The 57,171-nt window shown below is 72.7% G+C and carries 50 protein-coding genes, 2 rRNA genes and 1 pseudogene (2 of these 53 cut by a window edge); 36 read left to right on the forward strand and 17 right to left on the reverse strand.

Annotated features, from left to right (window positions below):
* The 4 genes from QUY26_RS31520 to QUY26_RS31535 form a co-directional block, all read left to right on the forward strand.
* A 23S ribosomal RNA gene (locus QUY26_RS31520) occupies nt 1-1,438 on the forward strand (it extends 1,687 nt beyond the left edge of the window).
* 137 nt (nt 1,439-1,575) lie between these two features.
* Nucleotides 1,576-1,692 (forward strand): 5S ribosomal RNA (gene rrf, locus QUY26_RS31525).
* A gap of 206 nt (nt 1,693-1,898) precedes the next feature.
* The gene (locus QUY26_RS31530) at nt 1,899-3,095 is read left to right on the forward strand and encodes a hypothetical protein (protein WP_289956204.1); all 1,197 of its coding nucleotides are present in this window, start codon (nt 1,899-1,901) and stop codon (nt 3,093-3,095) included.
* Entirely contained in the window at nt 2,987-3,871 is an 885-nt protein-coding gene (locus QUY26_RS31535) for a tetratricopeptide repeat protein (RefSeq protein WP_289956207.1), read from the forward strand. The genes QUY26_RS31530 and QUY26_RS31535 overlap by 109 nt, the downstream gene beginning before the upstream one ends.
* A gap of 78 nt (nt 3,872-3,949) precedes the next feature.
* Here the strand turns inward: QUY26_RS31535 and QUY26_RS31540 are convergent, their stop codons facing one another.
* Nucleotides 3,950-5,227, reverse strand: a complete 1,278-nt coding sequence (locus QUY26_RS31540) for a DUF1015 domain-containing protein (RefSeq protein ID WP_289952686.1) — start codon at nt 5,225-5,227, stop codon at nt 3,950-3,952.
* Nucleotides 5,228-5,298: 71 nt separating this feature from the next.
* On the opposite strand from QUY26_RS31540, the gene QUY26_RS31545 reads away from it, so the two are divergent.
* Nucleotides 5,299-6,351 (forward strand): HAD hydrolase-like protein, encoded by a 1,053-nt coding sequence (locus QUY26_RS31545; protein ID WP_289952688.1) that lies wholly within the window; start codon nt 5,299-5,301, stop codon nt 6,349-6,351.
* Nucleotides 6,352-6,559: 208 nt separating this feature from the next.
* Here the strand turns inward: QUY26_RS31545 and QUY26_RS31550 are convergent, their stop codons facing one another.
* From QUY26_RS31550 to QUY26_RS31560, 3 genes are read right to left on the reverse strand one after another with little or no spacing between them, the layout of a single operon-like run.
* Nucleotides 6,560-7,390 carry a siderophore-interacting protein gene (locus QUY26_RS31550; protein WP_289952690.1) on the reverse strand — a complete coding sequence of 277 codons (831 nt, stop codon included), beginning with the start codon at nt 7,388-7,390 and terminating at the stop codon, nt 6,560-6,562.
* A gap of 60 nt (nt 7,391-7,450) precedes the next feature.
* Complete coding sequence (locus tag QUY26_RS31555) at nt 7,451-8,536, reverse strand: ABC transporter substrate-binding protein (RefSeq protein ID WP_289952692.1); 1,086 nt, start codon at nt 8,534-8,536, stop codon at nt 7,451-7,453.
* Nucleotides 8,536-9,597: an ABC transporter substrate-binding protein gene (locus tag QUY26_RS31560; RefSeq protein ID WP_289952694.1), complete on the reverse strand. Its 1,062-nt coding sequence runs from the start codon at nt 9,595-9,597 to the stop codon at nt 8,536-8,538. The genes QUY26_RS31555 and QUY26_RS31560 overlap by 1 nt, the downstream gene beginning before the upstream one ends.
* A 53-nt stretch (nt 9,598-9,650) precedes the next feature.
* On the opposite strand from QUY26_RS31560, the gene QUY26_RS31565 reads away from it, so the two are divergent.
* The 3 genes from QUY26_RS31565 to QUY26_RS31575 all read left to right on the forward strand — a co-directional run bounded on the left by QUY26_RS31565 (nt 9,651) and on the right by QUY26_RS31575 (nt 12,677).
* Nucleotides 9,651-10,694, forward strand: coding sequence for a FecCD family ABC transporter permease (locus tag QUY26_RS31565; protein ID WP_289952695.1), 1,044 nt, complete (start codon nt 9,651-9,653; stop codon nt 10,692-10,694).
* A complete protein-coding gene (locus QUY26_RS31570) occupies nt 10,691-11,719 on the forward strand; it encodes a FecCD family ABC transporter permease (protein ID WP_289952697.1) in 1,029 nt (342 codons plus the stop codon). Before QUY26_RS31565 ends, QUY26_RS31570 begins: the two co-directional genes overlap by 4 nt.
* A gap of 94 nt (nt 11,720-11,813) precedes the next feature.
* A complete protein-coding gene (locus QUY26_RS31575) occupies nt 11,814-12,677 on the forward strand; it encodes an ABC transporter ATP-binding protein (protein WP_289952699.1) in 864 nt (287 codons plus the stop codon).
* Between the two features lie 125 nt (nt 12,678-12,802).
* Here the strand turns inward: QUY26_RS31575 and QUY26_RS31580 are convergent, their stop codons facing one another.
* The gene (locus tag QUY26_RS31580) at nt 12,803-13,150 is read right to left on the reverse strand and encodes an SCP2 sterol-binding domain-containing protein (RefSeq protein WP_289952702.1); all 348 of its coding nucleotides are present in this window, start codon (nt 13,148-13,150) and stop codon (nt 12,803-12,805) included.
* 42 nt (nt 13,151-13,192) lie between these two features.
* On the opposite strand from QUY26_RS31580, the gene QUY26_RS31585 reads away from it, so the two are divergent.
* From QUY26_RS31585 to QUY26_RS31595, 3 genes are read left to right on the forward strand one after another with little or no spacing between them, the layout of a single operon-like run.
* Nucleotides 13,193-13,552 (forward strand): hypothetical protein, encoded by a 360-nt coding sequence (locus tag QUY26_RS31585; protein ID WP_289952704.1) that lies wholly within the window; start codon nt 13,193-13,195, stop codon nt 13,550-13,552.
* A 7-nt stretch (nt 13,553-13,559) separates the two neighbouring features.
* The gene (locus QUY26_RS31590; protein ID WP_289952705.1) at nt 13,560-14,375 is read left to right on the forward strand and encodes a TlyA family RNA methyltransferase; all 816 of its coding nucleotides are present in this window, start codon (nt 13,560-13,562) and stop codon (nt 14,373-14,375) included.
* Nucleotides 14,372-15,277, forward strand: a complete 906-nt coding sequence (locus QUY26_RS31595) for an NAD kinase (RefSeq protein WP_289952707.1) — start codon at nt 14,372-14,374, stop codon at nt 15,275-15,277. Before QUY26_RS31590 ends, QUY26_RS31595 begins: the two co-directional genes overlap by 4 nt.
* Before the next feature lie 166 nt (nt 15,278-15,443).
* Here the strand turns inward: QUY26_RS31595 and QUY26_RS31600 are convergent, their stop codons facing one another.
* Complete coding sequence (locus QUY26_RS31600) at nt 15,444-16,796, reverse strand: FtsX-like permease family protein (RefSeq protein WP_289952708.1); 1,353 nt, start codon at nt 16,794-16,796, stop codon at nt 15,444-15,446.
* Between the two features lie 195 nt (nt 16,797-16,991).
* Here QUY26_RS31600 and recN point away from each other — a divergent pair, with 195 nt between their 5' ends.
* The 3 genes from recN (at nt 16,992) to QUY26_RS31615 (ending at nt 21,192) form a co-directional block, all read left to right on the forward strand.
* A complete protein-coding gene (gene recN / locus QUY26_RS31605; RefSeq protein ID WP_289956208.1) occupies nt 16,992-18,710 on the forward strand; it encodes a DNA repair protein RecN in 1,719 nt (572 codons plus the stop codon).
* Nucleotides 18,711-18,899: 189 nt separating this feature from the next.
* Nucleotides 18,900-19,718 carry a hypothetical protein gene (locus QUY26_RS31610; protein ID WP_289952710.1) on the forward strand — a complete coding sequence of 273 codons (819 nt, stop codon included), beginning with the start codon at nt 18,900-18,902 and terminating at the stop codon, nt 19,716-19,718.
* 334 nt (nt 19,719-20,052) lie between these two features.
* The gene (locus QUY26_RS31615) at nt 20,053-21,192 is read left to right on the forward strand and encodes a glycosyltransferase family 4 protein (RefSeq protein WP_289952712.1); all 1,140 of its coding nucleotides are present in this window, start codon (nt 20,053-20,055) and stop codon (nt 21,190-21,192) included.
* A gap of 4 nt (nt 21,193-21,196) precedes the next feature.
* Here the strand turns inward: QUY26_RS31615 and QUY26_RS31620 are convergent, their stop codons facing one another.
* Nucleotides 21,197-22,831 (reverse strand): PucR family transcriptional regulator, encoded by a 1,635-nt coding sequence (locus QUY26_RS31620; RefSeq protein ID WP_289952714.1) that lies wholly within the window; start codon nt 22,829-22,831, stop codon nt 21,197-21,199.
* A 123-nt stretch (nt 22,832-22,954) separates the two neighbouring features.
* Entirely contained in the window at nt 22,955-24,766 is a 1,812-nt protein-coding gene (locus tag QUY26_RS31625) for a glycoside hydrolase family 15 protein (protein ID WP_289956210.1), read from the reverse strand.
* A 473-nt stretch (nt 24,767-25,239) separates the two neighbouring features.
* Here QUY26_RS31625 and QUY26_RS31630 point away from each other — a divergent pair, with 473 nt between their 5' ends.
* From QUY26_RS31630 to QUY26_RS31675, 10 genes are all read left to right on the forward strand, one after another.
* Nucleotides 25,240-26,895, forward strand: a complete 1,656-nt coding sequence (locus QUY26_RS31630) for a CTP synthase (RefSeq protein WP_289952717.1) — start codon at nt 25,240-25,242, stop codon at nt 26,893-26,895.
* A gap of 87 nt (nt 26,896-26,982) precedes the next feature.
* Entirely contained in the window at nt 26,983-27,609 is a 627-nt protein-coding gene (locus QUY26_RS31635; RefSeq protein WP_289952719.1) for an NUDIX domain-containing protein, read from the forward strand.
* A 205-nt stretch (nt 27,610-27,814) separates the two neighbouring features.
* The gene (locus tag QUY26_RS31640; RefSeq protein WP_436840436.1) at nt 27,815-29,959 is read left to right on the forward strand and encodes a tetratricopeptide repeat protein; all 2,145 of its coding nucleotides are present in this window, start codon (nt 27,815-27,817) and stop codon (nt 29,957-29,959) included.
* Nucleotides 29,960-30,093: 134 nt separating this feature from the next.
* Complete coding sequence (gene ald, locus QUY26_RS31645; RefSeq protein ID WP_289952721.1) at nt 30,094-31,218, forward strand: alanine dehydrogenase; 1,125 nt, start codon at nt 30,094-30,096, stop codon at nt 31,216-31,218.
* A 387-nt stretch (nt 31,219-31,605) separates the two neighbouring features.
* Entirely contained in the window at nt 31,606-32,739 is a 1,134-nt protein-coding gene (locus QUY26_RS31650; RefSeq protein ID WP_078618704.1) for a ParA family protein, read from the forward strand.
* Nucleotides 32,724-33,332 carry a hypothetical protein gene (locus tag QUY26_RS31655; RefSeq protein ID WP_289952725.1) on the forward strand — a complete coding sequence of 203 codons (609 nt, stop codon included), beginning with the start codon at nt 32,724-32,726 and terminating at the stop codon, nt 33,330-33,332. Before QUY26_RS31650 ends, QUY26_RS31655 begins: the two co-directional genes overlap by 16 nt.
* A 170-nt stretch (nt 33,333-33,502) precedes the next feature.
* Nucleotides 33,503-34,384 carry a segregation and condensation protein A gene (locus QUY26_RS31660; protein WP_289952727.1) on the forward strand — a complete coding sequence of 294 codons (882 nt, stop codon included), beginning with the start codon at nt 33,503-33,505 and terminating at the stop codon, nt 34,382-34,384.
* A complete protein-coding gene (scpB, locus tag QUY26_RS31665; RefSeq protein ID WP_436840437.1) occupies nt 34,381-35,046 on the forward strand; it encodes an SMC-Scp complex subunit ScpB in 666 nt (221 codons plus the stop codon). Before QUY26_RS31660 ends, scpB begins: the two co-directional genes overlap by 4 nt.
* Before the next feature lie 12 nt (nt 35,047-35,058).
* Entirely contained in the window at nt 35,059-36,294 is a 1,236-nt protein-coding gene (locus QUY26_RS31670; RefSeq protein ID WP_289952728.1) for a pseudouridine synthase, read from the forward strand.
* Nucleotides 36,295-36,417: 123 nt separating this feature from the next.
* The gene (locus tag QUY26_RS31675; protein WP_289952730.1) at nt 36,418-37,167 is read left to right on the forward strand and encodes a nucleotidyltransferase domain-containing protein; all 750 of its coding nucleotides are present in this window, start codon (nt 36,418-36,420) and stop codon (nt 37,165-37,167) included.
* On the opposite strand, the gene QUY26_RS31680 is transcribed toward QUY26_RS31675, so the two are convergent.
* The 4 genes from QUY26_RS31680 to QUY26_RS31695 all read right to left on the reverse strand — a co-directional run bounded on the left by QUY26_RS31680 (nt 37,093) and on the right by QUY26_RS31695 (nt 39,775).
* Nucleotides 37,093-37,923 (reverse strand): nucleotidyltransferase domain-containing protein, encoded by an 831-nt coding sequence (locus QUY26_RS31680; RefSeq protein WP_289952733.1) that lies wholly within the window; start codon nt 37,921-37,923, stop codon nt 37,093-37,095. The genes QUY26_RS31675 and QUY26_RS31680 overlap by 75 nt on opposite strands.
* A gap of 21 nt (nt 37,924-37,944) precedes the next feature.
* The gene (locus QUY26_RS31685) at nt 37,945-38,415 is read right to left on the reverse strand and encodes a Rieske (2Fe-2S) protein (RefSeq protein WP_289952736.1); all 471 of its coding nucleotides are present in this window, start codon (nt 38,413-38,415) and stop codon (nt 37,945-37,947) included.
* Entirely contained in the window at nt 38,412-39,005 is a 594-nt protein-coding gene (locus QUY26_RS31690; protein ID WP_289952739.1) for a DUF6529 family protein, read from the reverse strand. Before QUY26_RS31690 ends, QUY26_RS31685 begins: the two co-directional genes overlap by 4 nt.
* 68 nt (nt 39,006-39,073) lie before the next feature.
* On the reverse strand, nt 39,074-39,775 hold the full coding sequence (locus tag QUY26_RS31695; RefSeq protein WP_289952741.1) for a hypothetical protein: 702 nt from the start codon (nt 39,773-39,775) through the stop codon (nt 39,074-39,076).
* Nucleotides 39,776-39,917: 142 nt separating this feature from the next.
* Between QUY26_RS31695 and QUY26_RS31700 the strand changes: the two genes are divergently transcribed.
* The 6 genes from QUY26_RS31700 to der all read left to right on the forward strand — a co-directional run bounded on the left by QUY26_RS31700 (nt 39,918) and on the right by der (nt 45,218).
* Nucleotides 39,918-40,406 carry a YidB family protein gene (locus QUY26_RS31700; protein WP_436840438.1) on the forward strand — a complete coding sequence of 163 codons (489 nt, stop codon included), beginning with the start codon at nt 39,918-39,920 and terminating at the stop codon, nt 40,404-40,406.
* 176 nt (nt 40,407-40,582) lie between these two features.
* Nucleotides 40,583-40,945 (forward strand): chorismate mutase, encoded by a 363-nt coding sequence (aroH, locus tag QUY26_RS31705; protein ID WP_289952747.1) that lies wholly within the window; start codon nt 40,583-40,585, stop codon nt 40,943-40,945.
* Nucleotides 40,942-42,027 carry a prephenate dehydrogenase gene (locus tag QUY26_RS31710; RefSeq protein ID WP_289952748.1) on the forward strand — a complete coding sequence of 362 codons (1,086 nt, stop codon included), beginning with the start codon at nt 40,942-40,944 and terminating at the stop codon, nt 42,025-42,027. The genes aroH and QUY26_RS31710 overlap by 4 nt, the downstream gene beginning before the upstream one ends.
* A gap of 215 nt (nt 42,028-42,242) precedes the next feature.
* Entirely contained in the window at nt 42,243-42,947 is a 705-nt protein-coding gene (gene cmk / locus QUY26_RS31715) for a (d)CMP kinase (RefSeq protein WP_289952749.1), read from the forward strand.
* On the forward strand, nt 42,905-43,645 hold the full coding sequence (locus QUY26_RS31720) for a lysophospholipid acyltransferase family protein (protein WP_436840439.1): 741 nt from the start codon (nt 42,905-42,907) through the stop codon (nt 43,643-43,645). The genes cmk and QUY26_RS31720 overlap by 43 nt, the downstream gene beginning before the upstream one ends.
* Before the next feature lie 73 nt (nt 43,646-43,718).
* Nucleotides 43,719-45,218: a ribosome biogenesis GTPase Der gene (gene der, locus QUY26_RS31725; protein ID WP_289952750.1), complete on the forward strand. Its 1,500-nt coding sequence runs from the start codon at nt 43,719-43,721 to the stop codon at nt 45,216-45,218.
* A 124-nt stretch (nt 45,219-45,342) separates the two neighbouring features.
* On the opposite strand, the gene QUY26_RS31730 is transcribed toward der, so the two are convergent.
* Nucleotides 45,343-45,702: a hypothetical protein gene (locus QUY26_RS31730; protein WP_436840440.1), complete on the reverse strand. Its 360-nt coding sequence runs from the start codon at nt 45,700-45,702 to the stop codon at nt 45,343-45,345.
* A gap of 185 nt (nt 45,703-45,887) precedes the next feature.
* Entirely contained in the window at nt 45,888-46,694 is an 807-nt protein-coding gene (locus QUY26_RS31735) for a hypothetical protein (RefSeq protein WP_289952754.1), read from the reverse strand.
* Between the two features lie 592 nt (nt 46,695-47,286).
* On the opposite strand from QUY26_RS31735, the gene QUY26_RS31740 reads away from it, so the two are divergent.
* Together QUY26_RS31740 and QUY26_RS31745 are read left to right on the forward strand one after the other, a co-directional pair.
* Nucleotides 47,287-47,934 (forward strand): transglycosylase family protein, encoded by a 648-nt coding sequence (locus tag QUY26_RS31740; RefSeq protein ID WP_289952756.1) that lies wholly within the window; start codon nt 47,287-47,289, stop codon nt 47,932-47,934.
* 231 nt (nt 47,935-48,165) lie between these two features.
* Nucleotides 48,166-48,720, forward strand: coding sequence for a transglycosylase family protein (locus tag QUY26_RS31745; RefSeq protein WP_289952757.1), 555 nt, complete (start codon nt 48,166-48,168; stop codon nt 48,718-48,720).
* A 6-nt stretch (nt 48,721-48,726) separates the two neighbouring features.
* Here the strand turns inward: QUY26_RS31745 and QUY26_RS31750 are convergent, their stop codons facing one another.
* The 3 genes from QUY26_RS31750 to QUY26_RS31760 are packed head-to-tail and all read right to left on the reverse strand — an operon-like array spanning nt 48,727 to nt 52,887.
* On the reverse strand, nt 48,727-49,389 hold the full coding sequence (locus QUY26_RS31750) for an ATP-binding cassette domain-containing protein (RefSeq protein WP_289952758.1): 663 nt from the start codon (nt 49,387-49,389) through the stop codon (nt 48,727-48,729).
* The gene (locus QUY26_RS31755) at nt 49,386-52,304 is read right to left on the reverse strand and encodes an ABC transporter permease subunit (protein ID WP_289952764.1); all 2,919 of its coding nucleotides are present in this window, start codon (nt 52,302-52,304) and stop codon (nt 49,386-49,388) included. The genes QUY26_RS31750 and QUY26_RS31755 overlap by 4 nt, the downstream gene beginning before the upstream one ends.
* Before the next feature lie 4 nt (nt 52,305-52,308).
* Entirely contained in the window at nt 52,309-52,887 is a 579-nt protein-coding gene (locus tag QUY26_RS31760; RefSeq protein ID WP_436840441.1) for a hypothetical protein, read from the reverse strand.
* A gap of 150 nt (nt 52,888-53,037) precedes the next feature.
* On the opposite strand from QUY26_RS31760, the gene QUY26_RS31765 reads away from it, so the two are divergent.
* The 4 genes and pseudogenes from QUY26_RS31765 to QUY26_RS31780 all read left to right on the forward strand — a co-directional run.
* Complete coding sequence (locus tag QUY26_RS31765; RefSeq protein WP_289952766.1) at nt 53,038-53,628, forward strand: hypothetical protein; 591 nt, start codon at nt 53,038-53,040, stop codon at nt 53,626-53,628.
* Between the two features lie 4 nt (nt 53,629-53,632).
* Nucleotides 53,633-54,979 carry an ABC transporter substrate-binding protein gene (locus QUY26_RS31770; RefSeq protein WP_436840442.1) on the forward strand — a complete coding sequence of 449 codons (1,347 nt, stop codon included), beginning with the start codon at nt 53,633-53,635 and terminating at the stop codon, nt 54,977-54,979.
* A 163-nt stretch (nt 54,980-55,142) separates the two neighbouring features.
* Nucleotides 55,143-56,195 (forward strand): annotated as a pseudogene (locus QUY26_RS31775) (glycosyltransferase family 4 protein); the annotation flags it as partial.
* Nucleotides 56,196-56,401: 206 nt separating this feature from the next.
* Nucleotides 56,402-57,171, forward strand: the 5' portion of a protein-coding gene (locus QUY26_RS31780) for a hypothetical protein (protein ID WP_289952769.1). 100 nt of this gene lie beyond the right edge of the window; 770 of the gene's 870 nt are visible here — the first part of the coding sequence; the start codon lies at nt 56,402-56,404; its stop codon lies beyond the right edge, outside the window.

A 57,171-nucleotide genomic window follows, 5' to 3' on the forward strand; every position in this document is an offset into this window, starting at 1 on the left:
GTAAGGGTGTAGCCCGAGCGATAGGTAAATCCGTCGTTCTTGTGGGTGAGACCTGATGCCGAGCCGATTGTGGTGAAGTGGATGATCCTATGCTGTCGAGAAAAGCCTCTAGCGAGTTTCATGGCGGCCCGTACCCTAAACCGACTCAGGTGGTCAGGTAGAGAATACCGAGGCGTTCGGGTGAACTATGGTTAAGGAACTCGGCAAAATGCCCCCGTAACTTCGGGAGAAGGGGGGCCATTTCTGGTGATGACACTTGCTGTCTGAGCTGGGGGTGGCCGCAGAGACCAGCGAGAAGCGACTGTTTACTAAAAACACAGGTCCGTGCGAAGCCGTAAGGCGATGTATACGGACTGACGCCTGCCCGGTGCTGGAACGTTAAGGGGACCGGTTAGTCACTCTTCGGGGTGGCGAAGCTGAGAACTTAAGCGCCAGTAAACGGCGGTGGTAACTATAACCATCCTAAGGTAGCGAAATTCCTTGTCGGGTAAGTTCCGACCTGCACGAATGGCGTAACGACTTCTCGACTGTCTCAACCATAGGCCCGGTGAAATTGCACTACGAGTAAAGATGCTCGTTTCGCGCAGCAGGACGGAAAGACCCCGGGACCTTTACTACAGTTTGATATTGGTGTTCGGTTCGGCTTGTGTAGGATAGGTGGGAGACTGTGAAGCGGGCACGCCAGTGTTCGTGGAGTCGTCGTTGAAATACCACTCTGGTCGTGCTGGATGTCTAACCTGGGTCCGTGATCCGGATCAGGGACAGTGTCTGATGGGTAGTTTAACTGGGGCGGTTGCCTCCCAAAGGGTAACGGAGGCGCCCAAAGGTTCCCTCAGCCTGGTTGGTAATCAGGTGTTGAGTGTAAGTGCACAAGGGAGCTTGACTGTGAGACTGACGGGTCGAGCAGGGACGAAAGTCGGGACTAGTGATCCGGCGGTGGCTTGTGGAAGCGCCGTCGCTCAACGGATAAAAGGTACCCCGGGGATAACAGGCTGATCTTCCCCAAGAGTCCATATCGACGGGATGGTTTGGCACCTCGATGTCGGCTCGTCGCATCCTGGGGCTGGAGTCGGTCCCAAGGGTTGGGCTGTTCGCCCATTAAAGCGGTACGCGAGCTGGGTTTAGAACGTCGTGAGACAGTTCGGTCCCTATCCGCTGTGCGCGTAGGAGTCTTGAGAAGGGCTGTCCCTAGTACGAGAGGACCGGGACGGACGAACCTCTGGTGTGCCAGTTGTTCTGCCAAGGGCATGGCTGGTTGGCTACGTTCGGAAAGGATAACCGCTGAAAGCATCTAAGCGGGAAGCCTGCTTCGAGATGAGGACTCCCACCTCCTTTGAGGGGTTAAGGCTCCCAGTAGACGACTGGGTTGATAGGCCAGATATGGAAGCCCTGTGAGGGGTGGAGTTGACTGGTACTAATAGGCCGAGGGCTTGTCCTCAGTTGCTCGCGTCCACTGTGTTGGTTCTGAAACAACGAACAGTTGTGTCGGCTGAACAGCTCTACTTCAATTGAAGAGTGTGCTTGTTCGCTGCCCTGTTTGAGATCCTGCTCTTGCAGCGGGATATTTCATAGGGTTTCGGTGGTCATAGCGTAAGGGAAACGCCCGGTTACATTCCGAACCCGGAAGCTAAGCCTTACAGCGCCGATGGTACTGCAGGGGGGACCCTGTGGGAGAGTAGGACGCCGCCGAACAATTTTTGGAGGACCCTTGGTCCCAGCGTTCACGCTGGGACCAAGGGTCCTTTTTGTTTTTGCTCGAAGAGCGCCGGCTACGCGGCTGCGTCAGAATGACTGCGGTACCGAAGACTAGGAGTCACCCATGTCCACCAACTCTCCCGACGAGCGACCGGAGCGCGACCAGCGCCGCCGGGATGGTGGCGACCGGGGTGGATACCGCGGTGGGCCACGTCGCGACAACGACCGCGGTCCGCGCCGCGACGACCGTCGAGACGGGGATCGCCCCTCCTTCCGTCGCGACGACCGGGACCGCAACGACCGCGGTGACCGCAGTGACCGCGGCGGATTCCGACGGGACGACCGCCGTGACGGTGACCGTGGTGGCTTCCGCCGTGACGACAACCGTGGCGGAAGCGGCTACCGCGGACGTGACGACCGTGACAGCGGGCGCCCCTCCTTCCGTCGCGACGACCGGCCCGGCGGGTTTCGACGCGATGACCGGCGCGATGACCGGCGCGACGACCGTGGAGGCAACGACCGCGACCGTGGCGGCGACCGGGGCGGCTTCCGCCGTGACGGAGACCGCCCCGGCTTCCGGCGTGACAGCGACCGTCCGGCCTTCCGCCGGGATGACCGCCGTGACGACCGCCGGGATGGTGACCGTCGGGATGATCGGCGGGACGACCGTCCGGCGTTCCGTCGGGATGACCGGCGGGACGACCGTGGCGACCGTGGCGGGTTCCGGCGGGACGACCGGCGCGACGACCGTGGCGGGTTCCGTCGCGACGACCGCCGCGACGACCGCCGCGACGGGGACCGTGGTGGCTTCCGCCGCGACGACAACCGTGGTGGCGACCGTCCCGGCTTCCGGCGTGATGACCGCGACCGCGGTGACCGCGGCGGTTTCCGCCGTGACGATCGTCGGGATGACCGCCGGGATGGTGACCGTCGGGATGATCGGCGGGACGACCGTCCGGCGTTCCGTCGGGATGACCGGCGGGACGACCGTGGCGACCGTGGCGGGTTCCGGCGGGACGACCGGCGCGACGACCGTGGCGGGTTCCGCCGCGACGACCGCCGCGACGACCGCCGCGACGGGGACCGTGGTGGTTTCCGCCGCGACGACAACCGTGGTGGCGGCTACCGTGGGCGTGACGACCGAGGCCGTGACGACCGCGGCCGCGGCCCCCGTCGGGACGACAGCCGTGGGCGGCCCGGTGGGTTCCGTGGGCGGGACGACCGGCGTGACGGCGACCGCGGTGGGTTCCGCCGTGACGACCGCGAGCGGGACCGTGAGCCGATCAAGCGGCTGCCGATCCCGGACGACGTCACGGGCGACGAGATCGACCAGGACGTACGGCAGGAGCTGCAGAGCCTGCCCAAGGGGCTCGCTGAGGACGTCGCCAGGAACCTGGTGATGGTCGCCAAGCTCATCGACGAGGACCCCGAGCAGGCCTACGGCTACTCCAAGGTCGCGCTGCGGCTCGCCTCGCGCGTCGCCGCCGTACGCGAGGCCGCGGGCTTCGCCGCGTACGCGAACCAGAAGTACAGCGAGGCGCTCGCCGAGTTCCGGGCCGCGCGGCGGATGACCGGCGGCGTGGAGCTGTGGCCCGTCATGGCGGACTGCGAGCGCGGGCTCGGACGGCCCGAGAAGGCGCTCGACATGGCCGGTGCACCCGAGGTGCACAAGCTCGACAAGGCCGGCCAGGTCGAGATGCGGCTCGTCGCCGCGGGAGCGCGCCGCGACATGGGGCAGCTCGACGCCGCGATCGTCACGCTGCAGAGCCCCGAGCTGGCCTCCAGCTCCGTCCAGCCCTGGACCGCCCGCCTGCGGTACGCCTACGGTGACGCACTGCTCGCGGCCGGGCGCGAGGACGAGGCGCGCGAGTGGTTCGCCAAGGCCATCGAGGCCGACAAGGACGGCAGCACCGACGCGTCCGACCGGCTCGCCGAGCTCGACGGCGTCGAGTTCGTCGACGCGCTCGAGGGCGATGAAGCTGAGGCCGAGCCCCAGGTGACGGAGTCGACGGAGTCGGGGCAGTCGGTGGACGCGGCCGAACCCGCACCCGCCGCTGTCGATGTGGATGCCGACGCGGGCGTTGCGGATGACGTCGATGCAGATGCAGATGCAGATGCAGATGTCGATGCCGATGTTGCCGATGGCGATGAAGGTGTGCGGCGCGACAAGGACTGATGGCGGTGGGACGTGAAGGGGCGGGTCTCCAGTGGGAGGCCCGCCCCTTCGGCGTACGTACGAAGCGTCGGTCCGAGGTCAGAACGCCAGGTCGCGCAGGACCAGACCCGTCGCGGGCTTAGGGCCGAACGACGTGGACTTCTGGGGCATCGTGACGCCCTGGCGGGCCAGGTCGCGTACGACCTCCTCACGGACCGGGTGCATCAGCACCGCCGTGCCGCCTTCGCGCTCGGCCTTCTCGACCGTCGCCTCCGTGTGATGGATGTACGCGATGTGCTCCGGGGTGTCCGGGACCTGCCAGACGTGGTCCAGGAGCGTGGAGTGCAGGACCGTCGCGTCCAGGGTGCGCCAGGCCTCCGGGCGGCTGTGGGGGACCGTGCGGGCCAGCAGGTCGGGGTCGGGACGGTCCACCAGGTGGTACGAGCCGTCGCCCGCCAGGAGGAACGCGTTGCTCTCGGCCGCGGCGTCGCCGAGGGCCGCCAGTGCCTCGGACAAGGAGCACTCCAGTGTGCGTACCCGGAAGGAGTCCGCGAGCGCGGCCAAGGCGTCGGCGACCGGGAGCCGGTGCAGATAGCGGTGGATCGCGCGGACCCGCAGCGGATAGCGGGCCGTGTCGACCAGCAGGACCAGGCCGAAGTCCCACGGTCCGGGAGAGGCGTGTTCGGCCCGCACGCGCAGATTTGTCGCCCAGCGGTGGTGGCCGTCGGCGATGAGAGCCTGGTGGTGGGCCAGATCTGACTGGATTTCAGCGATCTCGGCGGGGTCGGTCACCGCCCACAGACGATGGCTGAAGCCGTCCTCGGTGGTCGTGGAGAGCAGCGGCTTGTGGTGCGTCGCGCGCTCTATGGCGGCCGCCGCACCGTCCGTCGACGCGCCGCCGGGGTAGGTGAGGAGCAGCGGCTCCAGGTTCGCGGCCGTCGCGCGCATGAGGGCGGCCCGGTCCTCGACGACGTGCGGCATGACGTCCTCGTGCGGCAGGACGATGCCGTCGGCTGCCTCCGACAGGCGCAGGGCGCCGATGATGCCGCGCTGGAGGATGTCGCCGTTCCGCTGCTCGTACACGTACAGGGCCGGGATCGGGTCGGGAGCCAGGATGCCTTCGGCGAGCCAGTCGTGGAGGGTGTCGGCGGCCTGGCGGTTGCGGGCCGCCGGGGTGGTCGCCTGCGGCAGGATCAGGCGGACGATGTTGTGCGGATCCGCCGATTCCAGTTCCAGGAGACCGTCCGGCCGCACGATCACGTCGTACGGCGGTGAGGTCACGGCGGCGAGGGAGCCGACCCGTTCGGAGTCGTACCGCACCCCCCGGAACGGGATCAGGTCGAGGCCGTGGACGTCCGTGTGACCCGCTGTGTTCATTAGTGCATCGTAAGTGTGTCAGTGGCATGAGCGATGATCGGGGGAGTGGAATTAGCGAGGAGAGATGCGTAATGAGCCAGACCGTCAACAGCGGTGGCGATCAGCCTGCGCGGACGCGTCCAGCGGGCAGTGAGCGGGCGCTGAGCGAGAGCTACGACACGGCGCTGCTCGATCTCGACGGGGTGGTGTACGCGGGTGGGAAGGCCATCGCCCACGCCGTCGATTCGCTGGCGACGGCCCGGTCCGGGGGCATGCATCTCGCGTACGTGACGAACAACGCGCTGCGTACGCCGGACGCGGTGGCCGACCATCTGACGGAGCTCGGCATTCCCACCGGCCCGTCGGACGTGATCACGTCGGCGCAGGCCGTCGCGCGGCTCGTGGGTGAGCAAGTGCCCTCGGGGGCGCGGGTGTTGGTGGTGGGAGGGGAAGGGCTGCGGGTCGCGCTGCGTGAGCGTGGGCTTGAGCCGGTGGAGTCCGCCGACGACGATCCGGTGGCCGTGGTGCAGGGGTACGGGGGCCCCGAGTTGGCGTGGGGGCGGTTCGCGGAGGCCTGCTACGCGATCGCGCGGGGTGTGCCGTGGTTCGCGTCCAACACGGACCTGACCATCCCCAGCGGGCGGGGGATCGCCCCGGGGAACGGCGCCGCCGTGGAGGTCGTGCGCATCGCGACCGGGGCGGAGCCGCAGGTCGCGGGGAAGCCGTTGCCCCCGATGCACCGGGAGACGATCCTGCGGACCGGGGCCGAGCGGCCGCTGGTCGTCGGGGACCGGCTCGACACAGACATCGAGGGCGCGTTCAACGGCGGTGTGGACTCGCTGCTCGTGCTGACGGGAGTGACGGACGGGGCGCGGTTGCTGGCCGCTCGGCCCGAGCACCGGCCCACGTATGTGGACGCCGATCTGCGGGGGATGCTGAGGGGGCAGCCCGAGGTGGGGCAGGCGGGCGAGGGGTTCGGCTGTGGGGGGTGGGTTGCCTTCGCGCGCGGGGAGGCTCTGGTCCTCGAGGGCGAGGGGGCGGCCATGGACGGGCTGCGGGCCTTGTGCGCGGCCGCGTGGGCGGCGGCGGGGGACGGGGCGTGCGGGTTGGACGGGGGGAAGGCGTTGGCGCGGCTGGGGCTTTAGGTTTCCCCGGTCCCGCCCCTGCTCGAAGCCGGGGGCTGCGCCCTCGGCCCCCCGCTGTCGGCGCTCAGGGCCTCGGCCCCGAACGCAGGACGGGCTGGTGAGCGCAGGCGGGAGTCAGGGGAGGGTGGGGCGGACCTCCGTCGGATCGCCGCTTCGTTCCTCGTCCTCAAGCGTCGGACGGGCTGAAGCGGTGCGAGTGCTGCGGAAGTTACGCTTCCTCGCCGCGGGACAGGAGTTGGTCCTCCGTCACGCCCTTGCGCCAGTACCCCGTGAACTTGATGCGCTTGCGGTCGAAGCCCCGGTCGGTGACCAGGTGGCGGCGTACGGCCCTGACCGTCGCGGACTCGCCGGCGATCCAGGCGTAGGGAGCGCCGGTGGGCAGGTCGGCGGCGCTGATCGCGACCGTCGTCGTGCCCTCGCCCGTGAGCCAGGTGATGTCGGCGTCCGCCTTGGTGAGCAGGTGCCGGCGGTCCGCCGGGTCGCGCAGCTCCAGCCAGGCCAGGACCCGCGTCGAGGGCGGCAGCGATTCGAGGATGCCCGCGACGGCGGGCAGCGCCGACTCGTCGCCGGTCAGGAGGATCCAGTCGGTGTCCGCGGGCGGCCTGAAGTCGTACGCGGCGTTCTCCTCCTCGACCGGAGCGAGGACCCCGACGCGGGTGCCGGGGCGTGCCGTGCGGGCCCAGCGTGACGCGGGGCCCTCGGTGGACGGCGCGTCCGGGGCGGGCGCGTGCACGGCGAAGTCGACGATCAACTCGTGCGGGTCGCGGCGCAGTTCACGGATGGTGTACGTGCGCATGATGCCGCGGACGTCGGGGTCCAGGTCCCGCCAGGCCGCGTACCAGTCGGGGGACTCGGTGTCCGGCATGACCGGCGCGCTCTGGCCGGGCTGCGGCAGGAACACCTTCACGCGCTGGTCGCGGCCGCCCGATGCCATCTCGGCCACGTCGGAGCCGCCGAAGGCCACGCGGACCATCGACGGCGTCAGGCGCTCGGTGCGCAGGACCTGGGTGTCGAAGAACCGGAACGGGGCGTCGGTCATGGGCTGAGCCTTTCTCCTGAGCGCGGTGGCGGGACGGCCGCCGCCCCGAGGTGGCGGCCGCTATCGCCTGAGCTTCTTCGACTTCTCGACGGCCGCCGCGAGCTGTTCGAGCACGGGGGCGTAACCGGCGTAGCTGTAGCGCTCCTCCATGGACCACGGGACGGTCTGGCCGGCCTTCACGGCGGGCAGCTTGTTCCAGGTGGGCTTCTTCGCGAGCTGGTCCTCGGTGAGCGCCGACGAGCGGTTGTCGACCATGATCAGGTCGGCGTGGTACTTGTCGGCGTTCTCCCAGCTGAGGAACTCCCAGAAGCCCCACTCGTCGCTCTTCTTGCCCTCGACGAACTCGACGCCGAGGTCCTTGAAGTAGTTCAGGTCGCAGTAGGAGTCCGGGACGGCGACGTACATCTGCTGGGCGTCGCCCGTCATCGCCAAGACCTTCAGCCCGCCATTGGCCTTCGCGGCCTCGCGCAGCGTCCGTTCGGCCTTCTCGAAGCGGGACTTGGCGGCCTTGACCTTCTGGGACTCCAGATCGCCGCCGAGTGAGGCGGCCAGGTCGGTGTAGCGCTTGAGGGGTTCGAGGAGGGAGGCGCGGGCGCCGTTGATGCCGACCGTCGGGGCGAGGGCGGCGATCTTCTTGCTGCTCTCCTCGGGGACGAACCAGAGGTTGGGCGGGGGGAACATGTTGCTGATCAGCAGCTCGGGCTTGAGGGACGCGTACTTCTCGATGTTGAACTGGCCCCAGGTCTCGCCGAGGCTCGTCAGTTTGTCGACATCGAGATCGCCGGCCTGCGGGTTGGGCTTGCCGCCCACGGGCTTGGACGGGCCGAAGACGCCGGTGACCTCGACGCCGTAGTCGTGCAGGGCCGCGGCGGTGCTGATGAACGCGACGATGTTCTTCGGGGTCGAGTCGGCGCGCGCCGTCCTGCCGCGGTCGTCCTTGAAGCTCCAGGCCTTGCCGTCGGAGCCCGAGCCCGAGTTCTTGGCCTTGCTGTCGGAGTTCTCGGAGCTGTCGGAGTTCTCGCTGCCGCAGCCGGTGAGGGCGGCGCCGAGGCAGAGGGCGGCGCCGCCGGTCAGCAGGCCGCGGCGGCTGACGCCGCCGGCGGTGCGGGTGGGAGCGAGGGTGCGGGAGGGGCGGAGCGCGCGCATCAGGCGACCTTCTTCGAGTCTTCTATCGCCTTGGCGAGCCGCTCGATGAGGGGCGCGTATCCGGCGTGGCTGAACCGGGCTTCGTTGAACCAGGGGATGACCTGGTCGGACTCGGCGGCGGGCAGACGGGCCCACGTCGGTTTGGACTTCCTCAGCTCGGCGGGCTGGAGGTTTCCGGTCCGTTTGTCGACAAGGATCAGGTCGGCCTCGTACCGGTCGGCGTTCTCCCAGCTGAGGTCCTGGAAGAAGCCGCCCTTCGCGGTGCCGGTCGGCGTGACGAACTCGACGCCGAGGTCGCTGTAGTGGCGCAGGTCGGTGAAGTCGCGCGGATCGCCCACATACATGCGGTCGGCCTGCGCGGCCATCGCGAGGACCTTGACGCCGCCGCGGGACTTCGCGGCCCCGGCGGCCTTGCGGAGCCGTTCGGAGGCGTCCTCGAAGCGCTTCTTCGCCGCGGTCACCTTCGTGGCCCGCGGGTCGGCGCCCAGGGACTCGGCGAGTTCGGCGAAGCGGCCGATGGCCTTGGTCAGGGTCGTCTTGCCGGTGAGGATGCCGACGCTGGGCGCGATCGGCAGGATCTTGTCGGTGGACTCCTCCGGTACGTACCAGAGGGTCGGGGAGACATTCATGGTGCTGACGAGGAGTTCGGGGCGCAGGCCCGCGTACTTCTCGATGCTGAACTGGCCCCAGGCGTTGCCGATGACGGTCACCTTGTCGACATCGACACCCGCGGCCTGTACGTCGGGGTCGCCGTTCTTGAGCTTGGTGGGGCCGAAGACGCCGGTGCACTCGATGCCGAAGTCGTGCAGGGCGGCGGCCGCGCCGATGTAGGCGACGATGCGGCGCGGCCGGCTTCCGGCCCGTGCCGTCTCGCCGCGGTCGTCCTTGAACGCCCAGGGCCCGCCCTGTTGCGAGGAGTTGCCGCCGTCGCCCTTGTCGTCGCCGCACGCCGCGAGCATGCCGCCGGCCCCGAGCGTGGCGCCCGCGCCGAGGAAGGCGCGCCGCGACAGCGGCGGGAGCGGGGCGAGAGGGGAGCGAGGAGAGGGGCGTGACCGGGGCATACGTGGTGCTTCTCTCGTCGAAGACCAATAGGAGGGTAGGCTAACCTAACCGCGTGTTGGTCGACAGTCCCCCCGAACCCGGCGCGGAAGCCGCTCCCGCGCCACCCGGCCGCCGCGCCCTGCGCGGTGCCGGGCTCGTCCTCTCCGTCGTCCTGCTGCTGGCCCTGATGGCCGTCAGCATCTCCGTGGGCGCCAAACAGCTCTCCATGGACCAGGTCTGGCACGGGCTGTTCGAGGACTCGGGGACGTACGCGGACGTCGTGGTCGGCGAGCGGGTCTCGCGCACCCTCCTCGGGGTCCTCGCGGGGCTGGGACTCGGTCTGTCCGGCGCGGTCCTGCAGGCCCTGACCCGCAATCCGCTGGCCGACCCCGGCCTGCTCGGCATCAACATGGGCGCGTCGGCCGCCGTGGTCACCGCCATCAGCTTCTTCGGCGTCACCTCGCTGAGCGGCTATGTGTGGTTCGCCTTCGCGGGCGCGGCGATCGTCGGGGTGCTGGTGTACGCGCTCGGCGGCACCCGCAGCGCCACCCCCGTGCGGCTCGCGCTCGCCGGTACCGCCCTGACCGCGGCCCTCGCCGGCTACCTCCAGGCCGTGATGATCACGGACAACGCCGCGCTGGACAAGATGCGCTTCTGGACGGTCGGCTCGCTGGCCTCCGCCAAGATGGAGACCATCCAGCAGGTCCTGCCGTTCCTCGCCGTCGGTACCCTGCTCGCGCTCGGCCTCGCCCGGCCGCTCAACGCCGTGGCGATGGGCGACGACACCGCCCGCGCCCTCGGCGCCCGGCTGACCCGCACCCGCGCCCTGTCCATGGCCGCCGCGACGCTGCTGTGCGGCGCCGCGACCGCCGCCTGCGGGCCGATCGCCTTCGTCGGCCTGATGGTGCCGCACATGGTGCGCTCCTTCACCGGGCCCGACATGCGCTGGATCTTCCCCTACGCCGCCGTCCTCGCCCCCGTCCTGCTGCTCGGCGCCGACGTGCTCGGCCGGGTGATCTCGCGCCCCGCGGAGGTCCAGGTGGGCATCGTCACCGCGGCCATCGGCGCCCCGGTGTTCATCCTGCTCGTACGACGGCGGAGGACGGCCCAGCTGTGAAGGCGATACGTACCCGCGGCGGCCTCTCGGTCCGCCTCGACGTCCGCACGGCCGTCGTGGTGGTGACCCTCGTGCTCGCCGCGCTCGTCGCGAGCGTCGTGCTCATCGGCACCGGCGACTTCGACATCCCGGCCGCCGACGTCATCCGCACCCTCCTGGGCAACGGCGACTCCGGCCAGGAGTTCATCATCAACGACCTGCGGCTGCCGCGGGTCGTGGTCGGGCTCCTGGTGGGCGCGTCCCTCGGCCTCGGCGGCGCGCTGTTCCAGTCCATCTCCCGCAACCCGCTGGGCAGCCCCGACGTCCTCGGCATCGGGCAGGGCTCGACCGCCGGCGCGCTCCTTGCGATCGTGGTCTTCAGCGGCAGCGCGGGTCAGGTCGCGGTCGCCGCGCTGGTCGGCGGCCTGGTCACCGGCGCCGCGATGTATCTGCTGGCCTGGCGGCGCGGCGTGCACGGCTACCGGCTCGTCCTCGTCGGCATCGGCATCAACGCCTTCGCCGTCGCCATGAACGGCTACCTCCTGACCAAGGCGGACTTCGTCGACGCGGCCCGCGCGGTCGTGTGGATGACGGGCTCGCTCAACGGCCGCGACTGGGAGCAGGTCTGGCCGCTGCTCACGCTGTGCGCCGTGCTGCTTCCGCTGATCGTCATGCACGCGCGGCCGCTGCGGATGCTGGAGATGGGCGACGACACGGCGTACGCGCTCGGGGTGCCCGTCGAGCGGACCCGCGTCGTCCTCATGGGCGCCGCCGTGCTGCTCACCGCGGCCGCGACCGCCGCCGCGGGGCCCGTCAGCTTCGTCGCCCTCACCGCGCCGCAGCTGGCCCGCCGTCTGACACGCTCGCCGGGCCCGAACCTGGTGCCCGCCATGTGCATGGGCGCGACCCTGCTGATCGTCGCCGACTGGGCCTCGCAGCGGGCCTTCGGCGCCGACCAGCTGCCCGTCGGCGTCGTCACCGGTGTCCTCGGCGGGGTGTATCTGCTGTGGCTGCTGGTCACCGAGCGCAAGGCGGGGCGCATATGAGTGCCTGCCGCGATCGCGCCCGCCGCGATTGCGCCTGCCGTGGCTGTCCCGGCCCGGGCGCCCGCCGCGGCCGTGCCCCCCGGTGGGGGCGCTCATGACGCCGCGGTCCCTGACCTCGTACGAAGAACCCGACGCCCAGGAGCGTGTCCCCGTGAACCGGCTCATCGCCGACGACGTGACCATCGGCTACGACCAGCGTGTCATCGCGGAGAAGCTGTCCGTGGAGATCCCCGACAACTCCTTCACGGTGATCGTCGGTCCGAACGCCTGCGGCAAGTCCACGCTCCTGCGCGCCCTGTCCCGGATGCTCAAGCCCTCCGCCGGGCGGGTCCTCCTCGACGGCCAGACCATCCAGTCGCTGCCCGCCAAGCAGGTCGCGCGGACGCTCGGCCTGCTGCCGCAGTCGTCCATCGCCCCCGACGGCATCACGGTCGGCGACCTGGTGGCGCGCGGCCGCTACCCGCACCAGGGGCTGCTGCGGCAGTGGTCCAAGGAGGACGAGCGGATCGTGCGCGAGTCCATGGAGTCGACCGGTGTCGCCGAGCTGGGGGACCGGTACGTCGACGAGCTCTCCGGAGGCCAGCGCCAGCGTGTGTGGATCGCCATGGCGCTCGCCCAGCAGACGCCGCTGCTGCTGCTCGACGAGCCGACCACGTTCCTCGACATCCAGCACCAGATCGACGTCCTCGACCTGTGCGCCGATCTCCACGAGGAGCAGGGGCGCACGTTGGTCGCCGTGCTGCACGATCTGAACCACGCCGCCCGGTACGCCACGCATCTCATCGCGCTGCGCGACGGGAAGGTGCTGGCCGAGGGGCCGCCTGGGGAGATCGTGACCGCTGAGCTGGTGGCGGAGACCTTTGGGATCAAGTGTCAGGTGATCGATGATCCGGAGACGGGGACGCCGTTGGTGGTGCCTGCGGCTCGGAAGTCTCGCGGGGGCTCGCGGGGCGCGTAAGGATGGGGGCGGGGTTGTTATATGGGGGCTTCGCCCCCGTTCCCCCCTTTTTTGCCGCTTCGCGGCTCGTCCTCAAGCGCCGGACGGGCTTGGGGCGCGGCTCGGCCTCGAGCGGTGGGCGGGCTTCAGAGGAGCTTTCGCAGGTGGAGGAGGTCGCGTAGGCCCGCTTCCAGCTTGACCCTGCCCGATGTCCAGGCCTTGGCGAAGTTCAGATCGCCGTTGACCATGGCGACCAGGTCGTCTCCCGTCATGGCCAGGCGGATCTGGGACTTCTCGCGGGGTGGTCCGGGGTGTTCGTCCAGGACCTCGATCCGGCCGTTCTGGAGGCGGCCGGAGAGGGTGACGTCCAGGTCTCTGAGGTGGCAGCTCAGGGAGCGGTCGAGCGCCGCGGCGCTGCGTACGTCGCCGTCCGCGGCCGCGAGGTTGTCGGAGAGTTTGTCGAGTGCGCTGCGGCACTCCGCCATGGTCGCCATCGTGATCGACGGTACCGCAGGGCTTCGATGTAGCGTCGTGGCATGAGCGACTGGACGCCGGGCCGCGAGCCCGAGCTCGCGGAGGCGGAGTACGAGATTCCGGTGGAGGCGGACGCCGATGTCCCGGTGGATCCGGAGGCTGATGCTCCGGTGTCCTCGGAGGCCGACGCCGACCCCTTTGAGCCCGCCCCGCTGGAAATCGTCCGCACCCCCACCGGCAACGCCGAGGTGGATGCCCAGCTCCAGCGTCTCGGCGACGCCGACCACCTCGCCACCGACGGCCACATCGAGGTGTACGAGGATGTGCACCGGGGTCTGCGCGACGCGCTGACCTCGTTGGACGCACACCCCGGGCCGCCCGCCCCCTCGGGGGCACCCGCACCGACCGACAACAGGAGCTGAACCGAACGTGGCAGGAGTGGCACGCCGCCGCCTCGACGCCGAGCTGGTCCGCAGGAAGCTCGCGCGCTCGCGCGAGCACGCAAGCCAGCTGATCGCCGCCGGCCGGGTGAGCGTCGGCAAGACCCTCGCGACCAAACCGGCCACGCAGGTGGAGACGGCCGCCGCGATCGTCGTCACCCAGGACGACGACGACCCCGACTACGTCTCGCGCGGCGGCCACAAGCTCGCCGGCGCCCTGAAGGCCTTCGTGCCGGAAGGGCTCACCGTCGAAGGGCGGCGTGCCCTGGACGCGGGCGCCTCCACCGGCGGCTTCACCGACGTGCTGCTGCGCGCGGGCGTGGCGCACGTCGTCGCCGTCGACGTCGGCTACGGCCAGCTCGCCTGGTCACTGCAGAGCGACGACCGGGTCACCGTCAAGGACCGGACGAACGTACGCGAGTTGACGCTCGACCTCATCGACGGCGAGCCCGTGGACCTGGTCGTCGGCGACCTGTCCTTCATCCCGCTGGGGCTCGTGCTGCCCGCGCTCGTGCGGTGCGCCGCCCCTGACGCGGACCTGGTCATGATGGTCAAGCCGCAGTTCGAGGTCGGCAAGGAGCGCCTCGGCAGTGGGGGCGTGGTGCGCAGCGCCGAGCTGCGGGCCGACGCCGTGCGGACCGTGGCACGGCAGGCGTGGGGGCTCGGCCTCGGGGTGCGCGGAGTGACGGCGAGCCCGCTGCCCGGGCCCTCCGGGAATGTCGAGTACTTTCTGTGGCTGCGCGCCGGGGCGCCGGAACTCGACCCGGCGGACGTCGACCGTGCCGTGGCGGAGGGGCCCCGTTGAGTCAGACCCGAGCTCGTACTGTTTTTCTCCTGGCGCACACCGGCAGGCCCGCGGCCATCCGCAGTGCCGAACTCGTCGTGCAGGGGCTGCTGCGCAGCGGCCTCGGCGTGCGGGTCCTGGAGGCGGAGGCGGCCGACCTGCCGCTGCCGGACGAGGTGGAGCTGGTCAAGGAGGCGACCCCCGCCTGCCTGGACGCCTGCGAACTCCTCATCGTGCTCGGCGGTGACGGGACGCTGCTGCGCGGCGCGGAGTTCGCCCGCGCCTCCGGGGTGCCGATGCTCGGCGTGAACCTCGGCCGCGTCGGCTTCCTCGCCGAGGCCGAGCGCGACGACCTGGACAAGGTCGTCGACCGCGTCGTCACCAAGGCCTACGAGGTCGAGGAGCGCATGACCGTCGACGTCGTCGTGCACAGCAACGGCGACGTCGTGCACCGCGACTGGGCCCTCAACGAAGCCGCCGTGCAGAAGATGTCGGCCGAGCGGATGCTCGAGGTCGTCCTGGAGATCGACGGCCGTCCTGCGACCGGCTTCGGCTGCGACGGCATCGTGTGCGCGACGCCGACCGGATCGACCGCGTACGCCTTCTCGGCGGGCGGGCCCGTGGTGTGGCCGGAGGTCGAGGCGCTGCTCATGGTGCCGATCAGCGCGCACGCCCTGTTCGCCAAGCCGCTGGTGACCTCGCCGGACTCCGTCCTCGCCGTCGAGGTCCAACCGCACACGCCGCACGGGGTGCTGTGGTGCGACGGGCGGCGGACCGTCGAACTGCCCGCCGGGGCACGCGTCGAGGTGCGCCGGGGCGCCGTGCCGGTGCGGCTCGCGCGGCTGCACCACGCGTCGTTCACCGACCGGCTCGTGGCCAAGTTCGCCCTGCCGGTCTCCGGGTGGCGGGGGGCGCCGCAGTAGCGCTTCGCTGGATGGGCTGTGCTGTGCTGGATGCACTGTGCTGGATGAGCTGTGCTGATTTCCGCGGGTTCGTGGGGGCTGGTCGCGCAGTTCCCCGCGCCCCTTTCGGGGCGCCCCGGACCTCGCCGGGGCGCTTCAGGGGCCCGTACAGAGCCATGTCCCCGGGTCAGGTCGCGCTGACCACGGATATGGCCCGGCGCCGCAGCACCGCCACCACCGGAAGTCCGGTGGCGCCCAGGGTCAGGAGCAGCGTGCTGGCAGCTATGCCTGTCGGCACCGCCCACGGCAGATGCGGGACGGCCGAGCCGAAGGCGGTGCTCAGCATCGGGGCGAGGGTCGCCAGCGCGATCACGGCGCCGAGCAGCAGCGCCGTCCCGGCGACGACCACCGCCTCCCAGGCCGCCATCGCCCGCACCTGGCGGCGCTGGGAGCCCACGACCCGCAGCAGGGCCAGATCGCGGCGGCGCTCGAAGGAGATCATGGCGAGGGTGTTGGCCGAGGCTATGGCGGCGAAGCCCGCGTACAACGACGTGCCCATGTAGTCCATCCAGACCTCGCCCGTGCTGCCCGCGGAGCCGGTGTGGTGCTGGGCCGTCGTGTGCATCGCGATCTTCGTGAGGCCGAAGCCGACGACGAGGAGCAGCGGCACCACCGCCGCGGAGAAACGGCGCGGCTGGGAACGGACGTTGAGCATCGCCAGGCGGGCCGCGCCGCCGCCGACGCGGCCCACGGCCGCCGACACCAGCCAGGCGGCGGGCCCGATGAGGCGCGGGCCGAGCAGCCCCGCGCCCACGCAGAACAGGATGAGGACCAGGAACGCCCCCTCGCCCGCCTCGTCCGCGGGCTGCCGCGAGAGCAGCACCGAGAGGACGGCACCGCCCGCGACCGCGAGCACCCCGAGCGGCGCCCGCAGCAGCCCGAGACCGCGCCGCCCCGCCGCCGCCTCGTGCAACGCGCGTGCGGGCCGCAGCAGGGAGAAGCGCAGCGCGGACAGCACGGCGGCCAGCGCCGACGTGACCACGGCGACACCCAGGCACACGGGCAGCGCGAGCCAGCTGAAGCGGAAGGGCACCTCGGCCGGGACCAGGCCGTGCGTGACCATGCCACGGAACCACACGCGGGACAGCACACCGCCGAGCGCGAAACCCACCAGGGCGGCGGGAACCGACGCGGCCAGGGACTGGACGGCCACCGCGCGGCGGACCTGGCGTGGCCTGGCGCCGATGGAGCGGACGAGGGCCAGCTCGCGGTGCTGCTGCACCACGGCCGTGCCCATCGTCGACGCGACCACGAATATCGACATGTAGATGGAGCCGATCAGGAGCACGGCCGCCGTGTCGCCCACGCCGTTCTCCGTGAGTGCCGCGCGGGCTCCGCGCGAGAGGCCGTCCGCACTCGTCGACCGCAGCACCATCGTCGACGCGCTCACGACCGTCGCCGCGAACAGCGCCGCGACGGCCGTGCCGATGAATGCCGGGCGGTGCGCGCGCAGCGCCGCCCGAGCCAGTCCTGTACTCATATCGATCATGATCCTGCGGCGGGGTGGCCGTCCACCATGAAGGCCGCCGCACAATCCCCCTGAGGAAAACCCCACCCCGGCGGGTGACAGGTGACGTTTTCGGGGCCTTCGCCACCTGCGCGTTCACGCAAGGACGCCAGGGCACGTCGCACAGCGGACCTCTGACCTCGTAAGGTCGTGTGCGTGTTGGAGGAGATGCGGATACGGTCGCTCGGAGTCATCGACGACGCGGTGGTCGAGCTGTCGCCCGGATTCACCGCCGTGACCGGCGAGACCGGAGCGGGCAAGACGATGGTCGTCACGAGCCTCGGCCTGCTGCTCGGCGGGCGCGCCGACCCCGCCCTGGTGCGGATCGGCGCCAAGTCGGCGGTCGTGGAGGGGCGCATCACCGTGCCCTCGGACGCCGCTGCGGCCGTGCGCGCCGAGGAGGCCGGGGCCGAACTCGACGACGGGGCGCTGCTCGTCAGCCGGACGATCTCCGCCGAGGGCCGCTCCCGCGCCCACCTCGGCGGGCGCTCGGTGCCGGTCGGCGTGCTGTCCGAGCTGGCCGACGACCTCATCGCCGTGCACGGGCAGAGTGACCAGCAAGGCCTGCTCAAGCCCGCCCGGCAGCGCGGTGCGCTCGACCGGTACGCGGGCGAGGCCGTCGCCGTGCCCCTCGAGAAGTACGCCGCCGCGTACCGCAGGCTGCGGGCCGTCGCCGCCGAACTCGACGAGATCACCACCCGCGCCCGTGAGCGGGCCCAGGAAGCCGACATGCTCCGCTTCGGCCTGGAGGAGATCGCCGCCGTCGAACCCCGCGCGGGCGAGGACGTCGAACTCGCCGCCGAGGCCGAGCGCCTGGGGCACGCCGAAGCGCTCGCCTCCGCCGCGACGCTCGCCCACGCCGCCCTCGCCGGGAACCCCGAGGACCCCGAGGGCGTCGACGCCACCACCCTCGTCGCGGGCGCCCACCGTGCCCTCGAAGCCGTCCGCTCCCACGACCCCGCCCTCGCCGCCCTCGCCGAGCGCATCGGCGAGATCGGCATCCTTCTGTCGGACGTCGCGGGCGAACTCGCCGGGTACGCCGACGACCTCGACGCCGACCCGCTGCGGCTCGCCGCCGTCGAGGAGCGCCGGGCGGCCCTGACGCAGCTCACCCGCAAGTACGGAGAAGACCTCGGAGCCGTGCTCGCCTGGGCCGAGGACGGCTCCGCCCGGCTCGTCGAGCTGGAGGGCGACGACGACCGGCTCGCCGGACTCACCGCCGAACGGGACGCGTTGAGCGCCGAGCTCGCCGGGCTCGCCCGGGCCCTCACCGAGGCCCGTGTCGAGGCCGCCTCCCGGTTCGCCGCCGCCGTCACCGAGGAGCTGGCCTCGCTCGCCATGCCCCACGCGCGCGTGACCATCGACGTGCGCCAGACCGACGATCCCGACGGGGTCGAGATCGACGGCCGCACCGTCGCCTACGGCCCCGCCGGTGTCGACGAGGTCGAGCTGCTCCTCGCCCCGCACCCCGGCGCGCCGCCCCGGCCCATCGCCAAGGGCGCCTCCGGCGGTGAGCTGTCCCGCGTCATGCTCGCCGTCGAGGTCGTCTTCGCCGGTACGGACCCCGTGCCCACCTATCTCTTCGACGAGGTCGACGCGGGGGTCGGGGGCAAGGCCGCCGTCGAGATCGGGCGGCGGCTCGCGCGGCTCGCCAAGTCCGCGCAGGTCGTCGTCGTCACCCACCTTCCGCAGGTGGCTGCGTTCGCCGATCGGCAGCTTCTGGTCGAGAAGACCAACGACGGGTCCGTCACGCGGTCCGGGGTGCAGGTCCTCGAGGGGGAGGACCGGGTGCGGGAGCTGTCGCGGATGCTGGCCGGGCAGGAGGACTCCGAGACTGCTCGGGCGCATGCGGAGGAGCTGTTGGCTGCGGCTCGGGGGGACGGGTGAGGGGTGGGGGCCCTGCCGGGGGTTTCCCCGAGTCCGCCCCTTCCCGAGACCGGGGGCTGCGCCCCCGGACCCCCGCCATCGGCGCTTGGCGCCTCGTCCTCAAGCGCCGGACGGGCCAGAGATAGCCCGTCCGGCGCTTCTGGAGCGGGGCCTGGGGCGCACCCGTGAGGCCCCCGTACCCTCATCTCCATGATCATTCCCTCCCGTCGCCGCACCGCCTTCCTCCTCGCCGCCACCGCCACCCTCGCCACCCTCACGGCGCTGCGCACCCGCCCGCCCGGCACGCCGGCCCAATGGCGGCGGACGAACTTCGCAGGACGGACAGTCGAGTTGCACGCGGGCCCCGCGGCCGCTGTCGGCGCCGCGCTCGGGGCGGTGGCACTCGCGCCCCGGCCGCGCGCGGCGGCGGGCCTCGCCGTGCTGGCGGCGGGGGCTTGCGGGGCGTACGACGACGTGGCGGGCGCGGCGGACCCCCGGCGCGGGTTCCGGGCGCATCTGGGGGCGTTGCGCGGGGGCGAAGTGACCAGTGGCGCCGTGAAGTTGTTCGGTGTCTCGGCCGCCGCGCTCGCCGCGGGCGCCCTGCTGAAGGAACGTCCCGTCGACAAGGTGCTCGCGGGCGTCGTCATCGCCGGTACCGCCCACTTCGTGAACCTCGTGGACGTACGCCCCGGCCGGGCCGCCGCCACGGTGCTCGCCCTCGGCGCGCCCGGCCTGCTGCGCGCGGGCCCGGGCGCCACCCTCGCCGCGGCGTCGATGGGAGCGGCGGCCGCCGTGCTGCCCGACGACCTGGCGCAGCGCACGATGATCGGCGACACGGGGGCGCACGCCCTCGGCGCGGCCCTGGGCGCGGCCATCGTGGCGGGCAACCGCCGCGCCGGGATCGCCGCCCACGCGGCGGGCCTGGTCGCCGCGGCGGTGTGCGGGGACACGGTGAGCAGGGTCGCCCGGTCGGGGCTCGTTGCGGAGGGGGAGAGGGGGAGAGGGGAAGGGGGCGGACGGGGGGCTTAGTTCCCCGGGGGCGCAGCCCCCAACTTCGGCAAAGGCTTTCCGCCGTGGCCTCCGGCTTGCGAAGATGCGGGGGTCGGCGGGCCGTGGGCCGGGGGGGCGTTCGGCCGGGGTCCCGGGCCGGGTCCCGGGCCTGTGCTCACCCGAGTGGGTGATCCCGTGCGTGAAGTTGTCCGGCCCGACGCGGAAGGGACCTTTCAGCAGTGCCGGAACGGCCGTACGTACTGGCATTCTTGGCGCTGCCCGTGGGCGGGCCACCGACCGCCCGTACCGCCGGCGCCCGCCCATCCCTCGGCGCGCCGCCCAGCCGCCGACCCGACCCAGGAGCCCCGGCCACGTGAGCCACGTGAGCACCCCCGCACCGCAAGGCCAGCCGCCGCTGCACACCGTGCAGGTCCTCGGCGGCGGCAGCGCGGGAAGCAGCGCGCACGTCAGGTCCCTGGCGACAGGGCTTGCCGCGCGCGGCGTGCGCGTCACCGTGTGCGCCCCCACCGAGGCCGACGAGGCGTACGACTTCGCGGGCACCGGCGCCCGCCACGTGGCTGTGCCGCGCCGCAGCGACCCCGCGTCCGTCGCCGCCCTGCGGACCGCCTGCGCCGACGCCGACCTGGTGCACGCGCACGGGCTGCACGCCGCCCTGCGCGCCGCCATCGCCCTCACCGGCCGCCGCGTCCCGCTCGTCGTCACCTGGCACACTCGCGCCCAGGCCTCGGGCGCCCGCGCCCACGTCCTGCGGGTCCTGGAGCGTCGCGTCGCCAAGGCCGCCGCCGTGGTCCTCGGCACCTCGTCCGATCTCGTCGTCCGGGCCCGCGGCCGGGGCGCGCGCGACGCCCGCCTCGCCCCCGTCGCCCTGCCCACGCCCCGCCGCGCCGAGCGCACGGACGGCGAACCCACCGGGCCCCGCCACAAGATCCGCGCCGAACTCGGCGCCGTCGACCGCCCCTTGCTCCTCGCCGTCGGCTCCCTGGAGCCCCACCGCGGCTACGACATCTTGCTGGACGCCGCCCGCACCTGGGCCGAGCTCGCCCCGCAGCCGCTGCTCGTCGTCGCGGGCGAGGGGTCCGTGCGCGCCGCCCTCCAGGACCGCATCGACGCCGAGGGCCTGCCCGCACGGCTCATCGGGCGCCGGGATGACGTACCGGAACTCCTCGCCGCCGCCGACCTCGTGGTGCTGCCCAGCGAGTGGGAGTCCCGCTCGCTGCTCGCCCAGGAGGCCCTGCACGCGCGCGTGCCGCTCGTCGCCACCGCCGTCGGCGGCATCCCCGAACTCGTCGGCGACGCCGCCGAACTCGTCCCGTACGGGGACGCCCGGGCCCTCTCCGACGCCGTCGCCCGGCTTCTCGCCGACGACGCGCGCCGCCAGGAACTGAAGGACCTGGGCACCGCCCAGGCCGCCACCTGGCCCACGGAGGACGAAACGGTCACTCAAGTGCTGAGCGTCTACGACGAGTTGACCCAGCCGATCAGACCGTACTGACCGCCTACGGCACGTGCCTGCGGGCCCGCAGCGCCAGGCTGAGGGCGAGGACCGTCTGCGGGTCGTCCAGGTCCGTGCCGAGGAGTTCGCCGATCCGGGCCAGGCGGTTGTAGAGGGTCTGGCGGTTGAGGTGGAGCTCGCGGGCCGTCTCCGCCTTGCGGCCCGCGTGCGCCAGGTAGGTCTGGAGGGTGGGAAGCAGGGGCGGCTTGGAGCGCTGGTCGTGGTCGCGCAGGGGGCCGATCGCGCGGTCCACGAACGCAGCGAGCGCGGTGCCGTCGTGCTGGTGCAGGCGCCACAGGAGCAGGTCGATGTCCAGGCGCCGCGCGTCGTACCAGGGCCTGTCCGGCAGCCCCTGCGCCGCCGTGGCCGTCTCCGCCGCGTGCCGCAGGCCCGACGCGGCCGCCGCCCAGCCGCCCGCCACGCCGACCACCACGATCGGCGGCTGCGCCCCGGCCCGCCGCATGCCCGCCCGCTCGACCCCGGCCCGCAGCGCCGCCGCGACCCGGTCCGCGACCGTCGTGCGCTCGGGCTCCGCGCGCAGCCCGAGCAGCAGCGGAACCCTTCCTTCCACGGGGCGCACGCCGAGCAGGACCGGCACCCCCACCGACGCCAGTTCCTCCGCGACCGCGCGCGCGAGGACCGCCCAACCGCCGCCGGTCGGCAGGCCGTCGGGGATCCGCATGACCACGGGGAGCAGTGGGCTCGGCCCGGGCTTGAAGCCGAGGACCCGCGCCTGGGCGGGCGCGTCCTCGGGGGTGATGCGGCCCTCGGCGAGGTCGGTGAGGAAGTCGCCGCGGCCGCGGGCCGCCAGTTCCTCCTCCTGCCTCGCCTGCATCAGGACCACCGCGAGGCTGCCCGCGGCCCGCTCGGTGGCGATCCGGTGGACGGGGAGCAGCGTGGACTCCACGGCGAGCAGGACCAGGCGGGCCCGCACCGATCCGGCGCCGGGGCCGCCGCCGGGCACGTCCACGAGGACGGCGCCCGCGGGGGGCTCGGCCCGGTCCTCGGGGCGTCCTCGCAGCCCCTCCCAGACCTGGAGCGGGTCGGCGCACGCGCTGCCTGCCCCCGCCGCGTACAGGAGCTGGCCGTCCGCCGTCTCCAGGAACACCGGGTTGCCGCTGAACTCGGCGAGGACGGAAAGCACTTGGGGGATGCCGCCGCCGGAGAGCAGCGCCCCGGTGCAGCGGCGGTGCACTTCCTCGGCCCGGCGCAGGAGCGCGTAGTGGCCGTTGACGATCTCCGTGTGGACCTCTTCGGTGACCGTCACGAAGGGCACCTCGCGGTGCAGCTGGACCAGCGGCAGACCGGCCGCGCGGGCCGTGTCGACGAGCGCGGCGGGCAGGCGCGCGAAGCGCGGGCCCAGCTCCACGACCAGGGCCGCGATGCCGCGCTCGGCGAGGTCGCGGACGAAGGCGCGCTGCTCGGCCGGGCGGGAGCCGAGGCCGAGCCCGGTGGTCAGCAGGAGTTCGCCGCCCTTGAGGAGCGAGGCGATGTTCGGCACCTCGCCCGCGTGCACCCAGCGCACCGTGCGGCCGAGCCGGTCGGCGCCCGCGACGATCTCGGGAAGGCCGCCGCGCAGACCGGGGAGTTCCAGCGCCCGCTGTACGGTGATGCCGCCCTGGGTGTCCTGACTGTCCATGGGGCGGACGCTACCTGACCAGGCCGGGAGCGGGCCGGGGTGCGCCGGGCCGGTGCCCCTGGCCCCCCCCCGGACTCGGCGGCGCCGTCCTACGACCCGGTGTCGGCCGCCTGCGACCTGCCGCTAGCCCCCGTACGCCCCCGAAGCCGTCAGCCGCAGGGCCGTGTCGATGAGCGGCACGTGGCTGAACGCCTGCGGGAAGTTGCCGACCTGGCGCTGCAGGCGCGGGTCCCACTCCTCGGCGAGCAGGCCGAGGTCGTTGCGCAGGGCGAGCAGGCGCTCGAAGAGCTTGCGGGCCTCGTCCACGCGGCCGATCATCGCCAGGTCGTCGGCCATCCAGAACGAGCAGGCGAGGAAGGCGCCCTCGTCGCCTTCGAGGCCGTCCACGCCCGCGTCGTCACCCGAGGTCGGATAGCGCAGGATGAAGCCGTCCGGCGTGGACAGCTCGCGCTGGATGGCCTCGATGGTGCCGATGACGCGCTTGTCGTCGGGCGGCAGGAAGCCCACCTGCGGGATCAGGAGCAGCGAGGCGTCCAGCTCCCTGGAGCCGTACGACTGGGTGAAGGTGTTGCGCTCCTTGTCGTAGCCCTTCTCGCAGACGTCCCGGTGGATGTCGTCGCGCAGGTCGCGCCAGCGCTCCAGGGGGCCGTCGGCGTCGCCGGACTCGATGAGCTTGATGGTGCGGTCGACGGCGACCCAGGCCATCACCTTGGAGTGCACGAAGTGGCGGCGCGGTCCGCGCACCTCCCAGATGCCCTCGTCGGGCTGGTCCCAGTGCGTCTCCAGATAGCGGATCAGCTTGAGCTGGAGCAGGGAGGCGTAGTCGTTGCGGGCGAGGCCGGTCATGTGGGCGAGGTGCAGGGCCTCGGTGACCTCTCCGTAGACATCGAGCTGGAGCTGGTGGGCCGCGCCGTTGCCCGCGCGGACGGGCGCCGAGTTCTCGTACCCCGGGAGCCAGTCGAGCTCCGCCTCGCCCAGCTCGCGTTCGCCCGCGATGCCGTACATGATCTGCAGGTTCTCGGGGTCGCCCGCGACCGCGCGCAGGAGCCACTCGCGCCAGGCGCGGGCCTCCTCGCGATAGCCGGTGCGCAGGAGCGAGGAGAGCGTGATGGCGGCGTCGCGCAGCCAGGTGAAGCGGTAGTCCCAGTTGCGGGAGCCGCCGATGTCCTCCGGCAGGGAGGTGGTGGGCGCGGCGACGATGCCGCCCGTGGGGGCGTACGTCAGGGCCTTGAGGGTGATCAGGGAGCGGACCACGGCCTCGCGGTAGGGGCCGTGGTACGTGCACTGGGCGACCCAGTCGTGCCAGAACTCCTCCGTCGCCGTGAGCGCGGCCTCCGGCTCGGGGTGGGCGGGCGGCTCCTTGTGCGAGGGCTGCCAGGAGATGGTGAAGGCGATGCGGTCGCCGGGGGCGACGGTGAAGTCCGAGTACGTCGTGAGGTCCTTGCCGAAGGTCTCGGCGGTGGTGTCGAGCCACACCGAGTCCGGCCCGGCGACGGCCACCGTGCGCCCGTCGACCTTGTGCACCCACGGCACCACGCGGCCGTAGCTGAAACGCATCCGCAGGGCGGAACGCATCGGCACCCGGCCGCTGACGCCCTCCACGATCCGCACCAGCTGCGGGGCGTCGGAGTCGCGCGGCGGCATGAAGTCCGTGACCCGGACCGTGCCGCGCGGGGTGTCCCACTCGGACTCCAGGATCAGGGAGTCGCCGCGGTAGGTCCGCCGGCTCGCCGGTGCGGGCGCTGTGCCCGGACCGTGGGCGGGGCCCAGCCGCCAGAAGCCGTGCTCCTCCGTCCCGAGGAGGCCGGCGAAGACGGCATGGGAGTCGAAGCGGGGCAGACACAGCCAGTCGACCGTGCCGTCCCGGCAGACCAGCGCGGCGGTCTGCATGTCCCCGATCAGTGCGTAATCCTCGATGCGCCCGGCCACGTGCATCCCCATTCAAACGGCCACGTTCGCCCGCTCACGGGGCGCTCGTTCTACGGTCAAGGGTTCGCTGTAAAACGAACTGCCGGGCCCGAAGGTTTCCAGTGATGTCCAGAAGTGCCGACGGGGGATGGTTCAGCCCGTGCGCACGGCTCGGCAGCGAGTGTCCGAGCAACATACATCGACGCCCCGGATATCTGCCCGCTCGTCCCGCCAACGTGACTACGCCGAACGAGTTCCGGGTGAAAGCGGTGCCGGTCCGGTACCCGTCCAGTGTTCGAGCAGTGAAGATCATGTACGTGATGTGAAAGCGCGTGTCAAGACGTGGCCGGAAGCAGCCCCCGTCTGTCGCTGATACCCTGGTAGCCCGTGAGCCGGTGGTCCTAGAACCCCCGAACCGCAGCGACGGCACCTCCCTCCGACCAGGAGCGGACGCCGGTACGCACCTTCAGACCGCGACGCACGGGAGCCCCCTCTTGGCCATGCCACCCACATCCACGACGACCAAGCACATCTTCGTCACCGGGGGTGTCGCCTCCTCCCTCGGCAAGGGCCTGACGGCCTCCAGCCTGGGTGCGCTCCTCAAGGCCCGGGGCCTGCGCGTCACGATGCAGAAGCTCGACCCGTACCTGAACGTCGACCCCGGCACGATGAACCCCTTCCAGCACGGCGAGGTGTTCGTCACCAACGACGGCGCCGAGACCGACCTGGACATCGGCCACTACGAGCGCTTCCTCGACGTCGACCTCGACGGCTCGGCCAATGTCACCACCGGCCAGGTCTACTCCCAGGTCATCGCCAAGGAGCGCCGCGGCGAGTACCTGGGCGACACCGTGCAGGTCATCCCGCACATCACCAACGAGATCAAGCACCGCATCCGCCGCATGGCGACGGACGAGGTCGACGTTGTGATCACCGAGGTCGGCGGCACCGTCGGCGACATCGAGTCGCTGCCGTTCCTGGAGACCGTCCGCCAGGTCCGCCACGAGGTCGGCCGCGACAACGTCTTCGTCGTGCACATCTCGCTGCTGCCCTACATCGGCCCCTCCGGCGAGCTGAAGACCAAGCCGACCCAGCACTCCGTCGCCGCCCTGCGCAACATCGGCATCCAGCCCGACGCGATCGTGCTGCGCGCCGACCGCGAGGTGCCGACCGCCATCAAGCGCAAGATCTCGCTGATGTGCGACGTCGACGAGGCCGCGGTCGTCGCCGCCATCGACGCCAAGTCGATCTACGACATTCCGAAGGTCCTGCACACCGAGGGCCTGGACGCCTACGTCGTGCGCAAGCTGGACCTGCCCTTCCGCGATGTGAACTGGACCCAGTGGGAGGACCTGCTCGACCGGGTCCACAACCCCGACCACGAGGTCGCCATCGCGCTGGTCGGCAAGTACATCGACCTGCCCGACGCCTACCTCTCGGTGACCGAGGCGCTGCGCGCCGGCGGCTTCGCCAACAAGGCCCGCGTCAAGATCAAGTGGGTCACCTCCGACGACTGCAAGACCCCGGCGGGCGCCGCCAAGCAGCTCGGCGACGTCGACGCGATCTGCATCCCCGGCGGCTTCGGCGACCGCGGCGTGTCCGGCAAGGTCGGCGCGATCCAGTTCGCCCGCGAGAACAAGATCCCGCTGCTCGGCCTCTGCCTCGGCCTGCAGTGCATCGTGATCGAGGCGGCCCGCAACCTCGCGGACATCCCCGACGCCAACTCCACCGAGTTCGACGCCGCCACCTCCCACCCGGTCATCTCCACCATGGCCGAGCAGCTCGACATCGTCGCGGGCGAGGGCGACATGGGTGGCACCATGCGGCTCGGCATGTACCCGGCCAAGCTCGCCGAGGGCTCCATCGTGCGCGAGGTGTACGACGGCAAGGAGTACGTCGAGGAGCGCCACCGCCACCGCTACGAGGTGAACAACGCCTACCGCGCCGACCTGGAGAAGCAGGCCGGCATCCTCTTCTCCGGCACCTCGCCCGACGGCAAGCTCGTCGAGTACGTCGAGTACCCGCGCGAGGTCCACCCCTACCTGGTCGCGACCCAGGCCCACCCGGAGCTGCGCTCGCGTCCGACCCGGCCGCACCCGCTCTTCGCGGGCCTGGTGAAGGCCGCCGTCCAGCGCCAGCAGGCCGCCGGCAAGTAGCGGCGGGATACGGTTGCCGGGGTGCGCGCCTTGCGGGCGCGTACCCCGGTTTCTGTTTTGTTTGTGCACGTGGAAGGGCAGGGCGACATGACGATCAAGGACACCGCCGAGGAGTGGCAGGTCACGGCGAGCGAGACCCCGTTCGTCGGGAACAAGACCTCGGTGCGCACCGACGACGTCGTCATGCCCGACGGGACAGTGGTCCGCCGCGACTACCAGGTCCACCCCGGCTCGGTCGCCGTCCTCGCACTCGACGACGCGGACCGCGTCCTGGTCATCCGCCAGTACCGCCACCCCGTCCGCCACAAGCTCTGGGAGATCCCGGCCGGACTGCTCGACGTCCCCGGTGAGAACCCGTTGCACGCCGCCCAGCGCGAGCTGTACGAGGAGGCGCACGTCAAGGCCGAGGACTGGCGGGTGCTCACCGACGTCTACACCACGCCCGGCGGCTGCGACGAGGCCGTGCGCGTCTTCCTGGCCCGCGACCTCTCCGAGGCCGAGGGCGAGCGCTTCGAGGTCTCCGAGGAGGAGTCCGACATGGAGCTGGCGCGGGTGCCCCTCGCGGAGCTGGTACGCGGCGTGCTCGCCGGTGAACTGCACAACAACTGCCTGGTCGTGGGCGTCCTGTCGCTCACCGCCGCGCTCCAGGGCGACGGCGTCGACTCCCTGCGCCCGGCCGACGCGCCGTGGCCCGCGCGACCGTTCGAGATCTGAGCGAACGTTCGAGGCCTGGGCGCCGAACGCCTCCGGCGCCCCGCGTCCCCCGTCCGGCGGCGCGCGGTCCGACGATCTCCTGATCCGATCGGGCGACTTGTGGGCCCCGTGCGGCCCGGAACGCGGCAGCGCCTGAACTAGGCTCTGAAAGCGTCCCGACCGGAGTCCCGGCGGGTTCGTGCGCAGGCGGACGGGAGCGTTACCCGTGACGGATCAGGCGGTCGACACGGACGGTTCGGCGAGTGGCGCGCCCTCGCCCGGCGGTGCGGCGGCCGCCACCGCGGACGGCGGCCGATTCGTCGGCCGCCACCGGGAGTTGAAGGAACTCCGCGCCGACATCGACCGCGCGGGACTCGACACCCTCTCCGGCCGCAAGGCCCCCCGCGCCCGCGTCCTGCTCGTCGCGGGCCGCCCCGGATCAGGACGCACCGCCCTCGCCGAGGAACTCGCCCGGCAGCTCGCCGACGACTACCCCGACGGCGTCCTGCGCGCCCGCCTCACCGACCCCGACGGCGCCGCCGTCCCCACCGAGCGCACCGCCCGCGAGCTGCTCGACGCGCTCGGCGCCCCCGCGCCCGCGGGGGCCGACGAGGACGACCTGGCGGCGGCCCTGCGCGCCGCCCTCGACGGCCGCCGCGCCCTGCTCCTCCTCGACGACGTGACCGACGGCGAGGGCGGCGCGCAGGTCGACCCGCTGCTCCCGGACAGCCCCGACTGTCTGGTCCTCGCCGTGTCCGAGGGCCCGCTCACCGGCATCCCGGACGTCCGCCCCTGCACCCTGGGCGGTCTGGACACCAAGGCCGCCCTCGACCTGCTGGCCCGCAGCGCGGGGTCGGTGCGCATCACCGTCGACCCGCGCTCCGCGGAGAGCCTGGTGGAGGCGTGCGGCGGCAATCCGGCCGCGCTCGTCATCGCGGGCGGCTGGCTCGCCGCTCGCCCCAAGGCCGCCGTCGCCGACCTCGCCAAGCAGGTCAGGGAGTGCCCCGAGGAGGGCGCCGCGGACTCCGGTCTGGCCCGGGTCTTCCAGCACACCTACGCCGCGCTGCCCGCGCCCGCCGCCCGGATACTGCGACTGCTGAGCCTCGCCCCCGCCGGGTACGTCGACCCGCACACCGCGTCGGCGCTCGCGGGCTGTTCGGTGTCCGCGGCCTGCGCCACGCTCGACGACTTCGTCGCGCTCGGCCTGCTGCGGGCGGTCGCGTCGCCGCTGCCGCAGTACGAGGTGCCCGGGTGCCTGGTGCCGCTCCTGCGGGAGTTGACGCAGAGCCAGGACCGGCCGGGGGAGGTGCAGTTGGCGCGGGCCCGGATGCTGGAGCGGACCGTGCGGCTGCTCCAGTCCTGCCGGGCGGTCACCGAGCCCGACGGCTCGACGGCGCGCAAGAGACTCGCCGGGCTGCCCCGGGCGCTGCGCTTCCCGACCTCCCGGGCTGCCGCCGAGTGGCTGCGGATCCGGCAGCCGGCGCTGCTCGCCGCGGCCCGGCTCGCGGTCGCGGACGGCGATCTGGACACCCTCGCCCGCCGTCTGATGGCCGCACTCGCCCGCGCCCTGGTCGCGCACCGGGGCACGCGGGACGCGGCGCCCGAGCTGTACGCCGTCCACCGGCTCGTCCTCGACGTCGCCGAGCGCCGGAACCTGCCGAGGGAGCAGGCCGCCGCGCTCCTGAACCTCGCCGACCTGGACGCCCAGACGGGGCGGACGCACGAGGCACTGGCCCGCTACCGCGCCGCCCTGGACTGCGGCCGGGCCGCCGGGGACCCGTACGCGACCGGCCGCGCGATGGAATCCGTAGGCGGCGCCTACCAGGAACTGGGGGACTTCCAGCGGGCCGCCGACTGGTACGGCAGGGCCCTGGCCCAGCGCCTGGCCCGCGACGAGCGCGCCGACGCCGCCCGGCTGCACGGCCGCATCGCCACCACCCACACCTACGCGGGGCGCTACGGAGAGGCCCTGCGCAACTGGCGCTCGGCCGTCGCGGGCCTGCGCAAGATCGGCGACGTCGCGGGCCGGGCGCGGGCGCTGAGCGAGATGGCGCGCGTCCAGGAGTACGCGGGGCGGCCCGAGGAGTCCCTGCGCACCTGCCAGGAAGCGGCCGAATGGGCGCGCGAGGCGGCCGACGTACGCCTCCAGGCGGCGCTGCAGGTGCGGCTCGCGGACACCCTGGAGCGGCTCGGCGACCCGACCGCCGCCGGGCTGCACCGCGCGGCTGCCGAGCGCATGCTGGGAGAGGAGTTCACCGAGGTCGCAGGGGTTGCGCCGACTTCCCGTGAGGAAGTCGGGGCGAACCTTGGGGAGGCGGATGGACGAGCACCCTCCGCCTGCGAAATCCGTAGTGCATCCAGTCAAGATTGAATTATTGGAAGGCTAGACAGCGAGAAATCCTTCATTAGACTGGCTCCGCCGCGTGCTTACGTGGTGTCTTCCGATGCGCTCGCTTGCGTGCCGGTTTGTACCGCATTGCCCGAAACCCCCCTGAGCCAAGGACCGTGATCGACGTGAAGGTCGGCATCCCCCGCGAGGTCAAGAACAACGAGTTCCGGGTGGCCATCACCCCCGCCGGTGTGCACGAGCTGGTGCGCCACGGCCACCAGGTCGTCATCGAGCGCGACGCCGGTGTCGGTTCCTCGATCACGGACGGCGAGTACGTCGCCGCCGGCGCCGAGATCCTGGAGACCGCCGACGAGGTGTGGGCCACGGCCGACCTGCTCCTGAAGGTCAAGGAGCCGATCGCCGAGGAGTACCACCGCCTCCGCAAGGACCAGACGCTCTTCACCTACCTGCACCTGGCCGCCTCCAAGGAGTGCACGGACGCCCTCCTGGAGTCCGGCACCACCGCCATCGCGTACGAGACGGTGGAGCTGCCCAGCCGCGCCCTGCCGCTGCTCGCCCCGATGTCCGAGGTCGCGGGCCGCCTCGCCCCGCAGGTCGGCGCCTACCACCTGATGCGCGCCAACGGCGGCCGCGGCGTGCTGCCCGGCGGTGTCCCCGGCGTGGCCGCGGGCAAGGCCGTCGTCATCGGCGGCGGCGTCTCCGGCTGGAACGCCGCGCAGATCGCCATCGGCATGGGCTTCCACGTGACCCTGCTCGACCGCGACATCAACAAGCTCAAGGAAGCCGACAAGATCTTCGGCACGAAGATCCAGACGGTCGTCTCCAACTCCTTCGAGCTGGAGAAGGCGTGCCTGGAGGCCGACCTCGTCATCGGCGCCGTCCTCATCCCGGGCGCCAAGGCCCCCAAGCTCGTCACCAACGAGCTGGTCTCGCGCATGAAGCCCGGAAGTGTCCTTGTCGACATCGCGATCGACCAGGGCGGCTGCTTCGAGGACTCGCGCCCCACCACGCACGCCGAGCCGACCTTCCCGGTCCACAACTCGGTCTTCTACTGCGTCGCCAACATGCCCGGCGCGGTGCCCAATACCTCCACGTACGCCCTGACCAACGCCACGATGCCGTACATCGTCGAGCTGGCGAACCGCGGCTGGGTCGAGGCCCTGCGCCGCGACCCCGCGCTCGCCCTGGGCCTCAACACCCATGACGGCAAGGTCGTTTACAAGGAGGTCGCCGAGGCCCACGGTCTCGAGCACGTCGAGCTCGAGTCGCTGCTCGGCTGACCGCCACGCCGACCACGGCTTTTCCGTCGACTCGGGTCAAGGGAAGTCGTCAATCTCACGCCCGCGGCCGGACCTTGTGAGGGGTCCGGCCGCGGGCGGTTGGGCGTACACTCGCTCAACTCGCCTTGTACGTAAACATTTGGGCGATTCGTCCACCACGCAAACGCGGCGATGCCATGCAGTGCGCCCTTGACATCGGGATGTTCCATTGCCGACACATCGGGCCGGGTCCGGCGGATTGTGTTGCTGCGGAGCGGTGACACGCCATAGAGTCGCCAACCGTCGGCATGGTGCCACGCTGACCTATCTAGAAATTTCCTGGTCACCAAGGAGGTAAGACGACTTGTGAATGAGTCGACATTTGCTCCCGGGGGTGGTCAACCAGGAATGACTGGACGAGGCCAGGGCCCCGTCGGGCTTCAGGCTGTCGGCTCCGTCGCTGTCCGCACCTTCGAAGCCCGCCAGAGTCCGCAGCCGACACAGTCAGCACCCCAGAGCATGGATGGCCATCACGTGAACGCCATGGCCGGCGACCGGAGTGGCGAGAACACCACCCCCACCCCTCTCGCCGACTACGAGGAACTGCCCCAGGGTCACTTCTACGACCCCGACGCGGAGTACGAGCCCGATCCCGAGTACGCGGCCACGCTCGCCCCGGACGCTGCCCGTCAGCGCCGCGAGCGCATCGGCCCCACGGGACGCCCGCTGCCGTACTTCCCGATCCCGGGGCCGCTGACCGACCACGGCCCCGCGAAGATCATCGCGATGTGCAACCAGAAGGGCGGCGTCGGCAAGACCACGTCGACCATCAACCTGGGCGCCGCGCTCGCGGAGTACGGGCGCCGGGTGCTGCTCGTGGACTTCGACCCGCAGGGCGCGCTCTCGGTGGGTCTCGGTGTGAACCCGATGGAGCTCGACCTCACCGTCTACAACCTGCTCATGGAGCGGGGCATGTCGGCGGACGAGGTCCTGCTGAAGACCGCGGTCCCCAACATGGACCTGCTGCCCAGCAACATCGACCTCTCCGCCGCCGAGGTGCAGCTCGTCAGCGAGGTCGCGCGCGAGTCCACGCTGCAGCGCGCGCTCAAGCCGCTGATGGCCGACTACGACTACATCGTGATCGACTGCCAGCCCTCGCTCGGCCTGCTCACCGTCAACGCGCTCACCGCCGCGCACAAGGTGATCGTGCCGCTGGAGTGCGAGTTCTTCGCGCTGCGCGGTGTCGCCCTGCTCACCGAGACCATCGAGAAGGTCCAGGAGCGGCTCAACCCCGACCTGGAGCTCGACGGCATCCTCGCGACGATGTACGACTCGCGCACGGTGCACAGCCGCGAGGTCCTCGCGCGCGTGGTCGAGGCGTTCGACGATCACGTCTACCACACGGTGATCGGCCGGACCGTGCGCTTCCCGGAGACCACGGTCGCCGGTGAGCCGATCACGACGTACGCCTCGAACTCGGTGGGCGCGGCCGCCTATCGCCAGCTCGCCAGGGAGGTGCTCGCCCGGTGTCACGCCGAGTGAGTCTGCCGGGGGCCGACGAACTGTTCCGTACGACCGGGGGGATGGCGCTGCAGGCGTCCACCCCGCGGCGCCAGGCGAATGGCGAGGCGAGGGTGCCCGCTCCGGCGGGCGAGAGCGACGAGGCGGCCGCCGAGGAGTCCCCCGCCCCGCGGGAGGACGGGGATTCCCCCGAGACCGCCGAACACACCGCGGCGGACGCCGAGTCCGGCGCTCCGTCACGCAGCCGCTCGGGGTCCGGCACGGACGCCGGGAAGGGCTCCGGGCGGCGCCCGGCGCAGGAAGGTTCTGCCAGCTCCGCCGCGGGCGGCAAGTCCGCGAACGCCTCCGGTGACACGCCCGCGCAGGCGCGGCGCCGCGCCCGAGCCGCCAATCGGCGGCCCAGCGGGCGTGAGCGGCACGACGAGAAGATCACCGTGTACGTCTCCGCCGAGGAGCTGATGGACCTCGAGCACGCGCGGCTCGTGCTGCGCGGGGAGCACGGGCTCGCGGTGGACCGGGGACGGATCGTGCGGGAGGCGGTGGCCGTGGTGCTGGCCGACCTCGAATCGCGGGGGGACGCGAGCATCCTCGTGCGACGGCTGCGTGGGCGGTAGCGGTACCTTTCCGCGTAGTGCCTTGCCGTTGCCGCTTCCTTGGATCGTGAATGCCGACCGACGCCGTACCCGCCCAGCCTCGTCGTCCTCGGCGGTCGCTGGGGCGTGGTGGAGCGGTTGCTTCCCCGAGCCCGGCCCTTCCCGAGACCGGGGGCCTGCCCAGCGGGGCGATGGCCCACGACGACGGGCAGCCCCAGGTGGCGGTGGAGCCGACGCCGGACGCCTCCGCCGAGCCTGACGACGGGCGGTTCAAGGTTCGGCTCGCGAACTTCGAGGGGCCCTTCGACCTGCTGCTTCAGCTCATCTCCAAGCACAAGATGGATGTCACCGAGGTCGCGCTGTCCAAGGTGACCGATGAGTTCATGGCGCACATCCGGGGCATGGGGCCGGACTGGGACCTGGATCAGACGACCGAGTTCCTGGTGGTCGCGGCGACGCTGCTCGATCTGAAGGCGGCCCGTCTCCTTCCCGCCGCCGAGGTCGAGGACGAGGCCGACCTGGCCCTGCTCGAGGCGCGGGACCTGCTGTTCGCGCGGCTGCTGCAGTACCGCGCGTACAAGAGAATCGCGGACATCTTCAGCGGGCGGCTCGACGAGGAGGCGCGGCGCTATCCGCGCACCGTCGGCCTGGAGCCGCACCACGCCGAGCTGCTGCCCGAGGTCGTCATCAGCATCGGCGCCGAAGGGTTCGCCAAGCTCGCCGTGAAGGCGATGCAGCCCAAGGCGAAGCCGCAGGTCTACGTCGACCACATCCACGCCCCGCTGGTGAGCGTGCGCGAGCAGGCCGCCGTGGTCGTGGCCCGGCTCAAGGAGCGGGGCGAGGCGAGCTTCCGGGGCCTGATCGAGGAGCTGGGGCCCGACGACACCCTGACCGTCGTCGCCCGCTTCCTCGCGCTCCTGGAGCTGTACCGGGAGAAGGCCGTCGCCCTGGAGCAGGAGGACGCGCTCGGCGAGCTGATGGTGCGCTGGACCGGCGGGGACGGCGAGGCGGAGCCGACCGTGACCGACGAGTTCGACCGGGCCCCCGAGCCGGACGAGGAGAGGAAGCCGTGAGCGCAGTGCAGCAGGGGAGCCCCGAGGCCCCCGCGGGAGACCTGCGGGCCGCCGTCGCCGAGCTCGACCTCAAGCCCGCCCTGGAGGCCGTCCTGATGGTCGTGGACGAGCCCGCGACCGAGGAGCACCTGGCCAAGGTCCTTGAGCGCCCCCGGCGGGCCGTCGCCGACGCGCTGCGGGAGCTCGCCGACGAGTACACCGTGCAGGGCCGCGGCTTCGAGCTGCGCCTGGTGGCGGGCGGCTGGCGGTTCTACACCCGGCCCGCGTACGCGCCCGCCGTCGAGGGCTTCGTCCTGGACGGGCAGCACGCCCGGCTCACCCAGGCGGCCCTGGAGACCCTCGCCGTCGTCGCCTACCGCCAGCCGGTCAGCCGCTCGCGGGTCTCGGCGGTGCGCGGAGTGAACTGTGACGGGGTGATGCGCACCCTGTTGCAGCGGGGTCTGGTGGAGGAGGCGGGCGCGGAACCCGAAACAGGTGCGATCCTGTACAGGACGACGAGCTACTTCCTGGAGCGGATGGGCCTGCGCGGCCTGGACGAGCTCCCCGAGCTCGCGCCCTTCCTCCCCGAGGCGGACGCGATCGAGGCGGAGACCCAGGAGGGTCTCCCGTCGTTCGACCCGGACGCACCCGATGCGCCGGGTGACGAGGACGCAGACGACTAAGACGGACATTTGATGCGAAGCAGCAGCGGCAGGAACAGCAGCGGAAACAACGGCGGGAGCCGTGGTGGCAACAGCGGCGGCCGCGGCAACAGTGGCGGCCGCCCCGGCGGTGGCGGCCGCGGCAACAGCGGCGGCCGTCCCACCGGCGGTGGCCGCGGCAACAGCGGCGGCGGTGGCCGCGGCGACTACCGGGGTGCCGGTGGCGGTCGCGACAACCGGGGTGCCGGTGGCGGTCGCGACGACCGGCAGGGCAGTGGCCGCCCCAGCAAGCCCCGCCCCGAGGAGCGGCGCTACGACGTGGGCCCCGGCGGCACCCAGGACGGCCCGAAGTCGGGTCGCGGCGCCTCGGCGCGCGGCGGCGCCAAGGGCGGCCCCAAGCGCGGCCAGGACCAGCGCGGCGCCGGTCGTGGCCGCCCGGCCCCGGCGTACTCGCGCGAGTACGAGACGCGGGCCGAGGAGCGCAACCGCGAGCGGTACGCGGGCAAGCCCAAGGTGAGCCCGCCCAAGACCTTCCCCGGCGCCGAGCAGGAGGGCGAGCGGCTGCAGAAGATCCTCGCCCGCGCGGGCTACGGCTCGCGGCGTGCCTGCGAGGAGCTGGTCGACCAGGCCCGCGTCGAGGTCAACGGCGAGATCGTCATGGAGCAGGGCCTGCGCGTCGACCCGGACAAGGACGAGATCAAGGTCGACGGCCTGACGGTGGCCACGCAGTCGTACCAGTTCTTCGCCCTGAACAAGCCCGCCGGTGTCGTCTCCACCATGGAGGACAACGAGGGGCGCCAGTGCCTCGGCGACTACACGAACAACCGCGAGACGCGGCTCTTCCACGTCGGCCGGCTCGACACCGAGACCGAGGGCGTCATCCTGCTCACCAACCACGGTGAGCTGGCGCACCGCCTGACCCACCCGAAGTACGGCGTGAAGAAGGTCTACCTCGCGCACATCGTCGGCCCGATCCCGCGCGACCTGGGCAAGCAGCTCAAGGACGGCATCCAGCTGGAGGACGGCTACGCCCGCGCGGACCACTTCCGCGTCGTCGAGCAGACCGGCAAGAACTACCTGGTCGAGGTGACCCTGCACGAGGGCCGCAAGCACATCGTGCGGCGCATGCTCGCCGAGGCCGGGTTCCCGGTCGACAAGCTGGTGCGCGTCGCCTTCGGGCCGATCACCCTCGGCGACCAGAAGTCGGGCTGGCTGCGGCGCCTGTCCAACACCGAGGTCGGCATGCTGATGAAGGAAGTCGACCTGTAGGCCTGCCTCAGGTCTTCGTGCGTACGTCGTCGGCCGCTCGCTCCCGGATCGGGTGCGGGCGGCCGACGTCGTTCCCGGGTGGTCGCCCGGCTGCCGTGTCCGGCCGTCTGGGATGCTGTGCGGATGATCGAAATCAGCGTGGCCGACCTGGGCTTCGTCGTCGCGGAGCAGCCCGACCCGCTGGTCTTCGCCACGGTCTCGGGGGCGCATCTGTACGGGTTCCCGTCCCGGGACTCGGACGTGGACCTGCGCGGTGTCCATCTGCTGCCGGTGCGAGACCTGGTGGGGCTGCGGGAGCCGGAGGAGACGCGGTCGCGGATGTCTGTGCGCGACGACGTCGAGCTGGACCTCGTCACGCACGACCTCAGGAAGTTCGTCCGGCTGCTGCTGCGGCGCAACGGCTACGTCCTGGAGCAGCTGCTCTCGCCGCTCGTGGTGCACACCGGCGCGCTGCACGAGGAGCTGGCGGCGCTCGCGCCCGGCGTCCTCACCTCGCACCACGCGCACCACTACCGGGGCTTCGCGTCCACCCAGTGGAAGCTGTTCGACAGGAGCGGCGAGCTGAAGCCGCTCCTGTACACGTTCCGGGTGCTGCTGACCGGCATCCACCTGATGCGCACCGGCGAACTCCAGGCCCATCTGCCCACGCTGCTCGCCGAGACCCACGCCCCCGGCTACCTGCCCGAGCTGATCGCGGCCAAGCGCGAGGCCGAGCACGGCGCCGCCGACGTCGACCACGCGCGCGTGGCCGCCGACGTCGAGCGCCTGCACGCCGTCCTGGACGAGGCCCAGGCCAACTCAGCCCTGCCGGACGCCCCCGTCGCGTACGACGCGCTGCACGACCTCGTCGTACGGGCCCGCCTCCAGGGCTGAGGCCCGGCGGGCGCGGTACAGGAAGTCCTCGACGCGCCGCCGGTCCGGCTCCAGGGGCAGCGAGGTGCTTGCCGCCGCCGCGTCCGCCTCCGCCGCGAGGCGCGCCATCCACGCCTCCACCTCGGGCCAGCCGACCTCGCCGCGCTTGACCGCGAGCAGCGGCTCGCGGCGGTCGCCGACGTCGATGGTCAGCTCGCCCGTCAGGAGCAGGTCGCGGCAGCTCATCAGGAGCCGCAGCAGGTGCATGGCGTGCTTCCAGCGCGGGGCGCCGTGGGTGCGGACGTCCGCGTCGAGCTTCTTGCGCTGGCCGAGGGCGGATGGGGTCTCCCCTGCTCGAACGAAGTTGAGAGCTTGGGGAAGGGCGAAGGTCTCGTGGGCCTGGCGGGACAGGAAGGCCGGGCGCAGGGCGAGGAGTTCGCGGCCGGTGTCGGTGACGTGCTCGACGAGCGGGGAGTGCAGGCACTCCAGGACGTTCGGGTTGGCGCGCAGGGCCAGCTCGCAGAAGCGCTCCAGCTCCCAGCCGAACTGCTCGTCGGCGGGTCCCTCCACGTGCGTCGGCGGCTTCTCGAACCGCCAGAACAGCGGGGTGGGCGCGAGGAACACCCCGCGGCGGTCGGTGTCGCTGCCGTCCGTGGCCAGGCCGAAGGCGCGCGAGCCCATGACGCAGGCGTAGATCGTGTGCTCGCGCACCAGGTCGAGCGGGTCGAGCGGGTCCTGGGGGACGTCGGGGACCTGGGGGAACGGCGCCGGGTTCATGCCCGGAGGGTACGGCCTCGCTCAGGTGAGCCTGATGGAATTTCCGGTGACGTCGATGCCGCGCGGCGGCAGCGGACGTGGCGCGGGGCCGCCCGCGACCGCCCCGTCCGCCACCCGGAACCGGCTGCCGTGGCAGGGACAGTTGACCGTGCCGCCGTCGACGTCGCGGACCGTGCACCCCGAGTGCGTGCAGACCGCCGAGAAGGCCTTGAAGTCGCCCTCGGCGGGCTGGGTGACGACGACCTTCTCGTCCTTGAAGACCTTGCCGCCGCCGACCGGGATGTCGGACGTCTTCGCGAGCACGGGCCCCTCGGGCGGCGCCTCGCCGTCCTTGCCCGGCGAGCCCTTGGAGCGGGACGCGGCCGGGCTGCTCGGCGGCGGCTCGGGGTCCGCGCCCTCGTCGCCGTACTTCGAGCACCCGGCCGCCGCGGCGGCGGCCAGCGCGCCCGCCGCCAGGGCCGTGCGCCGGCTGGGGCGCCCGCCGCCGCTCACGTGCTCACCCCGAACGTACGGAAGAACCACAGCGCCGATGTCATCCACACCACCGTGAGCACCGCGAAGACGAGCCCCCCCACCACCGGGAGCAGCCAGCCCGGCAGCCGTTCCGAGCGGAGCAGCAGCATCTTGGCGCTGAACGCCCCGAAGAAGAAGCAGCCGAGGGCGGAGTGCCACAGCACGCGCGGCGTCGTCGTCTGGTACCCGAAGGCGTAGAGGCAGTGCACCGCGACCGGCACGGACACCAGGAACGCCACCCGGCCCGACCAGCGGTGCAGCACACCCGACCAGGACGGGCCCGGCAGTCTGCCGTACACCATCAGGGCCGACACGACCTGGAGCACCGCGAAGCCGAGCGCCGTCGTCGCGAGCCAGGACTTCACGGCGCCGGTGCTGCTGAACCCGGCGAGATTGAAGGCGGTGCCTTCCGGGTCGTGGACCTTGCCGTACGCCCCGAGGCCCACCGCGACCGCGGCGGCGACCAGGGCGGGCACCAGATAGCGGGCGGGGTGCGCGCGGGGCGGGCCGCCCGCGCCGGGCGGCACGGGGAAACCCCCCTGGGTGGGGGCGTTCGGGTCGACGCTCATGAGGGCTCCCTGGTGGACGCGGGATCGCGTGCGGGCGCGGGGGGCGGCGGTCGAGGGTGCGGGCGGGGTCAGGGCACCACGGGGCGTGCGGTGAGGCGGTCGCCGTCGGCCAGGGCGACGGCGCCGGTGTCCGGGTCGAGCCGGGGGGCCGCGGCGGGCTCGCCGTCGCGGTTGAGGATGCCGACCTGGCTGCCGTCGGCCTGGACGACCCAGCCGCCGTCGAGCCTCTCGCCGCGCACCTCCGACGTGGCTCGGTACACCCCCGCCGGCTTGCGGGTCTTCGGGGCGGTGAACGCCCACGTCCGCTCGCGGATCTCGACGGTGCCACGGACCTTGTCGCCGACGATCCTGCCGTCGAGCTTCGCGCCGTTCTTGCCGGTCAGCCGCATCGACCCGTCGTCCTCGACGTCGCCCTTGAGCCAGGACTCGGTGGCACGGCCGTCGCAGAAGTACGCGACCGCCTCGCCGTCACGGAGCGTGATGGCGATCGAGGCCGAGTCGTCGTCCGTGCGGCCCGTGTACCGGGCGTCGGACGGGGGCTTCTTCGCGGGCGTGGACGAGGGCGTGGGAGCGGCGGTACGGGAGGGGCTCGGGCCCTTCGAAGGGGGGCCCGCGGTCGGAGACACCGACGGTCCAGCGGTGCCGGAGGTGTCGGACGAGGAGTCCGAGTACGACGAACTGCCCGTCCCCGACGTCGCGTTGACCGACAGCATGAACAGGGCCAACACCAGCCCCGCGAGCAGCGTGAACAAGGGTCCTGAGCGCTTCATACGTGCCCCCCGAGGCGCGCGGCCTGACTCTCCATGCAAGCCGACCCGCACCCCGGCGTCCAGAGGCGCACGGAGGCTGTGCGCCAGTGGTGCGGGTGGGTCTCGCGCCGGTTGCGCCAAGTGGCGGAGGGTGTCGCCGCGGGTGACATTGGCAGGGTCCGGGGCCCCGAGGGCGGGCCCGGCCACTGAACCGAAAGGCAGCACCACCATGGCGGGAAACGATCTGGGCGGTCTCCTCGGCGGTCTCCTCGGCGGCGGAGGGCAGCAAGGCGGGGTCGCTTCCGGGGGCGGCGGCGCCGTCCTCGGCGCCCTGCTCGGCGCGCTGATGAACAAGAACGGCGGCAACAACCCGCTGGGCGGTCTCCTGGAAGGCCTGACGAAGGCCGGGCTCACCGATCAGACCCAGTCGTGGGTGGGGTCCGGCGAGAACCAGCCGGTGACCGGCGAGCAGGTGCGCCAGGCGGTGCCCGACGACGCGCTCCGGCAGGCCGCCGAGCAGGCGGGCGTCTCGCCCGAGCGGGCCGCGGACCAGATCGCCCAGGTCCTGCCGGGGACCGTCGACAAGCTGACGCCGGACGGCCGGATGCCGACCGAGTCCCTCGAGGAGATCATCCGCAAGCAGGGGCTCTGACGCGGTCCGGCGGCGGGGTGCCGGCGCGGTCGGCCGGAGCCCCGCCACGGTCCGGCGGCGCGCGGCGACCGTCTCGGCAGGCGGGCGCCGCGCACGCGCGTCCGGGGCCCTGACTACCCTGGTCACGCAGACAGTCGGGACAGCACGACGGATGTACGCGAGCGAGGAGCAGCACGGTGGCGGTACGAGCGGTGCGGGGCGCCGTCCAACTGGAGCGGGACGCGGCCGACCACATGAGTGAGCGGGTCGGAGCGCTGCTCGCCGCCGTGCTCGAGCGGAACGGCCTCACCGCCGACGACCTGATCTCCATCTGGTTCACGGCCACCCCCGACCTGCACAGCGACTTCCCGGCCGCCGCGGCCCGCGAGCTCGGCCTCGCCGACGTACCGCTGATCTGCGCCCAGGAACTCGACATCGACGGAGCCATGCCGCGCGTCGTGCGGATACTCGCCCACGTCGAGTCCGACCGGCCGCGGTCCGAGGTCGCGCACGTCTACCTCGGCGCCGCCGCCGCACTCCGCAAGGACATCGCCCAGTGAGAAGCGCCCTCGTCATCGGCACCGGCCTCATCGGCACCTCCGCCGCCCAGGCCCTGGCCCGCCGCGGCGTCACCGTCCACCTCGCCGACCACGACCCGGAGCAGGCGCGCACCGCGGCCGCGCTCGGGGCGGGCACCAGCGAGCCGCCGACCGGACCCGTCGACCTGTGCGTGGTCGCCGTGCCGCCCGCGCACGTCGCCGCCACCCTCGCCGAGGAGATGCGGCGCGGGTCCGCGCGCGGCTACCTCGACGTGGCCAGCGTCAAGGGCGGGCCGCGCCGCGACCTGGAGTCCCTCGGCCTCGACCTCACGCCGTACATCGGCACGCACCCGATGTCCGGCCGGGAGCGCAGCGGGCCCCTCGCGGCCTCCGCGGACCTCTTCGAGGGCAGGCCGTGGGTCCTGACCCCGACGCGGGACACCGACACCGAGGTCCTGAACCTGGCCCTGGAGCTGGTCGCGCTGTGCCGTGCCGTGCCCGTCGTCATGGACGCCGACGCCCACGACCGGGCGGTCGCGCTCGTCTCGCACATGCCGCACCTCGTCGCCAGCATGGTCGCCGCCCGCCTGGAGAACGCCGAGGAGTCGGCGGTACGCCTCTGCGGCCAGGGCATCCGTGACGTCACCCGCATCGCGGCGTCCGACCCGCGGATGTGGATCGACATCCTGTCCGCGAACCCCGGCCCGGTGGCCGACCTGCTCGCGGAGGTCGCCTCCGACCTCGACGAGGCCGTGACCGCGCTGCGGAGCCTGCAGTCCGCCGACGAGACCAAGCGGCAGGACGGCGCCACCGGCGTCGAGGGCGTGCTGCGGCGCGGCAACGCGGGCCAGGCCCGCGTCCCCGGGAAGCACGGCTCCGCCCCCGCCGTGTACGAGATCGTGGCCGTCCTCATCGACGACCAGCCGGGCCAGCTCGCCCGGATCTTCGCCGACGCGGAGCGGGCCGGGGTCAACGTCGAGGACGTCCGCATCGAGCACGCCACCGGCCAGCAGGCGGGCCTCGTCCAGCTCATGGTCGAGCCGCAGGCGGCGCCGGGGCTCGCGGCGGGGCTGCGGGAGCGCGGCTGGTCGCTGCGGCAGTGAGCCGAGTCGCTGTGGCGAGGGGCCGCGTCCTTGTGGCGGTGGGCCGAGTCGCTGTGGCGAGGAGCCGGGTCGCTGTGGCAGGGAGCCGGGAAGGGGCGGCGGGCGGCCTCGGCCCGGGACCGGGAAGGGGCCCACTCCGGAGCCAGTAACCTTGTGCGGGGCGCCGAGCAGGCGGCCCACCCCGTCCCCCGCACCGAGAAAGGTGTCCGCTCCCCGTGGAATCCGTGGAAAAGACCGCCGCCGCAGGCCCGGCCCCCGTGATCGTCGCCATCGACGGGCCCTCCGGCACGGGGAAGTCCAGCACGTCCAAGGCCGTCGCGGCCCAGCTCGGCCTGAGCTATCTGGACACCGGCGCCCAGTACCGGGCGATCACGTGGTGGATGGTGGCCAACGGCATCGACCTCGCGGACCCGTCCGCCATCGCCGCCGCGGCCGGCAAGGCGGAGATCGTCTCGGGCACCGACCCGTCCGCCCCCACCATCACCGTCGACGGCACGGACGTCGCGGGCCCGATCCGCACCCCCGAGGTCACCTCCAAGGTGAGCGCGGTCAGCGCCGTGCCCGAGGTGCGCACCCGGATCACCGAGCTGCAGCGCTCCATCGCCGCCGCGGCCGAGCTCGGCATCGTCGTCGAGGGCAGGGACATCGGCACCACGGTGCTGCCCGACGCCGACCTCAAGATCTTCCTGACGGCCTCGCCCGAGGCCCGCGCCGCCCGCCGCTCCGGTGAGCTGAAGGGCGCCGACGTCGCCTCCACCCGCGAGGCCCTCATCAAGCGTGACGCCGCCGATTCGAGCCGCAAGACGTCCCCGCTGGCCAAGGCCGACGACGCCGTCGAGGTCGACACCACCGAGCTGACCCTCCAGCAGGTCATCGAGTGCGTCGTCACGCTCGTCGAGGAGAAGCGGGCCGGGAAGTGAGCCAGGTTCCCGGCGAGCGCGGGCCCGCGTCGGCGCGCGCGGACTCCACCGGGCGCGGCGCCCCCTCCGAGCGCGGCGCCGACGTCGGCCGCCGCATCGGCGTGGGCCTCATGTACGGCCTGTGGAAGCCCCGTGTCCTGGGTGCCTGGCGGGTCCCCGCGGCCGGCCCGGTGATCCTCGCCGTGAACCACTCGCACAACGTCGACGGCCCCATGGTCATGGGCGTGGCGCCCCGGCCTACGCACTTCCTGATCAAGAAGGAAGCGTTCGTCGGGCCGCTCGGCCCGTTCCTGCGGGGCATCGGCCAGCTCCAGGTCGACCGCTCCACGGCCGACCGCACGGCCATTACGGACGCGCTCGCGGTCCTGGACCAGGGCGGGGTCCTCGGGATCTTCCCGGAGGGCACCCGGGGCGACGGCGACTTCGCCTCGCTGCGCGCGGGCCTCGCGTACTTCGCGGTGCGCTCGGGGGCGCCGATCGTGCCCGTCGCCGTCCTCGGCAGCACGGAGCGGCGCGGACGCCTGATAAAGCAGCTGCCGCCGCTGCGCGGCCGCGTGGACGTCGTCTTCGGCGACCCGTTCCAGGCGGGTGACGGCAGCGGGCGGCGTACGCGCACGGCGCTGGACGAGGCGACCGTGCGCATCCAGGGGCAGCTCACCGCGCACCTGGAGAACGCCAGGCGCCTCACCGGGCGCTGAGTAAGACTTTCAGTAGTGGCCCGCCGCGCGGCGGGCCACCGATCACCACGATGAACGACGAGGTACGGACTTCATGAACGACCAGATCCAGCCCGAGGGCGAGGGCTCGGCCCAGCACGCCGAGCACGACCACGGTGCGCTTGGCGACGCCGAGTATGCAGCGTTCATGGAGCTCGCCGCCGAAGAGGGCTTCGACGTCGAGGACGTCGAGGGCGCCATCGAGGAGGCCGGCCACGGCCCGCTTCCGGTGCTCGCCGTCGTCGGCCGCCCCAACGTCGGCAAGTCGACACTCGTGAACCGCATCATCGGCCGCCGCGAGGCCGTCGTCGAGGACAAGCCGGGCGTCACCCGCGACCGCGTCACCTACGAGGCCGAGTGGGCGGGCCGCCGCTTCAAGGTCGTCGACACCGGCGGCTGGGAGCAGGACGTCCTCGGCATCGACGCGTCCGTGGCCGCCCAGGCGGAGTACGCGATCGAGGCGGCCGACGCCGTCGTCTTCGTCGTGGACGCCTCGGTCGGCGCGACGGACACCGACGAGGCCGTCGTGCGCCTCCTGCGCAAGGCGGGCAAGCCCGTCGTGCTGTGCGCCAACAAGGTCGACGGCCCCTCCGCGGAGGCGGACGCGGCGATGCTGTGGTCGCTCGGCCTCGGCGAGCCGCACCCGGTCTCCGCGCTGCACGGCCGCGGCACCGGCGACATGCTCGACGCCGTCCTCGAAGCGCTGCCGGAGGCGCCCGCGCAGTCCTTCGGCACGGCCATCGGCGGCCCCCGCCGCATCGCGCTCATCGGCCGCCCGAACGTCGGCAAGTCCTCGCTCCTGAACAAGGTCGCGAACGAGGAGCGCGTCGTCGTCAACGAACTGGCGGGCACCACCCGCGACCCGGTCGACGAGCTCATCGAACTCGGCGGCGTCACCTGGAAGTTCGTCGACACCGCCGGTATCCGCAAGCGGGTGCACCTCCAGCAGGGCGCCGACTACTACGCCTCGCTGCGCACCGCCGCCGCCGTCGAGAAGGCCGAGGTCGCCGTCATCCTGATCGACGCCAGCGAGTCGATCAGCGTGCAGGACCAGCGCATCGTCACCATGGCTGTGGAGGCGGGCCGCGCCGTCGTCCTCGCGTACAACAAGTGGGACACCCTCGACGAGGAGCGCCGCTACTACCTGGAGCGGGAGATCGAGACGGAGCTCGCGCAGGTCGCCTGGGCGCCGCGTGTGAACGTCTCGGCGCGCACGGGCCGCCACATGGAGAAGCTGGTCCCGGCGATCGAGACGGCTCTGGAGGGCTGGGAGACGCGCGTGCCGACGGGGCGTCTGAACGCCTTCCTCGGCGAGCTGATCGCCGCCCACCCGCACCCGGTCCGCGGCGGCAAGCAGCCGCGCATCCTGTTCGGCACCCAGGCGGGCACGAAGCCGCCGCGGTTCGTGCTCTTCGCGTCGGGCTTCATCGAGCACGGCTACCGCCGCTTCGTGGAGCGCAGGCTCCGCGAGGAGTTCGGCTTCGAGGGCACGCCGATCCACATCTCGGTGCGGGTGCGCGAGAAGCGCGGCCAGAAGACCCAGAAGAAGAAGTAGCCGCGGTACGGGGGCGGGCGCGCCCGCCCCCGTGAACTTCGCGGACGCGACGATGCCCGGCCTTCCACGGGGAAGGCCGGGCATCGGCTTGTGGGGGAGCGCGGGGGGCTCGCGGAGTGCGGGGTCAGCGCTCGCGGCGCGGGCCCGGCGGGAGCGCGGCCGGGAAGAGCTGGCCGTAGCCGGTGTGGTCGGCCTGGCTCGGCTGGCCGTAGCGGGCGACGTGGAAGGGGCTGTGGCGGGGGTCGTGCCTCGGGTCGTAGCGCGGGTCGTGCCGGGTCGGGTGGCGCGGCTCGTACCGCGCCTCGTGCCGTACGGCGCTGTGCTGGCTGCCGTGGGGCGCGGTGCCGAACGCGTTGAACCTCAGCTCCTCCTCGCCGGTCCTGTCGCCGGGCAGGGCGCGGAACGCCCTCATGTACTCCGAGTACAGCGCGTCGTAGATCGGCGTGGCCGAGTGGGTGCCCGAGGTGTCCTGCGCCGTGCGCATGGACGGGATGGGGCTCTGGTACGGCCGGTGGGGTGAGGGATCGTATGCGTGCACGTCTGGGCCAACGACCCCGGGGCCGGTCGGATGCGGGGAAACGCACCTCGTTCGCCTGGTAGGAGGCAGCGGCCGCCGTGGTGCCGTCCGCGCGCCGGTCTTGCGGCGCGCGGACGGAAGGAGGGCCAGGCTCACGTACCGGCCAATGGCATGGCGCACGCGACCAGTTGGCCGCGCCCCGCGGCCCGGTCCAAGGCGTCGCGCAGCAGGTCCTCGCGGGGCTGGCGGCCGATGGCGCCCGCGGGCGCCGCGAACAGCAGCACCGACTGCAGCTTGTTGGCGGCGGCCCGCCAGCCCTCGGTGACCTGGAGCGCCTGGTGCGCCTGCCACCAGGCGACCTGCGGGCCGCCCGCGGTGCCGGGCTGGAGGATGGCGTGCAGCTGGCCCATGGCGAGCAGCACCGACCAGCCGTGCAGCGTCGGCGGCACGCCGTCGAGCGACGTCGTGGGCATGAAGCCCTGCTCGATCAGGAGCGACAGGAACTCGTCGCCGCCGCCGGGCGCGGCGCCGGGGCGGGAGATCGGCCCGGTCGGCTCCACGACGAGCGCGGGCCGCAGCTCGCCCTCGATGAGGACGAGCCCGCTGGTGACGCCGAGCACGGCCTGCTCGGGGCGGCCGCCGGGGCCCGCGGCGGAGTCGGGGGCGCCGCCCGTGTCGGGGGTGTCGCCGGTGATCGAGCGGACGGCGCCCTGAAGCTGCTCCTCGGCCACCTCGACGATCTGTGACGGCAGGCAGACGGCGTGGGCGAAGGCGAGCACGGCGGTCTCGTCGCCGACGAACAGGACGGTGCTGGTGCGCTCGCGGTCCGAGTCGCCGGGGGTGCGACAGGAGGTGCAGTCGTAGGCGCCCGGGGCGTTCTCCCCGGCGAGCAGGCGGTCGGCTTCTTCATCGCCGATCTCGGCGCGTACCTCGTCGCTGAGGTCGAGCATGCGCGGCACGGGTGGCTCCTCGGAATCGATGCGTGGGGTGTCCGGGTGGTGCCCGGCTCATGAAGGAGACAACGGGCGATCAGTGGTACAAGTCACGCGCGGGAGCGAACGGAATTGAACTGTCCTGAGCGGAGCGTGAGTTGACGGGCGGAATCGGTCACTCCGCGTCAACGACTGCTGAGGGCAGGGAAGTTGGGGAGGTGAAGTGAGTCACAGATCGATTCGGATGAGGGGTGACATGTGGCGATATCGAACTATTAAGTGGGTGTCCGAAAGTCGATGATACTCCCGGTAACGGTCAACTGGCCTGGAATGACGAGGATCCGGTTGATGACGGGGCGGGAGCGCTCCTAGATTCCACCGCCGTGTGCAGTGAGCACCGCTCGGGTACGCACGCCGATCGCACCGGCCGGACTTCCGGCTCCTCGGTGCGGCAGGGCGCCGCGCAGCCTCATCGACCGCCCCGGATCCGCACGGATCCCGGAGGCGGGACGGCGGCGCGCCGTCCGACCGGCGGGCGGGGCTCGGCGGGAACCCGGCGTCGGATACGCGCGGGGCCCGTGGAGCCCGGGGGAGCCCGGGTTCGTGGAGAGGGAAATTCATGTCCGTTCGTCCCCAGTACATTCGCAGGACGGCAGTGCTCGGCGGGGCCGCGCTCCTCGCGCCCCTCGCACTGCTCGCCGCGAGCGGCCAGGCCGCCGCGGACAGCGGAGTGTGGGACCGGATCGCCCGCTGCGAGAGCGGTGGGAACTGGCAGATCAACACAGGTAACGGCTACTCCGGAGGGCTCCAGTTCTCCGCCGGGACCTGGCGGGCGTACGGCGGCACGGCGTACGCGCCGACGGCCGCGCAGGCGTCCAAGGCACAGCAGATAGCCGTCGCGACGAAGGTCCAGCGCGCCCAGGGCTGGGGGGCCTGGCCGTCCTGCTCGGCGCGCGCCGGCGCCCACGGCTCCGCCCCCGGCGGGACCGCGCCTTCCGCACCGAAGCCCGCGGCGCCCAGGTCCACCGCGCCGAAGGCGGCACCGGAGCAGCCCGCTCCGACGTACCGCGCCCCCGCCCGCAGCGACCGGGGCACCGCCCACCGCGCGCCCGGCGGCTCGGGCAACTACACCGTGCGGTCCGGTGACACGCTCAGCCGCATCGCGGCGGCGCACGGCACGAGCTGGCAGCGGATCTTCGCGGCCAACCAGGGGGTCATCGGCGGCGATCCGAACGTGATCGTGCCGGGGCAGCGGCTCGTGGTCTGACGCTCTGCTGCTCTGTGGCTCTGTAGTTCTGTAGTTCTGCAGTCGAGCTGTGTCTGACGGCTCGACAGCTCTGACGCCGCGGCCGGGCCCGACCGGTCGCGGCGTCAGCGGCTTCAGCCGACCGGGTGGGGCCGCGTCGGCGGTGGCGCGGCGCGGGCCGTACCGGACCGATGATCTGCTTAGCGTGACCCGATGCACCCGCTGTCGAACACACGTCTTCGGCCCCGGTCCGTGACTCTGCTCGTCACGGCGGCCCTGTCGCTCCTGGCCCCGTCGGCGACCGCGTCGCCCCCGCCGCCGCTGCCGGGCGCCGAGGCCTCTCGGTACGCCTACGTCTGCTCCCGCGCCGAGGGGCCCTGGGCGTGCCTCGCCCACTGCGAGAGCAGCGGCCGCTGGGACGCCAACACCGGGAACAACTACTACGGCGGCCTGCAGTTCTACCAGCCCACGTGGGTGGAGCACGGCGGCCTCGCCTACGCCCCCCGCGCCGACCTCGCCACCCGCGAGCAGCAGATCAGGATCGCCCAGAAGGTGCTGCGCAACCAGGGTTGGAAGGCGTGGCCGGTCTGCTCCAAGAGGGTCAAGGCGGCGGGCCTTGACCGCTACGCGCTGCTGCCGGTGCGGATCACGCACGTGGTCGAGCGTGGCGACACGCTGAGCTCCATCGCCCGGCGCCATCACCTCAAGGGCGGCTGGAAGTCCCTCTACAAGGCCAACCGCAAGACGGTGGGGCCGCACCCGGACCGGCTCACTCCCGGGACGGTGCTCGTCGTCCCGGACAAGTGAGCGGCCTCACTCCAGCGGCACCTCCGCGGCCTCCCCGGCGAACACGACCTCGCCGCGGCGCAGTTCGTACACCACCACCGCCCGGCCCGCGCGCCCGCGCAGGCCGGGCGGAAGCCGCTGCTCGGCGACGACAACACCCGCGTCCAGGCCCATGAGCAGGTCGTACGTACGGGAGGCGACGGCCGGTGCCATGCCCTGGGTGGGTTCGTCGACGAGGACCGCGCGCCCGTCCGAGAGCAGTGCCCGGGAGACGGCCAGCATGCGCTGTTCGCCGCCGGACAGGGTGCCCGCGCGGCGGGCGAGCAGGGGGCGCAGCTCCGGGTACGCGGCCAGGGCGGCGGTGATGTCGCCGCGGGCGTGCGCCAGCTCCAGGTTCTCGCCGACGGTGAGCGAGCCGAAGACGGCCCTCCGGTCCGGCACGAGGCACAGGCCGCGGCGGGCGCGTTCGTGGGCGGGCAGCCGGGTGATGTCCGCGCCGTCCCAGACGACGGTGCCCCCGGACACCGGGACCGTTCCGGCCAGGGCGCGCAGCGCGGTGCTACGGCCGGAGCCGTTGCGGCCGAGGAGGACCGTCAGGCCGGGGGAGGGGGCGCTGAGGGTCACGCCGTGCAGGGCTTCCAGGGGGCCGTAGCGCACGCGGGCGGCGCGGAGTTCCAGGGTGCGGTTCACGGTGGGCCGCCATCGGGGGTGCGGCGGGGGGCGAGGACCTTGCCCGCGGGGCCCGAGGCGACGACGCGGCCCGCCGTCAGGACGTACACGCGGTCGGCCAGGCCCGCGACCAGGTCCAGGTCGTGCTCGACCACAAGGAGGGCGGTGCCGTCCGCGGCGAGCGCCCGCAGGATCCGGGTCAGGGCGGTCACCTCGGCGGTGTCCAGGCCCGCGGCGGGCTCGTCCAGGAGCAGGACGTGCGGGTCGCCCGCGAGGGCGCGGGCCAGTTCGACGCGGCGCAGGGTGCCGGTGGGCAGGTCCGCGGCGGGGTGGTCGCGGACGGGGGTCAGCTCGAACAGGCGGAGCGCCCGGTCCGGGGCCCCGGGGTCGCGCAGGCGGCCCTGTTCCGCGCCCACCCGTACGTTTTCGGCGACGGTCAGGGTGGGGAAGACGGCGAGTTGCTGGAAGGTGCGGGCGACGCCGGCGCGGGTGCGGGCGTGGGCCGGGAGGCGGGTGATGTCCCGGTCCGCGAACGTGACGCGGCCCGCGTCCGGCCGCACCGTTCCGGCCAGACAGTGGAACAGGCTGCTCTTTCCGGCGCCGTTGGGTCCGATCACGGCGGTGACCCGGCCCGGCGGGACGTCCAGGGAGATGTCTCGGAGGGCGGTGAATCCGTCGTACGAGAGGGACAGGCCGTGGGCCTTGAGTGTGGGGGGCCGGGGTGGGGGCGCCCCGGCTCCCCGGGAGCGGGTCCCGGAGGTGCGCCCCGGTGGGCGGGGAGCATGGTCGCCCTTCGCGCCGGGGACCGGAGGCTGGCTGGTGCTGGTGCTGGTGCTGGTGCTGGTGCTGGTGCCGGTGCCGGTTCTGGTGTCAGTGCCTGTGCCGGGGTCGGTGTCGGTGTCGGGGTCAGTGCCGGGGTCGGCGCCGGGGCTGCCGCTGGCCCGGGTGAGGGCCGGGGTGCCTTCGCCCTCGGCCTGGGACTGCGCCCACCCGCCCCCGAGCTCTCGGCTCCGCTCAGCCAGGGGGGACCCCCATCGCCCTGCGGCACGACTGCCCACGGCGCGGCAGTCGGCTGCGGCGTTCGGTGAGGTGCGGGTCAGGGCTGTGCGGGCCCGGAGGCCGGTGGGGGTGAGGTGGGGGAGGCGGCGCAGGCGGCGGGTTGTGGTGCGGAGGGCTTCGTAGGGGCCGCCGGGGAAGCGGCCGATCAGGATGGCGAGGACGCCGACGACCGCCGCCGCGACCCCGCCCCGCGCGCCCGCGTCGAGGCCGACGAGGAGTGCCGCCGCGAGCAGCGCGCCGAGCAGGCTGTCCGCGCCGAGGACGACCACGGCCGCGAACCACAGCAGTCCCCGCACGGGGTCGTACGCGGCGGGGTCGAAGGCCCGGAAGCCCATGCCGAGCATGCCGCCACCGAGCGCCGCGAGCGCCGCGCCCGTCACGAACGCGCCGAGCTTCAGCGTCCGCACGGGCACTCCGGCCGCCGCCGCACCCGCCTCGTGGTCCCGCATCGCCGCGAGCGCCCGCCCCGTGCGGCCCCGCCGCAGGGCCGCCACGAGGAGCAGCGCGCTCCCGAGCAGGGCGAGTTCGAGGAGGTAGTAGGCCCGGTCGCCGTCGAAGCCCGCGGGGCGGCCGAGGCTCAGGCCGGACGTGGCGTACGGCTGCGCGAAGACGAAGCGGCTGACCCCGACGCCGACCGCGAAGGTGGCGAGGGCGAGCGCCAGGCCGTGGCGGCTGATCGCGGGCCAGCCCGTGAGCAGGCCGAGGGGCGCGACGAGCAGCACGGCGACCGCCAGCGCGGCCAGCGTCGGCAGCTCCGGCAGGCCCGGGAACCGGCCCGCCGCGAGCAGCGCCGTGAACAGGGCGCCAAGACCCGCGTACGCCGCCTGCCCGAGGGAGATCTGCCCGCCGCGTCCCGTGACCACCACCAGGGACAGCAGGATGACGCCGAGCGCGGGCACCTGCACGGACGTGGTGAGGTCCGGGCCCGCGAAGCCGAGGGGCAGGAGGAAGAGGACGACGGCCACTATCCACGCGCCGGGCGGCGTGGGGAGGCGGGCGGTGGCGGTGCGCGGCAGCGCGTCCCCGGTGCCGACGCCCGGAAGGACGAGCGCGGCGATCAGGAGCGCCACCACGAACAGGTTCGCGCCGACGGCCTGGAGCAGCGGCTCGCCCCAGCCGGACGGGTGCAGCCGGGTCAGCTGGCTCTGGGCCACACCGATGCCGAGCGCCACGACGACCGCCACCGGCAGGTTCCGCATCCGGGCGGCCACGGCGACGGCCACGACCTCCATCACGAGCAGCGGCATGCCGTACGGGTCGAGACGTACGTAGGGGGCGAGCAGCACGCCGGTCAGGCCCGCGGTGAACGAGCCGAACGCCCAGCCCGCCGCCGCGACCCGGTCCGCGTCGATCCCGGCGAGGACCGCGAGCCGCCGGTCGTCGACCACCGCGCGCAGCTCCCCGCCGAAGCGGGTGAAGCGCGTGAGGGCCCACACGGCGAGCGCGAGGACCACGGCGGCCGCCAACTGCCCCCAGGGGTCCGCCGAGACGAGCGTCGGCACGTCCGCGCGGGCGCCCTGCCCCCAGATCAGCGCGGCCCCGCCGACCAGGAGCACGAACACCCCGATCGAGGCGACCAGCGTCTGCGCCGGGTCGCCGCCGAGGACGGCGAGCGGCCGGAAGACCACGCGTTCGAGGATCAGGCCGATCGCGGGCGCCACCACGAGCAGGGTGACCGCCGCGGCGAGCCACAGCGGCCAGTCCCACTCGACGGTGAGCTGGCGCAGCAGATACGCGCAGACCATCGCGATGGCGCCGTGCGCGAAGTTGAGCACGCCCGTCGCGCGGTGGGTGACGATCAGGCCGATGCCGGTGAGGGCGGCGGCGCTGCCGACGGAGAGCCCGGCCAGCGTGAGGTCGTAGCTCAGGGAGGCCACCGGGTCAGGCCTCCGAGCCGGTCGGGGCAGGTGGGGCAGGTGGGGCAGTGGGGTCGGTCCGTTCCGTCGGGGGCGCGCAGATCGGGCACGGGCCCGTCGTCCCGGACGCGAGCAGGCCCGGGTCCGGCGGCACCGCCTCCGGCTTCCCCGCCACCAGCGGGCAGTCCGCGCGGTGCAGGAGCCTGCCGCCGGGTACGACGAGGAGGTCGGCACTGACCGCGAGGGGCGCTGCGGCCCGCTCGGCGCGCACGGCCGCCGGGTCCTGGCCCTCGACGGCGACCAGCAGCCCGTACAACTCCTCGACGCGCGCCGCCGCGAGCGCGCCGCGGCCGTGTGCGAGGAGCACCGCGCCCGCGACGATCAGGGCGGCTCCCGGCACCGTGCAGGAGGCGAGATAGGGCAGTTGCCGTTCGGCGAAGCGCTCGCCGGAGACGCCGTACCAGCCGATCACGCAGAGCACCGCGCCGCTCGCGAGGGACGCGAACGCCGCCCAGAGCATCGGGTGCACGGCGCGCAGCCGGGACGCGCGGGCGGCGGCCGAGGACGCCGCGGGAGATCGCTGAGCCGTTCGTGCCGCCCGCATCGAGGCCCCCTGGGAGACGTCGTAAGTCAGACAGGTCTGTTACTGACAGGTCTGTTCATGTCGGCCAATGGCTTGCACTATGCCTTCTGGAAGCTGACCCTGAAAGCTCCGGGTGCTCTTCGCCCGGACCGACACCCGGTGGTGAGCCAGATGGTTCTCGGGACAAGCCCCAGGCGGGGGAGTGGTCTTCGGCGGGGAAGGGTGCGGAGCGCGGCGCTGGCGGCAGCCGTGGTCCTGCTGATCGCTCCGGCCGCCGTGGCCTGCGGTGACGACAGCGGTGGCGGCGACGACCACGCGCCGCCGAAGCCCTCGGTGGAGCAGACGGAGAAGACTCCCGCGGAGCCCCCGTCGTCGGGTGCGGCCCCCGACGGGAACGAGCCCGCCGACCCCGCGGCCGCCGAGAAGGAGGTGCGGAAGAACTTCGAGAAGTTCTTCGACCCGGCCACGTCCATGCGGGACAAGGAGGCCGTCCTGGAGAACGGCCCGAAGATGCGCGCGGTCCTCCAGGGCTTCAGCGGGGACGAGCGCGGCAAGCAGGTCGGCGCGAAGGTCGGCAAGGTCGAGTTCACCTCGGCGACGGAGGCCGACGTGACGTACGCGCTGACACTGAAGGGCGCCACCGCCCTGCCCACCGCCAGCGGGACGGCCGTGCACCAGGACGACACCTGGAAGGTGTCCGTGAAGACGCTGTGCGCCCTGGTGAAGCTGAGCGGCAACGCGTCGCCCGGCCCCGGCTGCTGAGGCCTTGAACAGCCGCCGGGCAGGGCCCGCCCAGGCTCCGCGGGGTCGTCGTGCCCGGCGGCGCCTGCGCTCCGGCGTCCTCGCCCTGTGCGCGACCGCCGCGCTCCTGGCCGCCGCGGCCTGCGGCAGCCGCCTCCCGGAGAGCGACTTCGAGGAGCGCCCGCCCGCGCCGCGCGGCACCCAGGAGGGGCCACCGGTGCGGGTCGGCATCATCACCAGCGCCACGAGCCCGGTCGGCGGCTCCGCCTTCACCGGGCCCCGCGACGGCGCCGAGGCGTACTTCGAGCGCCTCAACGACCGCGGTGGCGTCGGTGGCCGGAAGGTCGAGGTGCACACCTGCGACGACGGCGGCAGCGGCGTCGGGAACAACGCGTGCGTGCACAAGCTGCTCGACGAGAAGAAGGTCGTCGCTCTCGTCGCCACCACCTCCCTCGACTACGCGGGCGCCCCGCGCGTGTCCAAGGCGGCCGTGCCCGACATCGGCGGCCAGCCCATCGGCTCCGCCTACGACACCTACCCGCACCTCTACGGCATCTACGGCAGCATCTCCCCGCGCACCGGCAAGCCGGGCTGGGACGGCAAGCTGGTCGGCGGCACCGAGGTCTACCGCTACTTCAAGCGCGAGCACGGCGCCCGCACCGCCGCCGTCGTCTCCTACAACCAGGCCGCGTCGGCCGCGTACGCCCGCCTCGTGAAGCGGGGCCTCGAGACCGAGGGCTACGACGTCGTCACCGAGCAGGTCGACTTCGCGCTGCCCAACTTCCGTGCCGTCGCCGCCGACCTCGAGGACCGCGGCGTCGACCTCGTCTTCGACGCGATGGACACCCACGGCAACGCGCAGCTGTGCAAGGCCATGGACGACGCCGACGCGGACATCACCGCGAAGGTGACCAACGTCCAGAACTGGTCATCCACCGTGGCCGACGACTACAAGGACGCGCCGCGCTGCCGCAACGCCCTCTGGGCCACCGGTGCGAGCCGCAACCACGAGGACACGGACCACCCGGCGGTGCGGGAGTTCCGCGACGCCACGAAGGGCGCGAAGACGCGCTCCCAGTGGCAGTTGGAGGGCTGGGCGGCCGCGATGTGGTTCACGGACGCGGCGAAGTCCTGCCTGGCGTCCGCGGGCGACGTCACGCGGGCCTGCGTCGACCGCTTCATGAGTCGTGGGGAACCGTACGACGCGGACGGCCTGCTGCTGCCCGTGACGTACGAACGGCGGTCCGAGCCACCGAGGACACGGGAGACCTGCGTGTCCGTCGCCCGCTGGAACGACGATGAGGGCTGGGTCACACAGGGCGACATGAACCGTACCTGCTTCGACGTACCGCAGCTCTCCTACCAGCCCTGATGGGTGTACCAGTCACGGAGTTCCCCGTTCCGGCTCACGTTCAGGCGACCGTTTCAGAACAAGACGGATTTTCGACCCAACCCTTGGCCTGAGATTCCCGTCTAACCCCTCGGTAGGCGGACGAGACGGACTGTCCGCAGGTAAGCGCGGAATACGGGGACGTATGCATATCTCTTTCCTGATTCACAACGCGTACGGGATCGGAGGGACGATCCGGACGACGTACAACTTGGCGAACACCCTCGCCGAGCACCATGACGTCGACATCGTGTCGGTGCTGCGCCACCGCGACGAGCCGGTCTTCACTCCCGACGCGCGGATCAGGCTGAGCCATCTCGTCGACATCCGGAAGAACAGCCCCGGGTACGAGGGCGACACGGAGGCCTACCGCACCCCGGCCAAGGTCTTCCCGAGCGCCGAGGGGCGCTACGCCCAGTACAGCGCCCTCACCGACGAGCGCATCGCGGCCCACCTGTCCGCCCTGAAGTCCGACGTCGTCATCGGCACCCGGCCCGGCCTGAACGTGCACATCGCCCGCCAGGCCCGGCGCGGCGTGCTGCGCGTCGGCCAGGAGCACCTCACCCTCGACAGCCACTCCAAGGACCTGCGCCTGCAGCTGCGCAGCGTGTACCCGCGCCTGGACGTCCTGACCACGACGACCGAGGCCGACGCGCACGCCTACCGCCAGCGGATGCGGCTGCCCGGCGTCCATGTGCAGGCGGTGCCGAACCCGGTGCCCGCGCCCGGCATCGAGCCCGCCGACGGCTCCCACAAGTGGGTCGTCGCGGCCGGCAGGCTCGCCCCCGTCAAGCGGTACGACCTGCTGATCCGCGCCTTCGACAAGGTCCGCCGCGAGCGTCCGGACTGGCGCCTGCGGATCTACGGCGGCGGCAAGCAGAAGGACAAGCTGCGCAAGCTGATCGACGACCTCGGCCTGTACAACCACGTGTTCCTCATGGGCCCGGCGCACCCGATCGAGCCGGAGTGGGCCAAGGGCTCCATCGCGGCCGTCACCTCCAGCCTGGAGTCGTTCGGCATGACCATCGTGGAGGCCATGCGCTGTGGCCTGCCCGTGGTGGCCACCGACTGCCCGCACGGCCCCGGCGAGATCATCGACAACGGCGTGGACGGCCGCCTCGTCGAGGTCGGCAACGCCGACGCGATCGCGGGCGGACTGCTCGAACTCATCAACGACGACGCGCTGCGGCAGCGCATGGCGGGCGCCGCGCTCGAGGACTCCGAGCGCTTCGACCCGGCCCGCATCGCCGAGCGCTACGAGGACATGTTCCAGGGCATGCTCACGCGAGGCAGCTCGCTGGGCGGCCGGGTGCGCGGCTCGATGCACCGCGCGAGAGGGGCCCTGCTCGGCGGCGCGTACGCCGTGCGGGACGCCCGCCGGACGGTACCGACGAAGGGCTTGGCATGACGGCGGTGTTCACACGGGGCACGCTGGACGACTCGCGGGAGGCCACGACGGGCGAGGCGCAGCCGATCGCGCCACGCGCCGACTGCATCGCGGACTCCGCGGGCGGTCTCACCTTCGACGTCACCGACCCCGGTGGGGCGGGCGACGCCCATCTGCTGCTTCGGCTGCGGGATTCCGACCCGCCCGTCGAGGTGCGCCTGCCGCTGGCCCCGGCGGCCGACGGCAGCCTGCGCGCCGCGCTGCCCAGCAGCGTCGAGCTCGCCGAGGGCCGCTGGAACGCGTACGCGCAGGTCGAGGGCGGCGAGCCGCGCCGCCTCGTGCCGGGTGTGAACGACCTGCGCTCGCTGGTCGACCGCGCGCCCAGCGGTAGCCGCGGCCATGTCGCGGTCCGCATCCCGTACGCCACCAAGCAGGGCAACCTGTCGGTGCGTGCCTGGCTGCGCGCCCCGCACGCCGAGGTCGGCGAGCTGCGCATCGACGGCACGGGCCTGACCGGGCAGGGCCGGGTCTACGGCACCGCGCTGACCGGCGCCGCGCGCGTCGAGGCCGTCCTGCGCGGCGACGTCTCCCGCGTCCTGCACGCCGAGGTGACGCCCGCGGCCCTCGCGGCCCCGGACTTCGGCTTCGCCCTGCCGTACGCCGAACTGGCCGACGCCGAGGGCGTCTGGGACCTGTGGCTGCGTCCGGCGGGCGACGAAGGACCGCGCATCCGCCTCGCCCGCCTCCTGGACGACGTGGCCGACAAGAAGCCGATCTTCACGTACCC

This window comes from Streptomyces flavofungini (assembly GCF_030388665.1).
In the GTDB taxonomy this organism is placed as follows: Bacteria; Actinomycetota; Actinomycetes; order Streptomycetales; family Streptomycetaceae; genus Streptomyces; species Streptomyces flavofungini_A.

Bases quoted from the DNA above. Each gene is read 5' to 3' on its own strand.
- QUY26_RS31540 (WP_289952686.1), bottom strand. From the start codon at position 5,227: ATGAACACAGCGGGTCACACGGACGTCCACGGCCTCGACCTGATCCCG.
- QUY26_RS31545 (WP_289952688.1), top strand. From the start codon at position 5,299: ATGAGCCAGACCGTCAACAGCGGTGGCGATCAGCCTGCGCGGACGCGT.
- QUY26_RS31550 (WP_289952690.1), bottom strand. From the start codon at position 7,390: ATGACCGACGCCCCGTTCCGGTTCTTCGACACCCAGGTCCTGCGCACC.
- QUY26_RS31555 (WP_289952692.1), bottom strand. From the start codon at position 8,536: ATGCGCGCGCTCCGCCCCTCCCGCACCCTCGCTCCCACCCGCACCGCC.
- QUY26_RS31560 (WP_289952694.1), bottom strand. From the start codon at position 9,597: ATGCCCCGGTCACGCCCCTCTCCTCGCTCCCCTCTCGCCCCGCTCCCG.
- QUY26_RS31575 (WP_289952699.1), top strand. From the start codon at position 11,814: ATGACGCCGCGGTCCCTGACCTCGTACGAAGAACCCGACGCCCAGGAG.
- QUY26_RS31580 (WP_289952702.1), bottom strand. From the start codon at position 13,150: ATGGCGACCATGGCGGAGTGCCGCAGCGCACTCGACAAACTCTCCGAC.
- QUY26_RS31585 (WP_289952704.1), top strand. From the start codon at position 13,193: ATGAGCGACTGGACGCCGGGCCGCGAGCCCGAGCTCGCGGAGGCGGAG.
- QUY26_RS31600 (WP_289952708.1), bottom strand. From the start codon at position 16,796: ATGAGTACAGGACTGGCTCGGGCGGCGCTGCGCGCGCACCGCCCGGCA.
- recN (WP_289956208.1), top strand. From the start codon at position 16,992: ATGCGGATACGGTCGCTCGGAGTCATCGACGACGCGGTGGTCGAGCTG.
- QUY26_RS31610 (WP_289952710.1), top strand. From the start codon at position 18,900: ATGATCATTCCCTCCCGTCGCCGCACCGCCTTCCTCCTCGCCGCCACC.
- QUY26_RS31620 (WP_289952714.1), bottom strand. From the start codon at position 22,831: ATGGACAGTCAGGACACCCAGGGCGGCATCACCGTACAGCGGGCGCTG.
- QUY26_RS31625 (WP_289956210.1), bottom strand. From the start codon at position 24,766: ATGCACGTGGCCGGGCGCATCGAGGATTACGCACTGATCGGGGACATG.
- QUY26_RS31630 (WP_289952717.1), top strand. From the start codon at position 25,240: ATGCCACCCACATCCACGACGACCAAGCACATCTTCGTCACCGGGGGT.
- QUY26_RS31635 (WP_289952719.1), top strand. From the start codon at position 26,983: ATGACGATCAAGGACACCGCCGAGGAGTGGCAGGTCACGGCGAGCGAG.
- QUY26_RS31650 (WP_078618704.1), top strand. From the start codon at position 31,606: ATGACTGGACGAGGCCAGGGCCCCGTCGGGCTTCAGGCTGTCGGCTCC.
- QUY26_RS31660 (WP_289952727.1), top strand. From the start codon at position 33,503: ATGGCCCACGACGACGGGCAGCCCCAGGTGGCGGTGGAGCCGACGCCG.
- QUY26_RS31670 (WP_289952728.1), top strand. From the start codon at position 35,059: ATGCGAAGCAGCAGCGGCAGGAACAGCAGCGGAAACAACGGCGGGAGC.
- QUY26_RS31675 (WP_289952730.1), top strand. From the start codon at position 36,418: ATGATCGAAATCAGCGTGGCCGACCTGGGCTTCGTCGTCGCGGAGCAG.
- QUY26_RS31680 (WP_289952733.1), bottom strand. From the start codon at position 37,923: ATGAACCCGGCGCCGTTCCCCCAGGTCCCCGACGTCCCCCAGGACCCG.
- QUY26_RS31690 (WP_289952739.1), bottom strand. From the start codon at position 39,005: ATGAGCGTCGACCCGAACGCCCCCACCCAGGGGGGTTTCCCCGTGCCG.
- QUY26_RS31695 (WP_289952741.1), bottom strand. From the start codon at position 39,775: ATGAAGCGCTCAGGACCCTTGTTCACGCTGCTCGCGGGGCTGGTGTTG.
- der (WP_289952750.1), top strand. From the start codon at position 43,719: ATGAACGACCAGATCCAGCCCGAGGGCGAGGGCTCGGCCCAGCACGCC.
- QUY26_RS31730 (WP_436840440.1), bottom strand. From the start codon at position 45,702: ATGCGCACGGCGCAGGACACCTCGGGCACCCACTCGGCCACGCCGATC.
- QUY26_RS31740 (WP_289952756.1), top strand. From the start codon at position 47,287: ATGTCCGTTCGTCCCCAGTACATTCGCAGGACGGCAGTGCTCGGCGGG.
- QUY26_RS31760 (WP_436840441.1), bottom strand. From the start codon at position 52,887: ATGCGGGCGGCACGAACGGCTCAGCGATCTCCCGCGGCGTCCTCGGCC.
- QUY26_RS31765 (WP_289952766.1), top strand. From the start codon at position 53,038: ATGGTTCTCGGGACAAGCCCCAGGCGGGGGAGTGGTCTTCGGCGGGGA.